Source organism: Campylobacter sp. CNRCH_2007_0968H (assembly GCF_025773245.1).
GTDB lineage: Bacteria > Campylobacterota > Campylobacteria > Campylobacterales > Campylobacteraceae > Campylobacter_D > Campylobacter_D lari_D.
Window position 1 is genome coordinate 1 of record NZ_JAKMTQ010000009.1, and the last position, 57,671, is coordinate 57,671.

Genomic DNA, 57,671 nt, shown 5'->3' on the forward strand with positions numbered 1-57,671 from the left:
GATAGTATTGAATATCATGATATAGAAAAAAGTTATTTTAAGCATCATAGTCGTTTAAAAGATATTAATATAAAGAAAGAATGTAGAATAAATCCTATAGAGTGGCTTAAGCTTCTAAGGCAAAATAAAATTAAAGATTTTGCTTTTGCTTGGGGTGGTATGATTAGTTTTGATTATATGAAAGATAAAAAAATGAAATTTAAAGATGGTATTTTTGCCGAAGATCATTTATTTGGAATTTTGCTTTTTTCGCAAGCTAAGAATATTTATATTTATCCTAAAATATTTTATTATTATAGAATTCGAGCTAATTCTTTAACAAATCAAGATAAAAAAATTACTAAAGATAATATACTTCCATATTTTAAAGATATATTTATTGCATTTGAAGAGAATGCAACTTTAGCAAAAGAGTATTTTAAATGCGCTAGTTGGGTGCAAACCAGTTTAGAATTAGTGCGATTTATAGAAAATTATCGTGACAAAAAAAAATCATCATTGTTAAAGGATGTTATTTTGTATTTTTATATCAAAAATGCATTTAAAGTTAAAAAATTTGATAAAGATCCTTTGTGCATTAAAGAGAAATTACAGCTATTAAAACCTTATAAAATTTCTAAAATTAAATATAAAATATTATCGTTTTATAGATATTTCAGAATTTAAATTCATTGTATTTTATTGTTTTTAATAGCGATTTTTGCTTTATTTTTTGTCTTTTTCTAGATAACTTTATTAAGATTTTTATAAATATATTTTTATAAATATATTTATAACATAAATCGTATTTATGGATTTGTAGACAACTAATAATATATTGGCAAAATAAACTATGACAACTATTATCGTTATAATTAGAGAGTTTACGAGAGCAGCATTTTAAATCTTTTATATAATCTTTTATTTGAGTGATACATTTTTGATTGGTGGTTGAATTGTTGTTTTCACAATTATAATTATATAAACATTTATTAAAAGTTTGTATTTTTTTTATATTTTTTGTATAAACTGCAAAAATCAATGCATCTTCAGCCATTGTAATTTTATTGTTTTTTAAATTTAAACTGAGAAAGGTATTGATTAGGTTGTTTTTTTTAAATAATTTACCCCAAGCATTCCATATGAAATTATTTTTATCTATTAAAAATAAAAAGAATTCATCTATGGTGTAAGCATTGTTAAAATAGCTCTTAATAGGGTTTTTTGTATTATTTATCATATATGCATTGAAACAGAGCATGTCGGTATTTTCATCTAGTATATTGATACATTCTTCGCAAGCATTAAACTCTAAATAATCATCAGGATCTAAAAACATGATATAAGGTGAAGTTGCTACTTTGACACCTTCATATCTTGTTCTTAAAAGTTTTAAATTCTCTTCATTATGTATGATTTTTATCCTATTATCTTTACTAGCATATTCTTTAGCTATCTCTATACTTTTATCGTTACCACAATCATCTACTACAATGATTTCTATATCTTTAAAAGTTTGGTTTATACAGCTTTCTAATGCCCTAGCAATATATTTTTCTACATTATAAGTTGGTAGTATGATGGAAATTTGACTCATAAATTATCTTTTTGGTAATTTAAATCTAAATATAATAGTATAACATAAAATAAAAAATTTAAATAAAAACTTACTTTTGTAAAATATAAAAAATAAGTTATTCGGTTTATTGATGCAAAATTCAATCCAATATTTATCAATATTCACAAATATATATTTATATCTAGTATTAATTTTTTCACATTTCAGATATTCATTTTTGATTCCGTTATAAAACGATGGTATAAAATTTTTTCTGCATATTTCTATGTTAACTTGATTATTGGATTTTTTGCAATACTTTATTAGCGCCAGTAACATTTTGATGTGTGAATAAATACGAATATGTCTTTTTATATTTTTTCCACCAGAAAATAGTTGCAGGTGGTAACGTGAAAAACTATCGCCAGTGTTTGCATAGTTACATGTTGAGTTTTCTCTGATTCTATAAAAATATAACTCCAAGTCAAGCATATAAATTTTATTACATTGTAAAAACAGTAAAATTCCAAAAACCCTATCTTCTCCAATAATACGATCTTTGAATGATATTTTTATTCTCTTGAGAAAAGCAAAATTTATCATTCCAAAACATACAAATTGAAAAAAATTACCTTTTTGTGACTGTATCTCAATCCAATCCACATTAGTAAGAGTATTCTTTAAATAATATTTTTCAAATATAGTTTGTGTGCTGATATCAAGATTAGTTTCATTTAAAATTTTTTCTTTAAACCACACCACATCTACCCCATCCATTCTAGGTACACATTCTTCTATGCAGTTTAATTCCCAATAATCATCAGAATCCAAAAAGATAATATAATCTATAATAGGATAAGTAAAGCTTGTTAAATCTTGTTCATCATTAAAAGCTTTATAGCTTTTATATATAGTATATATTTCATAAGGATTATTACCTTCTATGTTAAATTCTATTAAAGAATTTTCTTTTATAATTTGAGTTTTGTTTTTGAGTTTATATTCTCCACTAAAATATTCTATACCTACATTTCTAGCTGTACTTTGTCCACCATTTTTTTTATCAAAAAGAGTGATTCTTTTATCTTTTAAAGTGTATTCTTTTGCTATGTTAAATGAGTTTTCATCTGTACTACCATCATTTACGAGTATGATTTCTAAGTTAGTATAAGTTTGATTAATTACACTATCTAAACATTCTTTTAGATATTTTTCTACATTGTATATGGGAATTACTATGCCTACTTTTTTCATACTTTATCTCCAAGTTGTTTTTTCATTTTTTATAGTTTCAAGATAAATTTGATGTTTCATATTTTGCTCTTAAAAGTTTCAAATTTTCTTCATTATGTATGATTTTTATCCTATCATCTTTACTAGCATATTCTTTAGCTATATCTATACTTTTATCATTACCACAATCATCTACTACAATGATTTCTATATCTTTAAAAGTTTGGTTTATACAACTTTCTAATGCTCTAGCTATATATTTTTCTACATTATAAGTTGGTAGTATGATGGAAATTTGACTCATGTTCTATCCTGAAAAATTTTTTTAGGATGACGAATAATCATTTTGAATTTCAGGTATTTTTTATAAATTTCAATATTTTTTTTAAAAAAAATAATTTCTTTTTTGATTTTTAGAGGATCTTTAGCTATTTGCATATTAAAATAATACATACAATAATCTTTGATGCCTTTTTTTAAAAAATCATTTTTAATATCAATATTAAAAATATATAATTGTTTCGCTATTTTAACAAGGCAATAAATTCTAAAATATTCTCTAAGCTCTTTATAATCGCTAAAATGCTCTTTTAGCGGCTCTAGATATTTAGGTAATTTTTGCGGTATTAAAGTATTTTGGATATTTGTTATGGAGCCTTTTCTAATTCTATATATCATTAAGGTTGTATTGATATAAAAAACTTTTTTCGCCAAGCAAAACAATATAGTTCCAAAATCATGATCTTCATGATAAATTCCATGTGTGAAACGAAGATTATATTGATTTAAAATTTTAGCTTTAAAAGTTCCTTGCCAAGTAAAATAAAACTGAAAAAAGTTATTTTCTTGCAATAGTTCTATGCCGGTATTAAAAAATATTTTTTTACTTTTTTGCATTAGGTCTGTTGGTGGTTTTTTTAAAAAATAAGAATTTTCTTCATGATATTCTTCAAACCCATGTGTGTAAATATCCAAATTTTTTTCAATCATTTCTTTCACGCAAAGTTCTATACAATCGTTTAAAAAATAATCATCAGAATCTAAAAAGTGAATTATAGAATTTGGTAGCTCTTGCACTAATAAATCATTTATATTTTCTATATTTGTTTTTATGTATCTTTTTTGAATTTGCATAAAATTTGATTTTACAGTTTCTTTGTTAATTATTTTTGTATTTTTGTCAAAGGTATGAGTTGAGGTAAAAGAAATTATATCTTGTTCTTTATTATCTTCAAAAAAGCTTCTAAGTTTAGTTCCTTTTATAAATTCTAATCCCATATTTCTTGCCGAACTCAATCCTCCATTTTCCTTAGAGATTAAAAATATTCTTTCATCTTTATTGAGATATTCTAAAGCTATATCTAAGCTTTCATCATCACTTCCATCATCTACTAAAACAATATCTAAATTTTTATAGCTTTGATTGACAACGCTATCTAAACATTCTCTTAAATAAGGTGCTATATTATATATTGGGATGATAATTGTAATTAAGGGATTATTCATATATACTTTCTTTTTATTTTATTATACATAAGGAAACATTAAAAAATATGAAATTTAGAAAAATATTTATAAATTTATTGCTTATATTTATACCAATAAAATCTATAAGAAAAAAGATAAGATATAATTTAAACAATAAAACCATATCTTTACAAAAAACTGATTTTAAGTTGCCCAAAAATATTTTAAACAAAATAAAAACATACAATAATAAGTATTTTTATAAAATTAATAAAACCATTAATGGGGGGGGGCATAATGGTTGTTTTGACTTTGATCCAAACTCAAAAAGATACAAAATCTTCTTTAAATCCTTGGGCTTTTATAAGAGTCAAAAATGAAGCTATTACTTTAAGAGCTTCATTAGAAAGTATATTGCCTGCAATACAAAGAGGTGTTATAGGATATAATGATTGTACTGATGGAAGTGAAGAAATTATTTTGGAATTTTGTAAACAATACCCTTCTTTTATACCAGTAAAATACCCTTATGAAGTACAAATTGAAAATCCACAATCTGAAAAGAATAAGCTGTATAATTATTATAATTATATTGCTAGCTTTATACCGAAAAATGAATGGCTTATAAAAATAGATGTAGATCATATTTATGATGCTAAAAAATTATATAAAAGTTTTTATATACCACAAAAGGATAACGATATAGTCAGTATAGCTAGATTAAATATTGCTGTCGAAAATAATAAAGTATATATTGTCCCTCATTATTTTGTTGATGTTGCTGATCACTGGCTTATAAAAAATAATCAATTAAAATGGGAAGAAGTTTTGATTGTAGAAGATGGATTTGATTGGATAGAAATTTCTAAAGATAATTTATATCAATATGATAATTTTTCTTCATATGAAATATTATGTTAAAAGGAAGAAATATATATCATACAGAATTAACCAATTGGCATTTTCCATTTGTAAAGCAGCATAGGAAATTAAAAATTCGAAATGATTGGATATTGTTAAGTAATTTTAAAGATCAATTTTCTTACCTTATAAATTCAAGGATTGATGAGAAATTGTTAAATGAAGATAGAATTATAAATACATATAATAATTTTGCTTTAGAATGATTGTTTTTATTATTTGGTAGAAATCTAATAATTATCACTTGCAAGTTGCACATTTAAAAGTAAACAATTTTTTATTTATAAATAATTTTTAAAGTTGAAAAATAAAATCTTATAATTTCTCTTATAATTTTAGATGGTATGCTAAGTTTCTTTTTTCTTTGTGTTATGGTAGTTTCTACATGATTTAAGTTAAGCAAAAATGGTTTATATATAATGTTTTGTATTTTATTATAATAATACATATCCATATAATCATCTACAGGCTTAAACCAATATCTCGCTTTTTCAATAAAATTTTTTGCAGCATTTGGGTGTATAAAATATCCTTGTGTACCACCAGTATTCTCGTAACTTATATAAAAATTATTATTTAAATGGTGTATTTTTTTATCAAAAAGATAATAAAATCTTATGTATTCATAGTTACTATTTAGTAGTTTTTCAATGATGTTTGAGTTGTTTAAAAGCTCATCACTAAAGACAATATCATCTTCTAAAATGATGATAGGGCTATTAAGTTCTTGACATTTTTTCCATAAACTATAATGAGATGCAAAGCATGATTTTTCACTATCACTAAGTTCACGCCCAAGTACAAATTGACACCACCATGGGAAGTGGCTTTTAAACCGCAAATGCTCATTTTTAAAACCATCGATGGCTTTAAAAAATTCAAATTCTAGTTGATTTTTTAAATTTGGATTACACGCGAAGAGTTTTTGAATTTGTTCTTGCATAAAATTTTTTCTATCTTCTGAGCGTTCTAGATTGATGATAAAAACTTTTACTTTTTCCAAACTCTACTCTCTAACCCTAAAATTTCTTTCTCTAAGACTTCTAATATTTTTTCATTAAAATGTTTATGTGGAAAAATATTAGCTAATTTTTTAATGCATTTTAAACTTTGCTTTTTATGTTGGTAATTTTGCCATAAAATTTCTTTATTTTTGTTTTCATATCTACCATTTTCATTAAATTCATAGCGGTATATGCATTCTTGCGATACAAAAAAGCTCTCACTTGGCATAAAATTTATATAGTTAAAAAGCACATCTTCTCCATAACAAAGTTTTTCTTTAAAATCAACATGCTCAAAACTTTTTAAAATCAAATTTTTCTTATATACTTTTGCCCAAACACTCCAACAAAAATGCTTTTGTTTAAGTAAAAATTCCAAAAATTCATCTTTTTTAAAAAATTCATCTTTTTTAAAAAGTTCATCTTGTTTAAATCTATAAAATTTCTTAAATTTCACCCTATGTACATATGCATCAAACACTACCATATCTACATTTTTGATTTTTTCAAGTCCAACTTCACAAGCATTAAGCTCTAAATAATCATCAGGATCTAAAAACATTATATAGGGTGAGCTTGAATTTAATACACCTATATTTCTACTAGCAAAAGTTCCTAAATTCTCTTCATTATGTATGATTTTTATCCTATCATCTTTACTAGCATATTCTTTAGCTATATCTATACTTTTATCATTGCCAAGGTCGTTTACCACAATGATTTCTATATCTTTAAAAGTTTGGTTAATACAACTTTCTAATGCTCTAGCTATATATTTTTCTACATTATAAGTTGGTAGTATAATTGAAATTTGACCCATTTTAGCTCTTTAAATAAAGTGATGATATAATTATAGCTTTTATTTTTAAGGAAAATTATGAATATTTTTATCAACCTTCCTACTTGGCTTGGTGATGCGGTGATGGCTAGTGCGGCTATTTATGCTATAAAAGAAAAATACCCTCAAGCTAAATTTACTTTTTATGGTTCTTTTGTGAGCACAGAGCTTTTTAAACGCTTTGAAAATGCTCAAATTTTAGTAGAAAATAAAAAGCAAAGATATAAGCAAATTTTAAAAGCTAGAAAAAATCTTGGTAAATTTGATCTAGCTTTTTCATTTCGCTCGGCATTTTCAAGTAAGATCATTTTAAATCTAATTAAAGCAAAAAAAAGATTTTATTTTGATAAAAATATTCTAAAAGAAGAACACCAAGTCTTAAAATACTTAAATTTCATAGAAAAAGCCTTAAATTTTAAAGCCACTTCAAATGCTTTAAAACTCCCTATAAAAGCAAAATCAACTCAAAAAATCTTAGGTATAAACCCGGGTGCACATTTTGGAAGTGCGAAAAGATGGGAAGCGAGCTATTTTGCAAGGGTAGCAAAAGAATTTAGCTCAACTCATCAAATTTTAATCTTTGGAGTAGAAAGTGAGAGAGAAATTTGTGATGAAATTGAGTATTTTTTTCTAAAAGAAGGTATCAAATCAAAAAATCTTTGTGGCAAAACTAGTATTTATGCTTTATGTAAAAATATTTCTATGCTTGATTTGCTCATCACAAACGATAGTGGTCCTATGCATATAGGTGCAGTTTATGGGGTGAAAACGGTGGCTATTTTTGGCTCGACTAAATTTAGTCAAACCTCGCCTTGGCAAGAAAATGCTAAAATAGCACATTTAAATTTAGCTTGTATGCCTTGTATGCAAAAGATCTGCCCTTTAAAACACCATAAATGTATGAAAGATTTAAAGCCTGAAGTGGTAATAAATTTAGCAAAAACATTTTTTTAGCATATTTTTCTTTGTGATTTGGGTTTAAACCTCTTGCAAAAGCTTGATAAATGTGTTAAACTTAACAATCATTTTTAATCAAGGAGCTTTTTATGACTAAAGCAGATTTTATTTCTCAAGTTGCTCAAACTGCTGGGCTAACTAAAAAAGATGCAACTGCAGCTACTGATGCAGTAATCGCTACTATTACTGATGTATTAGCTAAAGGTGATAGCATTAGCTTTATTGGTTTTGGTACATTTTCTGTAGCTGAAAGAGCTGCTAGAGAAGCTAGAGTACCAAGCACTGGTGCTACTATCAAAGTACCTGCTACTAAAGTTGCTAAATTTAAAGTAGGTAAAAACCTTAAAGACGCAGTTGCTGCTGCTAAAACTGCTAAAAAAGCTAAAAAATAATTCTTTGCGCAAAAGTTTCTAACTTTTGCGTTTTTCTTCATAGTTAAGTATTAATTTTCTTTTGATATTGTTTTTAAAAAATTACAAGGAAAACAATGTCAGTTTATAATAATATCTTAGATTGTATAGGTAATACCCCGATTATTTCTTTAAAAGAATTTGCTCCAAATCTTTATGCTAAATGCGAGTATTTTAATCCAAGTCATTCTATAAAAGATAGAGCGGCTGTGGAGATGATAAAACAAGCTTTAAATGAAGGTAAAATCAATCAAGAAACAACCATTATAGAAGCTACAAGTGGAAATACCGGCATAGCTTTAGCAATGATTTGTGCAAGCTTAAAGCTTAAACTTATCATAGCTATGCCTGAGTCTATGAGTATTGAGCGTAGAAAAATGATGAGTTTTTTTGGTGCAAAGCTAGAGCTTACTCAAGCAAGCAAAGGTATGCAAGGAGCGCTTGATAGAGCTAATGAGCTTTTGAGTGAAATTCCAAATTCGTTTATGGTAAGTCAATTTGAAAATATCAACAATAAGAACGCACATAGAAAAAATACTGCTTTAGAAATTTTAAAAGCTTTGCCTGATCTTGGTATTTTTTTAGCAGGTTTTGGTACAGGCGGGACTATTAGCGGGGTAGGAGAAATTTTAAAAGAACACAATCCTAATGTCAAAATCATAGCCTTAGAACCCGCATCTTCGCCACTTTTGAGTCAAAATACCGCTGCAAGCCATAAAATTCAAGGTATAGGTGCAAATTTTATCCCTAAAATTTTAAATCAAAAAATTATAGATGAGATAGTTTGTGTAAGTAATGAAGATGCTATAAATACAGCCTTAGAACTTGGTAAAAACGGCATAATGGCAGGAATTTCAAGTGGCGCAAATGTATATATGGCTAGAAAAATTGCTTTAGAAAACCCTGATAAAAAAGTCTTGACTATGTTAAATGATACAGCCGAGCGATATTTGTCAACTGATTTATTTGCAAATTTATAATTAGGAGCGTGTATGAGTCAAAATAATGAGCATTTTGATTTAGATCTTGAAAGGGCGATTTTAAGTTCTTGTATATATAGTGAAGATTCTTTTTTTAGTGTTTCTTCGGATATTGAAATTAATGATTTTTCGCTCAAAGCTCATCAAGATATTTATAAAGCTATTTTAGCTTGTGTGAATGCAGGCGAGCCTATAAGTGCAAGTTTTATAAGAAAACATAAAAAAGTAGATGAGCAAATTTTAGCTGAAGTTTTAGCTACTACTTCCATAGCAGATGTGAGTAAATACGCTTATGAATTAAGAGAAAAGTCCATTAGACGCCAACTTTTAAATTTTGCTTATACTATACCTACAAGGGTTAATGAAGATAAAAGCATTTCTCAAATTTCAGATGAAATAGGCAAAGAGATTTTTAATCTTACAAACCGTGTAAATAGTAATAGTATTAAAGATATGACTATGGTTATGTCTGAACTTATGGATGAGTTTAAAAAGCAAAAAGAAGCTGAAAACAAAGATATTTTAGGACTTGATACAGGCTTTAGTGAGCTTAATAAAATGACAAAAGGCTTTAAACCTGGCGATCTTGTAATCATCGCAGCACGCCCTGGCATGGGAAAAACTACAATTTGTTTAAATTTTATAGAAAAAACACTAAGACAAAATAAAGGTGTTGTGATGTTTTCACTAGAAATGCCTGCTACGCAAATCATGCAAAGATTAATCAGTGCAAAAACTTCCATTCCTTTGCAAAAAATTCTAATCGCAGATTTAAACGATGATGAGTGGAGTAGGGTAGGTGATGCTTGTAATGAATATGCGCAAAAAAATCTTTATATTTATGATAGTGGTTATGCTAGCATAGCAGACATTCGTTCAATTTTACGCAAAATCAAGGCTCAAGATGAGAGTATTGAGCTTTGCGTAGTTGATTACATCGGCCTTATGATGAGTAACTCAGCTTTTAATGATAGGCATTTACAAGTGAGTGAAATTTCAAGAGGTTTAAAGCTTTTAGCAAGAGAATTAAATATGCCAGTAGTGGCACTCTCACAGCTTAATCGTTCATTAGAAAGTAGGGCAAATAAGCGTCCTATGCTTAGTGATTTAAGAGAAAGTGGCGCTATAGAACAAGATGCAGATACGATTTTATTTGTATATAGAGATGAGGTTTATAGAGAACAAGAAGAAAAAGAAAGAGAAAATAAAGCCAAAAATGAAGGCAAAACTTATGAGAGAAAATTTATGCCAAATCCTGTGCAAGAAAAAGCTGAGCTTATTATAGGTAAAAATAGAAATGGTCCTGTAGGGCATGTGGATTTGCTTTTCTTAAAAGAAAAATCGTGCTTTATTGAAGCTCCAAAAGAAGATTTTATAGTTACCAATTTTGAAGGTTAATTTAAAGAATAGCGATAATCGTTTTGTATAAAAAGCTCTAAATCTTTAAAATCAATTTTTCCCATCAGCTCTTTTACGAGCTGTTTGTATATTATTTTTTCATCTTTAACTACAAAAGCTGATCTTGCTAATAATCCTGCAAATATACTATCATGTATTAATACTCCATAATTAGTGCCAAAATCTTTAAAGGCAAAATCACTTGCAACTATGATATTATCAATTCCTTCAGTTGCACAAAAACGATCCATAGCAAAAGGTAAGTCCATGCTAATAACAATCACTTCAATGTTTTTTATAGATGCCAATCTTTTGTTAGTTTCTTTAGCTTGTTTGGAACATACTTGAGTGTCTAAGCTAGGAAAAGTTAGTAAAATTTGAGTTTTTCCAGGTGGTGCTATTTCTACCGAGGCAAGATTTTTAGTTTTTAAAGTCACTTTTGGAGCATTATCGCCAATTTGTAGTTGATTTCCTGTGAGTTTTATGTTTTGTTTTTTATATATAATGCTTGACACAATTTTCCTTTTTATAATAAAATCATCTTAGCTAAGAGTAAAAAGCTGAAAAAACCCAAACCATCAGTAATTGCAGTAATTACAACACTTGAACCTACTGCAGGATCAATTTTAAATTTTTTCAAAGTTAATGGCACAAAAGAGCCTACAAAACCGGCTAAGGCTAGATTGATTAGCATTGACAAAGCTATAACAAGTCCTAAAAGGGCTGTTTTAAACCATATAAAAGCTATAATACTCATAACGCTAGCAAATATAAGCCCATTTAATAAAGAAATTCCACTCTCTCTTAATATAACTTTTTTAGCATCTTTAAATTCTACTTCATTGAGTGAGAGTTTTCTAACTGTTACCGCTAAGGCTTGTGAGCCTGTGTTACCTCCCATGGAAGCTACAATAGGCATAAGTACTGCTAGAGCTACAAGTTGTTCTATTTCACCTGAAAAAAGACTGATGATATTAGCTGAAATTAATGAAGTTGTAAGATTAATCATGAGCCAAAAAGCTCTTGCTTTAGCTGCTTTAAAAGCACTTTCTTCTTCAACATCTGCATCAACTCCGGCTAAATTATAAATTTGCTCTGTTGCATTTTCTTGGATTAAATCATGAATATCATCATAAGTAATTCTACCCAAAAGCACTCCATCATCATTTATAACAGCCAAAACACTTAAATCATAATCTTCTACTATATCAATAGCCTTTTGTATATCTTCATGATCTTTAATGCTATAACATTTATATTTTTCATTGTTGTTTTTAATAATATCTGCAAAACTTAGTTTAAAATCCCAAAGCAAGAGATCGCTTAGGTTGATAGCATTGCAAAGTTTTCCTTGTTTATCTATGATATAAACTTGAAAAATTTGATCTACTTGTCCTGAATGCTTTAAAATTCTATATCTTTTAATGGCCTTTTCTATACTTTCATTAATAGAGGCTGTGAAAATTTCTGTTTGCATATAAGCACCAGCAGTATTTTCATCATAATTTTTAAGGCGTAAAATTTCTTCTTTATCTTCTGAACTTAAGCGGTTTAAAATAGCTAAAGTTTTTTGTGGATTTAGCTCTTCAAAACGCTTAATTAAGTCTGTTGCATCATCACTTTCAAGCTCTTCTACTGCTTTTGCAATCTTTATAATGCTTAAGTTTTCTAAAATATCTTCTAAGATATGTTCAGGCGTTATAGTAGCTACATTTGCGAGTGTGTAAGTATCAAAAGATTTAAGAGTTTTTAAATAAAGCTCTTCATCATGCCTTTTAATAGTTTTTAAGGCTTCATTGATTTCATAGGTACTTTGATCTTTGAAAGTATTTTTTAAAAGTTCTTGTGCTTCTAAAAAATCATTCATCATCTCAAAGCTCCATAGAATTTTCTATATTTTGTTCTTTTGGTGGATTTTTATAATTTTCATCAATGCTTTGCAAGCGGTTTTCATACTCTTTTGCCATTTTTAAAAATTCTTCTTTGTTTTTTCCACTTAAGCTTGATTTTGGAATTTTAACTATAGTTTCAGGATTAATTGCTTTATTATTTAGATAAAGTCCAAAATGCAAATGTGGTCCAGTGCTCATACCAGTAGAGCCTACATAAGCAATCACTTGTCCTTGCTTAACTTTTTGTCCGCGTTTGATTTTTGCAAAGCGACTAAGATGAGCATATAAAGTCATATAGCCTGACATGTGTTTTACTTGTACAACCTTACCATAACCACCTTTTGTCCCAACAAAGCTAATCGTTCCATCTCCTGCACTTTTAACTGGAGTACCCGTTGGAGCTGCATAGTCAATACCTAGGTGTGCTCTATAGCGTTTTAATATAGGATGGTATCTTGCTCTAGTAAAACGATCTGAAATCCTTGTATATTTGACAGGTTTAGTTAAAAAGAAATTTTCAAGCTCTTTTCCTTGAGCATTATAATAAGAATCTTTATATAAAAATACAGAATATTCTTTACCTCTAATATTAGCTAAAGCTGCTTGGATATTAATATCGCCAAAAAGTCTTCCTAGTCTTCTTTTTTGCTCATAAATTAATACTACACTATCGCCTTTTCTAACATTTTTAAAATTAACACTATTTTTAAAAGCTCTTACCATAGCTCTTGCTAAGGTTACGCTACCACTTTCATCATAAACATCTTGATAAGCTGAATTGTTAATAGCTACGCGAATAGTTCTTTTTTCTTTGGTATAAGAAATTGGAGTAAAACTTAATACGAATTTATTTTCAGTGTTTTTGTAAATATGAATTTGTAAATCATCACTGATTGGGATTAAAACCTGTTCTAATTCTCCTTGATCATCTTTTAACATTTGGTATTTAATACCACTTGCAATTTCTGCACTTAGTTCTTTATCTTCAGCATCAAGATTATAGTATAAATTTAAAGGTATGGAGTGATCTTGTAAAAAATCAAGTAAAGTTTTGCCATTCTCCCAAGAAAGTTCTTCAACACTTGAAATAGCAAAAAGTTTTATCGATATAAGTAAAGATATGAAAATTTTTTTCATGGTATTTTAAAGCCTTCTAAAATTTAAACATAAATTTGTATTTTACTTAATTTTTCTTACAATTTTGTAAGGAAAATACAATATAATTTAATTTTTACACTTTTTTAAGGAGTATCAGTTGTCAAGAATTATTTTAATGCTTTGTTGTTTTTTAGCATTTTTGCAAGCTAAAAATTTTGATTTAATACAAACAAAACTTGAAAAAGTAGATGATATTTATGGTTATATAAAAGATGATCCTAGAATTTTATTGCACTCAAGTGGTATAGTTGTGCATGAAATTGATACACAAAAATCAATTATTGCAAGAGCTAGTGTGATAGGGCGTGAAAATGGCTTAGTTAAATTACAATTTAAAGTTTTTGATATGCTAGCTCAAGATGCTATGCCTTTACCAAATGTATTGCCACAAGTAGGCGATAAAATAGTTTTAAATTATTTATATGATAGAGCCTTGATTATAGCTCCTGATAAAAATGTGTATGATTTTATAGCTCAAAAATTAAATGGACTTTATTTTTTACACCCTGATTTATTTGGTGCTCATATGATACAAGAATACCGCCAAACTCCAAGAAGATCAGATTTTAGATCTTTTTGTTCAAAAAATGCTGTTGGGCTTTTAGTGGTAGCTTTAGAAAATAAAGCTGAGATAGTTGATTGTCAAGATTTTGGCAAGATAGAAGAATTTAACATACCTCAAGCTCAAAGTTTGCAAATTCCATTTTATTCAAGAATTACAGGTTATAAAAGCGATATTTTTAGCTTAAATGATGAAGCAATTGGAAATTATTATGTATATTATGAAAAATTAATTAGCTTAACTAGAGACAAATAATGCAAGAAATCCATCAAAAATTTTTTCAAGATCTTTTAGGGGTTGAAAATGCTCATTTTGATCCTATCCACAAAAGAGCGTATAGTTATGATGCTACTAAAAAGCATTATTTACCTGATGGAGTGCTTTTTCCAAGAGATGAAAATGATATTAGTCAAATTTTAAAATATTGTAATGAAAATAAAATCATCGTTATTCCTAGGGGCTCAGGTAGTGGATTTACCGGTGGAAGCTTAGCTATTAATGGTGGAGTAGTGTTAAGCTTTGAAAAACATATGAATAAAATTTTAGAAATTGATCTTGAAAATTTAGTTGCAGTAGTGCAGCCTGGTGTGATAAATATGGCTTTACAAGAAAAAGCAAAAGAATATGGTTTATTTTATCCACCTGATCCTGCTAGTATGGAGTATTCTTCTTTAGGGGGGAATGTAAGCGAAAATGCAGGGGGTATGAGAGCTGCTAAGTATGGTATAACTAAAGATTATGTAATGGCTTTAAGAGCTGTTTTGCCTAATGGAGAAATCATTAGAGCAGGTAAAAAAACTATAAAAGATGTAGCGGGTTATAATCTAGCTGGAATTTTAATAGCAAGTGAGGGATCTTTGGCTGTGCTTAGTGAGATTACTTTAAAACTAGTAGCTTTGCCAAAGTTTAAAAAGACAGCTATGGGGATTTTTAACAGCATTGATGAAGCAATGAATGCAGTTTATAAAACTTTAGCTAAAGGTGTGACTCCTGTATCTATGGAATTTTTAGATCAATTAAGCATACAAGCATTAGAACAAAAATTCCAAAAAGGCTTACCTATGGATGCGGGTGCGATTTTAATCGCTGATGTAGATGGCAATGTAGAAGAGGCTATTGAAGCAGATTTAAAAATTTTGCAAGAGAGTTTTTATGAATCTGGCGTAAGAGAGTTTAAAATAGCAAAAGATGAGCAAGAAGCAGCCAATATTTGGTTTGCTAGAAGAAACTGCTCTCAAAGTATAGCAATGTATGGAAATTTAAAGCTTAATGAAGATATTACAGTGCCGCGTTCAAAACTACCTGATCTTTTAAAAGGCATAGCTGAAATTTCTAAAAAATATGGTTTTAAAATCCCTTGTTTTGGTCATACTGGCGATGGTAATGTGCATACTAATGTAATGGTAAGTGATAAAAATAATCCTGAGTTGGTTAAAAAAGGTTACGAAGCTGTAGAAGAGGTTTTTAAGCTTACAGTTTCTTTAGGTGGAACCTTAAGTGGGGAGCATGGTATAGGCATTTCAAAAGCTCCTTTTATGAAGCTTGCTTTTAGTGAAGCTGAAATGGACTTGATGAGAAATATCAAAAAAGCATTTGATCCAAATAATATACTTAATCCTTTTAAAATGGGACTTTGATGAATTTTAAAAACTTCATAAAAATTCTTTTAAGCATAAGAGATAAAGAAATTTTAAATTATGCTGCAGCTTTGAGTTTTTATACTATTTTATCTTTAATACCGCTTTTATTTTTATGTTTTTGGGTTTTTACTCAAATTCCAAGTTTTGAAATGTATCAAGAAAGAATTAAAAATTTAATTTTTACTTTTTTAATCCCAACTCAACAAGAATTAATAACACAATATATTAACACTTTTTTAAAAAATAGTGTCAATCTTGGTTTAATTGGTCTTTTAGCTATGGCTTTGACTTCTTTAGCATTTTTTTCAGGTTATGATTATGTTATTAATAAGCTTTTAGAAGAAGACTCTAAAAGTCTTTGGCATAGTATAAGTTCTTATTGGACTTTGGCAACATTAACTCCACTTGGACTTGGAGTGAGTTTTTACATTTCAGGTTTTATACAAAAAACCTTAGATGATTTTAATATTGCTTTAAATTTTTTTGAGATTTTACCTTATGTGATTATATGGGCTTTGTTTTTTACATCTTATTCAAGTTCAGTGAGTAAAAAAGGTGATTTAAAAACTTTGCTTATTAGTTCTTTTGGTGCTTCTGTGATTTGGTATATTTCTAAGATGATTTTTGTATATTATGCTGTATATAATAAAACTTATTTAAATGTATATGGTTCTTTTTCTGTGATATTGTTTTTCTTTTTGTGGATTTATATTTCTTGGATTATTTATCTTTTGGGTTTAAGGGTTTATTTGATTTTAAATCAAGAAAATAAAGGGAATAAAACCAAGAGAAATTACAAAAAGAGCTAAATAACGATGAAAAATAGCCATGAAGGATAAAAATATATAAATAAGATAAATTTCTAATGGTATATGTAACAATATGCTATTTAATTTAAAATCAAATAATGCTAATAATATTTCATCTAATACATCTCCATAAGATAATAAATGCAGTAATAAACTTATAGGGTAAAATAAAGCAAATAATATGCTTAGAGGTATACCTAAAAATTGTTGAAAACTAATAAGTGGAAAAAAATATAATACAGGAATCATCATTGCTAAAAAAGTCCAAAAATTTATAAAAATAATATGAATATAATTTTTTGAAAAATTATCTTTAAAATGATGTAAATATAAATAAATATAAAATACTCCTAAACTTGAAAACAAAAAGCCAACGCTAAATAATAAATTTGGAAATAAGCTTATACATAAAATTACACTTAAGAATAAAAATTTAAAACTCAAAATTTTAATATTTTTGCTAAATAGATAAAAAGCAAAAATACTCATACATAAAGCTCTTATATAAGAAGGGCTAAAGTCTATTAAAAATATATACAAAATTAAAAGCAAGAAAGCAAAAATACTAATATCAAGTTTTAAACTTCTATAAGGAAAATATCGTTTGTGAAAAAAGGCATATAAAGGAGCAAAAATCAAAAAGCAAAAGCTAAATAGCAAGCCCAAATGATATCCACTAATAGCAATTAAATGCGCGATATTGTAAAAATTTACATCATTTCTAAGCTCACTTGATACATTTTTTGCAAAAAATAAAGCCCCGTAAAATTCTTTGATTTTTTCATTTTGATGTTGATTTAAAAAATACTCCACTAAGATATTTTCTTTTTGAGTATTAGTTTTATGAAAATCATAACTTGGTACAAAAAAATTTTTACTAAGATAATCTTTAAAGTTAATATTTTTAGTAATAATCCTAAGATTTATAATATCATTTTTAATTAAATTTAGTTCTTTAAAACTAGTAGTGTAAAAAACAAAATCAGAATTTTTAATTTTAAAAACTTGGTATTTTTTACCTTTTTTATTAGTTTTTTGATAGCTAGATATAATGATATTATTTTTAAGCAATAAATGTTTTGTGAGTTTAAAATTTTGGTATTTTTTATACTCATAAATGAGATTTAGGCTAAAAATTGCTAAAAAACATAATAATAAAATTAAAAATTCTCCATAAGAATCTTTTATAGAGAATTTTAAATTCATTTTTTCTTAGAAAAGCGTGATAAGTATAACCATATAATAAAAATTAAAGTGATTATAAAGGCAGGTGCTATATAAGGATGATTTGAAAAAATTTCAAAAGCCTCCTTTAAGGTGTTTCCAAAAATAAATCCAGCATAACCAAGTATTATAGCCCAAATTAAACTAGCTAGGGTATTGATGATAAAAAATCTTACAAAGCTAAATTTGCAAAGGCCTGCTGCTATAGGAATGATAGTTTTTACCCCGTAAATAAATTTTTGCACTACTAAAAGTAAATCTCCATATTTTTTGATTTTTATCATAGCAAGAGCGATTTTTCTTCTATGATTTTTAAAATAAGGCATTATGTCTTTTTTATAATATTTTCCTAGAATAAATAATAGGGTTGAACCTATGGTATTAGCCAAAAAGGCTAAAAATATACATAAATGCAAATCAAGTTTAGTTGAACTTGCACAAAGTACCCCGGCAGCAAGTATGGCCACCATTCCTCCACCAAAAGAATAAAAAAATAAAATCAAATAACCATAAGTGCTAAGATTATCAATCATTTCTTGCATGAAAAACCCTATCTTGCAAAATCAACAGCTCTAAGCTCTCTGATGACATTAACTTTTATTTCACCAGGGTATTGAACTTTTTCTTGAATTTCTTCAGCTATTTCTTTAGCTAAAAGCACAGATTCATCATCATTGACTAATTTTGCATTAACAATAACTCTAATTTCTCTACCAGCATTAATAGCATAAGCTTTTTTAACCCCTTCTTTACTTTTTGCTATATCTTCAAGTTCGCTAACTCGTTTCAAGAAGGCCTCAAGCACCTCACGCCTTGCTCCAGGGCGTGCAGCGCTTAGTGTATCTGCTGTACAAACTGCAGCTGATTCTATACTTGTAGCCTCTTCATGTCCATGGTGCGCATAAATTGCATTAATCACTATAGGATGTTCTTTGTATCTTTTGCAAAGTTCAGCTCCTAAATCTACATGAGAACCTTCAAATTCATGCGTTAAAGCCTTGCCTATATCGTGTAAAATTCCAGCTCTTCTTGCTAGTTTTTCATCGCCACCACACTCAGCTGCTATGATTCCAGCTAAATGCGCTACTTCCAAAGAGTGTGCTAGAGCATTTTGTCCATAACTTGCTCTATATCTTAATTTTCCTATTAATTTAACAATTTCAGGATGGATATTATTAAGTCCTAAATCCATTACTATAGTTTGACCTTCTTCTAAGATATTATCCTCAAATTCTTTGCAAACTTTTTCATGAATTTCTTCTATTTTTGCAGGTTGTATTCTACCGTCTTCAACTAAAAGTTCAACCACCTTTGTAGCAATGGCGCGTCTATAAAGATTAAAACAACTTACTATAATTGCTCCAGGCGTATCATCTATGATAATATCAACACCCAAAACCATTTCTAAGGTTTTAACATTTCTCCCTTCTTTACCTATAATGCGTCCTTTTAACTCATCATTTTTGATATTTACTACATTGATCAACCTTTCAGCAGCGAATTCTCCTGCAAATCTTGAAGTAGCTTGTGCTAAGATAAAATTAGCCTTTCTTTTGGCTTCATTTCTAGCTTCTTCTTCGTATTTTCTAACAATATGAGCAATTTCAGCTCTTGAGGTTTCTTCTACTTTTTGCAAGACTATACTTTTTGCCTCTTCTTGTGTGAGACCAGCTGAATGTTCAAGAATTTTTAAAACATCATTTAACTTTGTTTCGTAGCTTTGTTTTAAATTTTCATTTTCTTCATGCAAAGCTTTTATAGTTTGCTGCTCTTTTGCTAATTTGTTTTTGTTTTCTTCATGAAGCTTTTCTTGATAATGAAGATTTTGTTCTTTTTTGTTGAGTTCTTCTAGCTTAACAGAATGCTCTTTTTGCAGTTTTTGAATTTTTTCATCAAATTTTTTCTTTGTTGCAAATTCAGCTTCAGCAACTGAATTTTTAGCATCTTTAAGTGTTAGCTCAGCTTCATATTCAATAGCTTTTGCTTTTGCTTTTGCTTGCTCTAAAAAGATATTGAAATTTGCATCATTAATCTTTTTGGCGACTATATATCCAATCCCTCCGCCTATGAAAACGGCTATTAATGCGACTAATATTTCTATCATTGTTTTTAACTTTCCTAAAATATTTTTTATAAGGGTTTATATAAAAATTTCCTTTTATATCATGGTCTTGACTAAAAATTTGATGAGATTTTGCATCCATCATTTGTGTGAAAATAACTAAAGGTTTTCTATAAGAAATATTTTCAAAAAACCTATCGTAAAATCCTTGGCCATGACCAACTCTTCCTAATTTTGCATCTACTCCTATAACAGGGATGATTGCAACATCTATACGAGTTTGCAAAAAAGAATCTTTTGGTTCATATACCCCAAAACTCTTTTTATCAAGAGCTAACCTTAATTTTACTACCTTTAAACTTTTATCTTGCATAAATGGAACAAAAATTCGGTATTTTTTTGTTAAAAAATGTCTGAATTTATAAAGATTAATTTCATATTTTAAAGGAATATATATAAGGATATTTTTGTAATTTTTACAAGATTTTAAAATTTTATTTACTTCTTGAAAAACTAAAAAATCTCTTTTGTATTGAAATTTTAGTTTCGATTTCATTTTAAATTTCTGTTTTATTCTAAAGTCATTTTTTATCAAAGCTTTCCTTGGTTTTTTAACTTTTTATGTTATACTTTTAAGCTTAAAAAATCATAAGGATATGACTTGAAATTTAAAATTTTTTTAGCAATTTTTGCTATGATTTTTTTTACTTCATGCTCAAGTGATAAAGAAAATTCTAGTAATGAAAATACCGATAATGCAAGTTTAAGTCAAAGTGAAAATACTGATTTTACTTTGAAATTTTTAGATGGTAGAAAAATGTATGTGAAATACCATGAACAAGAATTTAATTTTGATGATACAGCAAAAGCTAAGTTGTTTGTATTTTTTACAAGTTGGTGTGAGCCATGTAAAGCTGAAATTCCACATTTAAATAATTTAAATAAAAAATATCAAGATAGATTTGAAGTCATAGCGCTTTTTTTAGAAGAAGATAAAAAACAAGAATTATTGGAGTTTATACAAAAAGAAAAGATGAATTTTCCTTCGGTTTTAGGAGAGAATAGTTTTATTTTTTCTAAAGTTTTAAATATCGGCTCTATTCCAACAATGGTGTTGTTTAATGCAAAAGGCGAAAAGATTAAAGAGTATTTAGGTTTAATTCCTGAAGAAATGTTAGATATAGATATACAAAAAGCGATAATGTAATGTTTGGATTTTTAAAGAATGGTTTAAAAAAGACTTTAGAAAGCATCCATTTAGTTAAGGCTTCAAATAAAATCATTACAAAAGATTTGCTTGAAGAAATGCTTTTAGAAGCTGATGTGGCGTATGAGATAGTTGAAGAGATTATTTACTATCTTCCTCCAAGTGATGAGGTTAAAAAGGCTGATTTAGAGCGTGTTATGGGGACTTATTTTATTTATGATAAGCCCGAACTTGCTAATGTTAAGCCTTTTGTGGATTTGATTTTAGGTGTAAATGGGGTAGGTAAGACTACAAGTATTGCTAAAATGGCACATTTGCATAAAGAAAATGGTGAAAAAGTTATACTTGGAGCTTGTGATACTTTTAGGGCAGGAGCCATAGAGCAGTTAAAATTATGGGCACAAAAATTAAATATAGATATCATAGCTACTTCACAAGGACATGATCCTTCGGCAGTTGCTTATGATGCTATTTCTAAAGCTTTGGCAAAAAACTATGATAGGGTTATTTTAGATACAGCAGGACGCTTGCAAAATCAAAAAAATCTTGCAAATGAGCTTGAAAAAATTGTCCGCATAAGTGATAAAGCTATGCAAGGAGCTCCTCATAGAAAAATCCTTGTGCTTGATGGCACTCAAGGTGTAGCAGGAATTTTGCAAGCAAAAGCTTTTAATGATTTAGTAAAACTTGATGGAGTGATTATTACAAAACTTGATGGAACTGCCAAAGGTGGAGCTTTATTTAGCATAGCAAGAGAGCTTGAACTTCCTATTTTATATGTAGGAGTAGGGGAACAATTAGGACAAATTCATGAGTTTAACCCTAGTGAATATGTTAAAACTTTAGTTGAAGAGATTTTTGCTTAATTTATGGCTAAAAAACACATTTTATTTGAATGTCAAGCTTGTGGAAATCAACAAAGTAAATGGCTAGGCAAATGTCCTGAATGTGGTTCTTGGGATAGTTTTGTTGAGCTAAAGCAAGAACAAATTAAGGTTTTAAAAGAGTTAAATTTACTCTCAAACACCCCAAGTTCTGCAGTATGTATAAATGATGTTATAGCAGAAAATTTCACACGCATTAGCACTGATGATAATGAGCTTGATTTAGTTTTAGGTGGTGGGCTTGTTGTGGGTTCTTTGGTGTTAATTGGGGGTTCACCTGGGGTTGGAAAATCCACACTTTTATTAAAAATTGCTTCGAATTTGGCTAAAAGTGGTAAAAAAGTGCTTTATGTAAGTGGCGAGGAGAGTAAATCTCAAATCAAACTGCGTGCGGATCGTTTAAATGCAAATTGTGAGAATTTATTTTTACTTACTGAACTTTGCTTAGAAGATATTTTAAGTGAGCTTTCTAAAAAAGATTATGAAATTTTAATTATTGATTCTATTCAAACTTTATATTCTAATAAAATTACTTCAGCAGCAGGTAGTATCACTCAAGTTAGAGAAATTACTTTTGAATTAATGCGCTATTCTAAGGCCAATAATATTAGCACTTTTATCATAGGACATATCACTAAAGATGGGGCTATAGCTGGACCTAGAATTTTAGAGCATATGGTAGATGTAGTGCTTTATTTTGAAGGCGATGTCAATAAAGAAATAAGAATTTTAAGAGGCTTTAAAAATCGTTTTGGAAATATTTCCGAAGTTGGTATTTTTGAAATGACTTCCAAGGGCTTGATTAGTGCTAAAGATATAGCTAATAGATTTTTTACGCGTGGTAAGGCAGTAAGTGGTAGCGCTTTGAGTGTAGTGATGGAAGGAAGCAGAGCTTTAGTGCTAGAAATTCAAGCCTTAGTTTGTGAGAGTGCTTATCCAAAGCGTAGTGCAACAGGCTATGAAAAAAATCGTTTAGATATGCTTATAGCTTTACTAGAGAGAAAGCTTGAAATTCCCTTGGGGCATTATGATGTTTTTATTAATGTAAGTGGTGGGGTAAAAATTAGTGAAACTGCAGCGGATTTAGCGGTGGTTGCAGCAATTATTTCAAGTTTTAAAAACCGCCCTTTGAGTAAAGATAGTGTTTTTGTGGGTGAGCTTAGTTTAAATGGTGAAATCAAAGAAGTATTTTCACTTGATGTGCGTTTAAAAGAAGCTAAAATGCAAAAATTTAAAAATGCCATAGTACCTGTAAAACCTATGGAGGAACTTGGCTTAAAATGTTTTGTAGCTAAAGAATTGCGTGAGGTTTTAGAATGGATGTAAAATTTGATGTAATCATTATAGGTTCAGGTCTTGGAGGCTTAAGTGCAGGCGCTTTTTTAGCTAAAAATGAAAAAAGGGTTTTAGTTTTAGAACAGCATTCTTTAATTGGTGGTTGTGCTACTTGTTTTAAAAGAAAAGGCGCTTTGATTGATGCGGGACTTCATGAGATGGACCTAGGTGAAGCAAAAACTGATATGAAGCATTTGGTTTTTGAAAAACTTGGTATAAAGGATAAAATTGAAATTTTACCTTTACCAAGTGCATGGAGTATTAAAAGTAAAAATTATAATCTAACTTTACCTCATGGTATAGAAAAAGTAAAAGAAGTTTTGAAAAAAGAATTTCCGCAAGAGTGTAAAGGTATAGATAAATATTTTAAAGCTATAAAAACGCAAGCTTATGCTATTCGAAGATTTCCTTGGGATTTAAAATTAAGTGAGTTATTGTTGTTTCCTTTTGACACTACTTGGATATTTATTAAAAATAGATTGTTTAATAAAAAAGTTTATGATGTTTTAAATGCTTATATTAAAAATGATAAGCTAAAAAAGATTTTAAATGCAAATATGAGTTATTATCATCATGATAGTAAAGAATTTATTTTCAGTTTTCATGGCATTGCTCAAAAGCATTATTATGATGGTGGGGTGTATATTAAAGGTGGCTCGCAAGCTTTAAGTGATGCTTTGGCTGAGGTTATCAAAGAAAATCAAGGGCAGGTTTTAGCTAAGGCTGAAGTTGTTAAAATACTCACAAAAGAACAAAAAGCTTATGGAGTAGAATACATTCAAAATAATCAAAAACATACCATCCATGCGCAAAATATCATCGCAAATTGCGATCCTTTAATCGTATATAAAGACTTGCTTAAAGAGTTAAATTTAACCCAAGAAATCAAAGCAATAGAATCTAAAAAGCGTGCTTGTTCTTTAGTGAGCGCTTATTTTATTTATGATAAAGATATTTCTAAAATTTATGAAAATATGGATTATTGTAATTTTATATTTGAAGATGATTTTTTAAATAGTTCATATGAAAACACTAATATTTTAAAACTAGATATTAAACAAAGGCCTATGGCTTTTGTGAATTATTCTAAGGTTGATAGTGGCTTGGCTAGCGATAAATACATAGGTGTTGTAGCTTTTAGTTCAAATTATCAAGAGTGGGATTTAAATAAGCAAGATTATAAAGTTAAAAAAGAAGAAGTATTAAAAGCCATAGTGCAAAGACTAGATGAGATTTTTCCAAATTTAAGTTCACACTTAATCCATCAAGAATTAGCCACGCCAAAAACTATACAAAGATATACTAAAGCTTATGAGGGTACAATTTATGGATTTTCTCAAGATCAAGAAGGGGTTAAATATAGATTGCATTATAAAAGTAAAAGTATAGAAAATTTATATTTTGCTAATGCTTTTATATTTCCTGGAGGTGGTTTTACAGGTGCGATTTTGGGTGGATATTTTTGCGCTAATAAAATGAATTTTCATTAAAATATAAGCAATTTTTTTTTATAATATTAGCTTTGAAATATTTATTCTGCTAAGGATTTTTAATGAAAGATTTATTTTTATTTAGTTCTTTTATAGATTCTAGCCACACTTTTGCATACTTTTTTCATTTGGGTATAGTGGTTGCGATTTCTTTGATTTTAGCAAAACTTGCTACAAGATCTATGCAAATTGTCCCAAGAGGTAGTCAGAATTTGGCTGAAGCTTATATGGAAGGCATTTTAAGCATGGGTAGGGATACTATGGGTAGTGATGAAGCTGCTAGAAAATATTTACCTTTAGTTGCAACTATAGGTTTTATGGTATTTTTTAGTAATATTATAGGAATCATCCCTGGTTTTGAAGCTCCAACAGCAAGTTTAAATTTTAGTGCTTCTTTGGCTATTATAGTATTTGTGTATTATCATTTTGAAGGTATTAGAACTCAAGGATTTTTTAAGTATTTTGCACATTTCATGGGACCTGTGAAAATTCTAGCACCTTTGATGTTTCCTATAGAAGTGGTTTCTCATTTTTCAAGAGTTATTTCTTTATCTTTCCGTTTATTTGGTAATATCAAGGGAGATGATTTATTCTTAGCAGTTATTTTAGCTCTTGTGCCTTGGGTTGCGCCATTGCCTGCTTATATGCTTTTAACTTTTATGGCATTTTTACAATCTTTTATTTTTATGATTTTAACTTATGTTTATTTAGCAGGTGCAACTGTAGTTGATGAGCATCATTAATTTTTAAAAAGCAAAAAAAAATATTTTTTGCTTTTTTCTTTTTTAATCTTCTTCTTTTATTCTTTTTTAAACTCTTTTTGAAATAAAAAACGCTAGAATAAACAAAAAATTCTAAGGAAAATTTTAATGTTTGAAGTTGTTATAGGACTCGAAGTTCATGCACAATTAAATACAAAAACAAAAATCTTTTGTTCATGTGCAACTTCTTTTGGAGAAAAATCAAATACTAATGTATGCCCAACATGTTTAGCTTTACCAGGTGCTTTACCTGTATTAAATCAAGAAGCAGTGAAAAAAGCCATAGCATTTGGAAAAGCAGTTAATGCAACTATAAATAAAAAAAGTATTTTTAATAGAAAAAATTATTTTTATCCTGATTTACCAAAAGCTTATCAAATTTCGCAATTTGATATTCCTATAGTGGAAAATGGTGAGTTATTTATCAATGTAAATGGAGAAAATAAACGCATAGGTATCACTAGGGCTCATTTAGAAGAAGATGCAGGAAAAAATATACATGAGAGTAATTTTTCAAAAGTAGATTTAAATAGAGCAGGCACGCCTTTGCTTGAAATTGTCAGTGAACCTGAACTTAGAAGTTCCGATGAAGCAGTGGCTTATTTGAAAAAATTACATTCTATTATAAGATTTTTAGATATTTCAGATGCAAATATGCAAGAAGGTAGTTTTAGATGTGATGCTAATGTTAGTATTCGTCCAAAGGGTGATGATAAGCTTTATACTAGAGTGGAGATTAAAAATTTAAATTCATTCCGTTTTATTCAAAAGGCGATTGAGTATGAAGTAAAACGCCAAAGTGAAGCTTGGGAAGATGGAAAATACGATCAAGAAGTTGTGCAAGAAACAAGATTATTTGATACGGTTAATTTAGTTACTAGAAGTATGAGAGGTAAGGAAGATTCTGCTGAATATAGATATTTCCCTGATCCTGATCTTTTACCTGTAATTTTAGATGATGAAATGCTAAATCAAGATATACCTGAACTTCCTGATGAGAAAAAAGCTAGATTTGTGAGTGAATTGGGTATTAAAGAAAGTGATAGTGAAGTGATTGTTTCTTCATTAGAGCTTTGTAGATATTTTGAGTATCTAATTAATCAAAAATTAAATCCAAAACTTTGTGTTACTTGGCTTACGACAGAGTTAATGGGGCTTCTAAAAGGCGAATTGACTATAGAAAACTCACCTATAAAACAAGAAAAATTAGCTGTTTTGATCAAACGTATAGAAGAAGGTGTTATTAGCGCTAAAGCAGGTAAGGATATTTTAGCTTATGTATTTGAAAATACAGAAGTTGAAATTGATGATGCTATTGAAAAACTTGGTTTAAAACAAGTAAGTGATGATGGTGCTATTAAAAAGATTATTGATGAAATTTTAGCAAACAATGAAGATAAAGTAGCTGAATATAAAAGTGGTAAAGATAAACTTTTTGGTTTCTTTGTCGGTCAGGCAATGAAAGCAGGTAAGGGTGCATTTAATCCTGCTAAGGTAAATGAAATTTTAAAAGCAAAACTTGGTTAAATATGAAAATAGCAGTTGTTGGTGCAGGAAAATGGGGAAGTGCTTTATATGATGCATTGAGCGTTAAAAATGAATGCGTAATAACTTCTTTTCATGAAAAAGATCTTTCTTATTTTGTTAGTACCAAAGAAGCTTTAGAATATGAATATTTAGTTTTTGCTTTATATGCTCAAGGAATGCATGAATGGCTTGCAAATAATTTTAAAGATTTAAATCAAAAAATTCTTGTAGCTTCTAAGGGTATTGATTGTAAAAGTTTAAAATTTATGGATGAGGTTTTTAGTGAGTTCATAAGTAGTGATAGACTTTGTTTTTTAAGTGGTCCTTCTTTTGCAAGTGAAGTTTTAGAAAAAAAACCTTGTGCTTTGGTTGTTAGTGGTAAAAATCAAGAGCTTTGTAATCAATTTGCAAGTTTTTTTCCAAATTATATTAAAACCTATACAAGTTCTGATGTTAAAGGCGCTGAAATTTGTGGTGCATATAAGAATGTTTTAGCAATTGCAAGTGGAGTTTGCGATGGTTTAAATTTAGGCAATAATGCAAGAGCTTCTTTAGTTTCAAGAGGTTTAGTGGAAATGCACCGCTTTGGACAATTTTTTAATGCTAAAGAAGAAACATTTTTAGGGCTTAGTGGGGCTGGAGATTTATTTTTAACAGCTTCAAGTAACTTATCAAGAAATTATAGAGTAGGTTTGAGTTTGGCTAGTGACAAAAATATAAAAGATATTTTAATGGAACTTGGCGAGGTAGCTGAAGGAGTGCAAACTGCTTATGCTATACATTCTTTATCGAAACAATTTCAAATTTATACCCCGATTGTTAACGAAGTAGTCTTAATGCTAGAGGGTAAGAATGCTTGGGAATCTTTGAAAGATTTGATGTCATCAAAGGAGGAAATATCATGATCATCAAAAATGCAAAAATTTATGGCGAGCAAAAGCTTGATCTTAAAATAGAAGATGGAAAAATTACTCAAATTGCTAATGATTTAAATGATGATGAGTATATTGTTGATATAGAAGGTAAAACTTTACTTCCTTCGTTTATTGATTTAAATGTTAGTTTGCTTGATAATGAATTTAGTATAGATAAATTATATGATCTTGAAAAAGCATGCTTAAAAGGTGGGGTAGGGACTATTGTTTTAAAAGATAGTTTAGAAGCTAACACTCAAGGCTATGCGCTTTATTTTGATAAATTAAAATCTTTAGATATTAATGTTTTACCTACTATTAATGTATTAGATAAAACAGAAAAATTAAAAAATATTGCTACCTTAATTGATATGGGTGCAAAAGGCTTAGAGCTTTCAAGTACTTTGGGTGCAAATTATTTAAGACAATGTATGCAATATGCCAATATGAAATCAACCCCTGTATTTTTAAAGTGTTTTGATGAGAGTTTTGATGATCATGGAGTGATGAACGATGGACAAATAAGTTTTGAATTAGGACTTATAGGAATTAGTAATATAGCTGAAACTAGTGAAGTGGCAAAAATGAAAGAACTAGTGAAATTTTATAAAAACAAAGCTTGTTTTAGCTCTTTAGCAATTGCAAGATCGTTTGAATTATTGCATGATCAATATAGTGAAATTTCAATCCATCATTTAATCAAAGATGAAAGTACTTGTGAAAATTTTAACACTCAAGCAAAAATTTTACCTCCATTAAAAACAAAAGATGAAGTAACAAATCTTAAAAAGTTGCTTCAAGATAAGAAAATTACTTTCTTAAGTTCTTTGCATGCTCCTAACACTAAAAAAGATTTGGCTTTTGATGAAGCAGGTTTTGGAGTTAATGCCATAGCTATATATATGAGTTTATGTTTTACATATTTAGTAAAAGAAGGTATCTTAACTTGGAAAGAATTATGTGATTTTACAAGCTATAATCAAGCGCAATTTTTGGGATTAAATAAAGGTAAAATAGAACTTGGTTTTGATGCTGATTTAGTTGTATTTGATGAAAAACTTTCTTTTAATGGAGAAGGTTTATATGCAAATGATATCTTGCAAGGTAAGGTAGAAAAAAGTTTTATAGCAGGAAAAGTTTTTAGCCTTTAAGCTAAAAACTTTTATTTATCTTGCATAGCTTGAGCTACTTGAGCTGAACTATTTCTAATTTTTTCCATACATTCTCTAGCTTCTTTGGCTAAATCCACGCTTTGATTTACGCCACTTAAGCCATCTTTAATGCTTTGTACAACTTCAGCTGTTACATTTCTGATAGAATTAATGGTAGTAGTGATTTCATTTACTGAATGTCCAGTTCTTTCAGCTAGATTTCTAACTTCATCAGCAACAACAGCAAAACCTCTACCATGCTCACCTGCACGCGCTGCCTCAATAGCCGCATTTAGAGCTAAAAGATTGGTTTGATCGGCTATATCGCTAATGGTTTGAATAATATTTTTAATTTCTTCTGATTGCTCATTTAATGATGATACGAGATTGCTACTATTGTTCATCATATCAGCAATGCCTTGAATATTTTGAACCGTATTTTCTATAACACTATCGCCCTCTTGAGTGAGATTGTCATTTTGTTCAGCTAATTCACTAATGAGCTTTAATTTTTCCTCATCTCTTACAACTTGTTCGGTAATATCTGTTGCAAATTTAATAACTTTGTAAATTTCTCCATCATCATTTTTGATAGGATTATAACTTGCTTCTAAATGGATTAGTTTGTTGTTTTTACCAAAGCGTATGAATTTTCCTGATTGAAATTTACCACTTCTTAGCTCTTCCCAAAAAATTGTATATTCTTTGGAATTCCTAAATTTTTCCTCGCAGAACATACTATGGTGTTTTCCTTTGATTTCACTTAGTGAATAACCCATGGTTTGAGTGAAGTTTTCATTAGCATTTAAAATCTCTCCATAAGGATTAAATTCAATAATAGCCATAGAACGATTAGCAGCATCTATGGTGTTTTTTAGATCAAGCATTTCATAGTTTCTTTGAGTAATGTCATTTGCAAATTTAATAACCTTATACACTTCATTGTTTTGGTTTAAAATAGGAAGATAATTGGCTTCAAGATAAATATCTTTCCCGCCTTTTGCAATGCGTCTAAAAAGTCCATTTCTTGATATACCACTTTTTAAATCTCTCCAAAAATCAACATAGCGTTGTGACTTTACAACCTCTGGTAAACAAAACATACTATGGTGTTTACCTTTGATTTCATTTAAAGAGTAATTCATAGTTTTTAGAAAATTTTCATTAGCATTAATAATAGTTCCATCTGTTTGAAATTCTATCATGGCCATAGTTTTGCTAATAGCATTAAGTATATCTTGAAAAGCTTGATTAGATTGCTCTAATTGAGTAATTTGTTCATTAATTTTTTTCTTGTTGATAAACATAAAACCCCTTTATAAAATAATTCGGAATTATATAGTGCTTTTTAAAATAAATAATTTGTTTATATTAGCTTTTTGTTAAATTATAAAATTTTTCTTGGAGAGAATTTCTTATTTCATCGTTAATTTTCTCATTGTCATTTAGATATTGTTTGTTAAGTTCTTCAAGCTCTTTTAAAAATCCAAAAAGTGTTTCTTCCCACAAAGCATTATTTCTTTTACTTAAATTCATTGTTTGGATATGATTAAGTTTTCTACTCATATTGCTTAAATTCTCTAAAAATTCATCTTTATAATTTTCATCTTGGAGTGTAAAGGTATTTTGCAAAAGATTATTTTTTATATTTCTTATCTCTTCGTTAATTAGATCACAAAATTCAGGATAAATATCATTTTTAATAGGTTCAAGTAAGGCTTGTTCATCTAGTTTTAGAGTATATTTTTTTATGGCAAAAAAAAGAATTAAAAAAGCTATTGCACTGACTAAAATATAGAAAGTCATTTTGTTTTGATAATCCTTAAAAAATAAAAATGGTGCGGTTAGCGAGATTTGAACTCGCACACGCTGAGCGCACCACCCCCTCAAGATGGCGTGTCTACCAATTCCACCATAACCGCATAAGCCCCACAAGAGGGCTTTGAAAATTTTAAGCTGCTACTAATGCTTGGAATGGATTAGCATAAAGAGCGATAAGAGCAATAACAAGCGCATAAATAACTTGAGCTTCAATCATCGCTAAAGCAATAAACATAGTAGTCATTAATTTACCACCAAGACCAGGGTTTCTAGCAGTACCCGCTATAGTTGCTGCTGCAGTATTACCCATACCGATAGCTCCACCTAAAGCTGCAACACCAAGTCCTAAACCTGCTGCTAAGATAGAAAAAGAAGCTAACCATTGATTCATAGAGCCTTCAGCTGCAAATGCAAAACCGCTTAAAGCTAGCATTAAAAATACGATTTTTTTCATAGTTTTTCCTTGTAAAAATTTAAATCCTTTCGGCTTGCGTATCCCTACTCGTGATTTATAAAAGCGAAATTATATACAAATATAACTTTAAAATTATTGAAATTTAAATTAATATTATATATTTTAAAATAAATTAAAGTTTTTTTTAGCTACATTAAAAATTTTTATAGTTTTATAAATTTAAGGTTATCTTTATGAATGAAAAATTTTCTAAAATAGGCTTTGTATTAGCGGTAGCAGGTTCAGCTGTTGGACTTGGAAATGCTTGGAAATTTCCAACTTTGGTAGGACAAAATGGAGGCTCAGCCTTTGTACTTTTATATTTGCTTTTGACTTTGGGAGTAGGGTTTGTGATATTTTTGGCTGAACTTAGCATAGGAAAACTTAGTGAAAAAGATCCTGTAAATGCCTATTATACTTTAGCTCCAAAACATAAAAGAGCTTGGTCTATAGTTGGTTTTTCTTTAATAGGTGCTATTTTGATTGTTTCTTTTTATAGCGTGATAATAGGATGGATTGTTAAGTATGCTTATTTTGGGTTTTTTCCTTTACCAAAAAGCATAGAAGAAAGTGGCGCTATTTTTGGAAATTTACTTTCTAATGATGTTTTATCTCAATTTATATGTTTTACTTTTGTGTTTATAGTAATTTTTTATGTAGTATCAAAAGGTGTTAAAAGTGGTATAGAAAAACTCAATGTTTGGATGATGCCAAGCTTATTTATACTACTTATTTTAATGCTTGGATATTCTTTTAGTATGGATGGTTTTTCTAAAGCAAGTGAGTTTTTATTTTCTCCGGACTTTTCTAAGCTTAGTGTAGGAGCATTTTTAAGTGCATTGGGACTTGCTTGTTTTTCTTTATCTATTGGAGTGGGTTCAATTATAACTTATTCTGCAAGTTTATCTGATAAAACAAATTTTATTACAAGCACTATTAACATTATCATTATTAATATTATTATTGGTATTATGATGGGACTTATTGTATTTACTTTCATATTTGAATTTAATGGAGATCCAGCTCAACAAGGTCCAGGTTTGATTTTTGTATCTTTGATGAGTTTGTTTTCAAATATTGACCCAATTGGCTTTTTACCTTTGGGAAATATTTTAGCTGTGGCTTTTTTTATAGCTTTGTTTTTTGCAGGGATTACTTCAGCAGTTTCCATGATAGAACCTTTAACCTTTTATTTAATCAATTCTTATAATTTTACAAGAAAAAAAGCTTTGATTTTTATAGCTTTCATTGTGTATTTTTTGGGAAGTTTGTGTATTTTATCAGGAATTGAGTGGAGTAAAGATTCTTTAGAATTTTTTGGAAAAAGTTTTTTTGATATATTAGATTTTATTGCTTCAAATTTAATGATGCCTTTAGGTGGATTATTTGGTGCAATCTTTGTAGGTTTTGTGCTTAAAAAAGAAGCTTTACAAACTTTATTTTATCCTTATATGAGGGGTAAATACTTTGAGTGTTGGTATTTTTTTGTAAGATATATCTCGCCTTTAGCTGTGATTTTAATCATGGCAAAACAATTATTTTTTTAAGGTTAAAAGATGAATGAAAAATTTTCTAAAATAGGCTTTGTATTAGCGGTAGCAGGTTCAGCTGTTGGACTTGGAAATGCTTGGAAATTTCCAACTTTAGTGGGTAACAATGGCGGTTCAGCTTTTGTGGTGGTATATTTACTTTTAACCTTGGGTGTGGCTTTTGTGATATTTTTAGCCGAACTTAGTATAGGAAAACTTAGTGAAAAAGATCCTGTAAATGCTTATCATACTTTAGCGCCAAAAAATAAAAGAGCATGGTCACTCGCAGGATTTTTTATGCTTGGTGCTATTATTCTAGTGTCTTTTTATAGTGTTGTTATAGGTTGGATAGCAAAATATGCTTATTTTGGGTTTTTTGAATTACCTAAAGATACAAATGAAGCAGGCGCTATTTTTGGAAATTTACTTTCTAATGATGTTTTATCTCAATTTATATGTTTTACTTTTGTGTTTATAGTAATTTTTTATGTAGTATCAAAAGGTGTTAAAAGTGGTATAGAAAAACTCAATGTTTGGATGATGCCAAGCTTATTTATACTACTTATTTTAATGCTTGGATATTCTTTTAGTATGGATGGTTTTTCTAAAGCAAGTGAGTTTTTATTTGTACCTGATTTTTCAAAATTAAGTGTTAATTCTATATTAGACGCACTAGGGCTTGCATTTTTTAGTATGTCTTTGGGTGTATGTGTGATTTTAACTTATGCAGCAAGCTTGCCTGATAAAACAAATTTTATAAGCAGTGCTTTAAATATTATCATTATTAATACTATCATTGGTTTGATGATGGGACTTATTGTATTTACTTTTATATTTGAATTCGGAGCCGATCCTACTCAACAAGGTCCAGGACTTATATTTATATCATTAACAACGCTTTTTGCAAAGTTAGGGTTTTTAGGAAATGTTTTAGCTATAGCCTTTTTTATAGCTTTATTTTTTGCAGGGATTACTTCGGCTATTTCTATGATAGAACCTTTTACTTTTTATCTTATAAATCGTTATCAAATTTCAAGAAAAAAAGCTTTGGTTTTTGTGGGTATGATTGTTTATTTTCTTGGAAGTTTATCTATACTTTCTTTTTATCATGTAAGTGCATCAAGTTTAAATTTCTTTGGGAAAAGTTTTTTTGATATTTTAGACTTTTTCATACAAAATTTATTAATGCCAATTTCTGCTTTAATTACAGCATTTTTTGTGGGTTTTGTGCTTAAAAAAGAAGCTTTACAAACTTTATTTTACCCATTTATGCGTGGGATATATTTTGAAATTTGGTATATCTTTTTAAGATACATTTCTCCATTAGCGGTTATTTTAATTATGGCTAGACAGCTTTTTTTCTAAGGTATTAAAATGAATGATAAATTTTCTAAAATAGGTTTTGTATTAGCAGTAGCAGGTGGAGCTATAGGGCTTGGAAATGCTTGGAAATTTCCAACCTTAGTAGGCCAAAATGGTGGTTTTGCTTTTGTGCTTTTGTATTTGCTTTTGACTATTAGTATAGGATTTTGTGTATTTTTGGCTGAAATTGCTATGGGAAGATTAAGTCAGAGTGATCCTGTAAATGCTTATAAAAGCTTAGCAACTAAATATGCTCAAAAATGGAAATTTGCTGGATTTTTTATGCTCGGTGGAATTTTTGTATTATCTTTTTATCTTGTTATTATGGGTTGGGTTTTAAAATACATGATAACTTCGATTTATTATCTACCTAGTAATACTCAAGAAGCAGGAGCTTTATTTGGAAATTTAATACAAAATAGTATTTTAGAAAGTAGTTTGTATTTTTTAATTGCTTTTTTTCTTACCTTGTTTGTTGTTTCAAGAGGGGTTAAAAGCGGTATAGAAAAACTTAATGTTTGGATTATGCCAAGTTTGTTTATTATGCTTGTTTTAATGCTAGTATATTGTTTTTTTCAAGATGGTTTTAAGGAAGCTTTTGTTTATTTGTTTTACCCTGATTTTACCAAGCTTAGTTTAAATTCTGTTTTAACAGCTTTAGGTCTTGCTTTTTTTACTTTATGTTTAGGTATAGGTTGTATTACCACTTATGCAGCCTCTTTAAAAGACGATACAAATTTAATTACAAGTTCGGCCATAATTGTGCTTTTAAATATCAGTATAGGTTTGATGATGGGACTTATTGTATTTACTTTTATATTTAAATTTAATGCTAATCCTGCAGAAGGAGCTGGGCTTGTATTTATATCTTTAACAACTTTATTTTCTAATTTAGGTGCTATCTTTGGACATTTTTTAGCTTTTTATTTTTTCTTAGCTTTATTTTTTGCAGGGATTACTTCAGCAGTTTCTATGATAGAACCTTTTACTTTTTATCTTGTAAATGAATATAAAATTTCAAGAAAAAAAGCTTTGGTTTTTATAGGCTTTGTAGTCTTTCTTTTGGGAATGAGTTGTATTTTATCTTTTAGTGCTAATTATGGGACTAGCTTTAGTTTTTTTGGTTTAAGTTTTTTTGATATTTTAGATAAATTAACTTCTAATTTTATGCTCCCACTTGGAGCTATTGCAAGTGCTATTTTCGTAGGATTTTTTGTGGAAAAAATAAAAATTTACAATTTATTTTCTAAGTTTATGAGTAGAAGTATTTTTGAAGTATGGTATTTTTTACTTAGATTTCTTGCACCTATTGCGATTATTATCATTATGTTAAATCAAATTTTATAAATTTATTTTTTAAGAAAGTAGAGTTATAATTGCAAAGATGTAAAAATAAGGAAAAATTATGGCTAAAAAGTTAATTGATGTGATGGATACCACATTTAGGGATGGTTTTCAATCTGTTTATGGTGCTAGAGTTTTAATGAATGATTTTTTTCCTGCCCTAGAAGCAGCTAAAGAAGCAGATATTAAGCATTTTGAATTTGGTGGTGGAGCTAGATTCCAAAGTTTATTTTTTTATTTGAACGAAAATGCTTTTGAAATGATGGACAAATTTAGAGCCATCGTTGGAAAAGATGCAAATTTACAAACTCTTGCAAGAGGAGTTAATACCGTAGCACTTGATACAGGTAGTAAAGAAATTATCAATTTGCATGCAAAAATGTTTGCAAAACACGGCACAACTACAATAAGAAATTTTGACGCATTAAATGATGTAAATAATTTAAAATTTAGTGGAGAATGTATAGTTAAGCATGGTTTAAAACATGAAATTACTATTACTTTAATGGATTTACCTCCAAAATGTAAAGGTGCGCATGATGTACCTTTTTATGAAAGAATTTTAAAAGAAATCCTACAAGCTCAAATTCCTTTTGATAGTATTTGTTTTAAAGACGCAAGTGGAACTTCAAATCCAAATAAAATTTATGAAGTTATTAAAATGGCTAGAAAAAACTTGCCTGAAAATATGCATATAAGATTACATACGCATGAAACTGCAGGGGTAAGCATAGCATGCTATTTAGCAGCTTTAGAGGCAGGTGTTGATGGTATAGATTTAGCTGCTGCTCCTGTTAGCGGTGGTACTTCTCAACCTGATATTTTAACAATGCTTCATGCTCTAAAGGGAAGCAATTTTGATCTTGGTTTAGATGAAGAGAAAATTTTAAAATATGAAGAAGTGTTAAAAGATTGCTTAAAAGATTATTTTCTACCACCTGAAGCAACAGCGGTAAATCCTTTAATACCTTTTTCACCTATGCCAGGTGGGGCATTAACTGCTAATACACAAATGATGAGAGATAATAATATTTTAGATAAATTTCCTCAAGTTATAAAAGCTATGCAAGAAGTAGTAGAAAAAGGTGGTTATGGTACTTCTGTTACTCCTGTATCGCAGTTTTATTTCCAGCAAGCTTTTAATAATGTAATGTTTGGTCCTTGGAAAAAAATTGCAGATGGATATGGAAAAATGGTTTTAGGATATTTTGGAAAAACTCCCGTTGCTCCAGATCCTGAAGTAATTAAGCTTGCAAGTGAGCAATTAAAACTAGAACCAACTACAAAATTAGCCACAGATATTGCTGATGCTGATGAGAGCAAAAGTATAGCTTATATTAAAAACTTATTAGAAAAAGAAAATTTAGAAACAAGTGAAGAAAATATTTTTATCGTTGCAGCTTGTAAAGAAAAAGGCATAGCTTTCTTAAAAGGCGAAGCTAAGGTTAATGTTAGAAAAAATAGCAAATTAAAATCAAGTCTTATTGATGAAAATCAATTTACCGTTTCAGTTAATGGTAACAAATACCATGTAGAAGTAAGTGCAGGTTTTGATAGAGATGTTAATGTTAAAAGTGCTGTAAAAGTAAGTGCAGATAATGCAAAAGTTGCAAAAACTCAAGTAAGTGATAATGCTATTGTTGCAAGTATGAATGCAAATGTATTTAAAATTTTAGTTAAAGAAAATGATAGTGTAAAGGCAGGTCAAGTTGTAGCTGTACTTGAAGCTATGAAAATGGAAATTGAGATTAGTGCAAGTAAAGATGGAGAAATTGCAGAACTTTTAGTAAATGCTGGTGAGAGTGTAAGTGAAGGTCAAGCTTTAATGACTTATAAATAAGGAGGTAAAGATGAAAGGTTTAGAAAATTTAGGCTTAGAAAATATTGGACAAGTTTTTCACAATCTTAGTTATGATGAGCTTTTAAAGCACGAAAAAAACAATAATGAAGGTGTATGTACTAAAAATGGCACCTTTAGTGTAGATACAGGAATTTTTACTGGAAGAAGTCCTAAAGATAAATATTTTGTAAAACAAGATCCTTCGCAAAAATACATTGCTTGGGGTAAGATTAATCAGCCTATTAGTGAGAAATTATTTGAAAAGCTTTTAGCAAAAGCTAAAAAACAACTTAGTAATAGTGATATTTATATCCAAGATGCATATTGTGGAGCTTCGTTAAAAAGTCGTAAAGCTGTGCGTTTTGTAACTCAAATTGCATGGCAAGCACATTTTGTAAAAAATATGTTTATTCGTCCAAAAGAAGAAGAACTTAGTGAGTTTAAACCTGATTTTGTGGTGTATAATGCTTGCAAATGTATTAATGAAGATTATAAAAAAGATGGTTTAAATTCAGAGGTTTTTGTCATTTTTAACATAGAAAAAAATATAGCAGTAATTGGTGGAACTTGGTATGGTGGAGAGATGAAAAAAGGAATTTTTTCTATGATGAATTATTGGCTTCCACTAGAAAATAAACTTTCTATGCATTGTAGTGCTAATGTTGGAGAAAAAGGTGATGTAGCGCTTTTCTTTGGGCTTAGTGGTACAGGTAAAACTACTCTTTCAACTGATCCAAAAAGAAAATTAATAGGCGATGATGAGCATGGTTGGGATGATGAGGGTGTGTTTAATTTTGAAGGAGGTTGTTATGCAAAATGTATCAATCTTGATCCTCAAAGTGAGCCAGAAATTTATGGAGCTATAAAGCAAAATGCACTTTTAGAAAATGTAGTTTTAAAAGATGATTTAAGTGTTGATTTTAATGATGGTTCTAAAACTGAAAATACTAGAGTTTCTTATCCGATAGAGCATATTTTAAATCACGAGCCAAGCCTTAGTGCAGGTCATCCTAGTAATATCATTTTCCTTTCAGCGGATGCTTTTGGTGTTTTACCTCCGGTTAGTAAACTTAGTAAAGAACAAGCAATGTATTATTTTCTAAGTGGTTATACTGCTAAAGTAGCAGGAACTGAAAGAGGTATTACTGAGCCTGTTGCGACTTTTTCGGCTTGTTTTGGAGAAGTGTTTTTGCCATTACACCCAACTGTTTATGCAAAACTTTTGGGCGAAAAAATCAGCAAGCATAATGTGAATGTTTATTTGGTAAATACCGGTTGGAGCGGTGGAGCTTATGGTGTAGGCAAAAGAATGAGTATAAAAGCTACTAGAGCTTGCATTAATGCGATTTTAGATGGTAGCATACAAAATTGTGAGTTTGAAAACTATGATTTATTTAATCTTGCAGTTCCAAAAGAATTAGCGGGTGTAGAAAGTAAGTTGTTAAACCCTGTTAATACTTGGGAGGATAAAAAAGCTTATGAAGAAACTAAATTAAAGCTTGCAAAAATGTTTATAGAAAATTTCAAACGCTATGAAGATGTAAAAGAAGGAGCAGAATTTAAACTAGCTGGTCCTGCTATCTAAAAAGAGTTAGCTCTTTTTAGAATAAAGATTGAGGATTGATTTGGGTTTCTTTATTTTTTGGAAGCTCAAATCCACCTAACATATGAAAATGTAAATGAAAAACTTCTTGTCCGCTATTTTTTCCACAATTTGTGATTAATCTATACCCACTTTTATCAAGTCCTAAAAGAGTAGCTAGTTCTTGGATAAATTGTGTCATTTCGCTCATTAATTCAGGTCTTAATTCTTGAAAGTTTTCAAAATGTTCTTTTGGAATGATTAAAATATGAATAGGTGCTTTAGGATTGATATCATGAAAAGCTAAAAATTTTTCACTTTCTAAAACTTTATTAGCAGGGATTTTTCCTTCTACGATTAGTTCAAATACGGTTTTTTCTCTCATTTAGTAATCCTTTTTTTTGTTATTTTTTGCTAATTTTAAATAATTTTACATTAGAATGTTTAAAAAAAATTTAGTTGGAGCTAAAATTGCAAGATATGATAGAAAAAATTGCTTCTGTAAATACTTTAGCAGAGCTTGAAAATATAAAAGTAAGTGTTTTAGGAAAAAAGGGTATTTTGACTTTAGAATTTGCAAAGTTAAAAGATTTGCAAGGTGAAGAAAAAAAAGAATTTGCCAATGGTTTAAATAAAACAAGAGATGAATTTAATGAGGCTTATCAAATAAAATTAAAAGAATTAGAAGAAAAAGCTTTAAATGAAAAAATGAAACAAGATGTGCAAGATTTTAGCTTTTTTGATGAAACTTCAAATGCAGGTGCTTTGCACCCAATCATGCAAACTATGGATAAAATCATAGAATATTTTACAGCTTTAAATTTCAGTATAGAAAAAGGGCCTTTGATCGAGGATGATTTTCATAATTTTGAAGCATTGAATTTACCACAAAATCATCCTGCAAGAGATATGCAAGATACTTTTTATTTTGAAGATAAAACCTTGCTTAGATCTCAAACTTCTCCAGTTCAAATTAGAACTATGCTATCTCAAAAACCACCTATTAGAATGATAGCACCAGGTGCAGTTTTTAGAAGAGATTTTGATATTACTCATACCCCTATGTTTCATCAAGTAGAAGGACTTGTGGTAGAAGAAGGCGATAAGGTAAATTTTGCAAATTTAAAAGATATGCTAGAGCATTTTTTAAAACATATGTTTGGCGATGTAAAAGTGCGTTTTAGACCAAGCTTTTTTCCTTTTACAGAGCCATCTGCTGAAGTAGATATTTCTTGTGTGTTTTGTAAAGGTTGTGGATGTAGGGTTTGTAAGCAAACAGGATGGCTTGAAGTTTTAGGATGTGGCGTTGTTGACCCTAATGTTTATAAATTTGTTGGTTATAAAAATGTAAGTGGTTATGCTTTTGGTTTGGGTGTGGAGCGTTTTGCTATGCTTTTACATAAAATTCCTGATTTGCGTTCTATGTTTGAAGGTGATTTAAGATTATTGGAGCAATTTAGATGATTATTAGTAGAAATTGGTTAAATGAATGGATTGATTTAAGTGAAATATCAACACAAACTATAGTAAATACTTTAAATTCCATAGGATTAGAGGTTGATAGTTTCAAAAGTGTTAAAGCTCCCCAAAAAGTTGTAATAGGTAAGGTTTTAGAAAAAGTTAAACATGAAAATTCAGATAAATTGAATATTTGTAAAGTAGATGTTGGGAATGAAATCTTACAAATTGTTTGTGGTGCAAAAAATGTTGATAAAGATCAATTTGTAGCCGTATCTTTAGTAGGTGCAGTGCTTCCTAGCGGACTTGAGATAAAACCTGCCAAACTTAGAGGGGTTGAATCTATGGGTATGATTTGCTCTTCTAGTGAGCTTGGTTTTGGAAAAAGTAATGAAGGCATTATGGTTTTAGATGAAAGTATGGGAGAGTTAGTTTTAGGAAAAGCTCTTAATGAATATGATTTGTTTAATGATGAATTAATTGAAATAGAACTTACTCCAAATCGCGGGGATTGCTTGAGTTTATATGGTGTTGCTAGAGATTTAAGTGCAGCACTTGATTTAAATTTAAAAGAATTAAACCCTTTAAAAGAAAGTGAAAATAGCGTAGGTATAGGAAGAATACTAAGTGTTAAAAATCAAAGTGATGTTGAAGGATTTTTTGCTTATAAGGCACTAGAGATTAAAGAAGAATTTAAGTTAAATATCACGATACAAATTCGTCTTGCTTTGATTGAAGCATATAAAAATAACAACATAGAAAATCTTTTAACTTATGCAACTCATGCAAGTGGAGTGATTTTTTGTGCTTATGATTTTCATAAGCTTTGTCAAGATTGTCAAATTGATGAAAAGATTGTTTTAGAGATTAAAACTCAAGAGCATGGAGAGTATGGGGTTTATTATAAAGATGAGTTGATTGCTTTAGCAGGTATAGAGCAAGAAGATAAATTTAAAATTAATGATGAGAGTAAAATCATCATTATAGAAGCAAACTATACTCATCCTCAAACTATAGCAAATGCAATAGCCTTTTATAAAAAGAAAAATGATACTATATATCGTTCTTTAAGAGGCAGTGAGCCTAAGCTTTCTTTGGGAATGGAGTATTTATTTAATGAGTGCTTAAAAATTAGTGCAATGAGTGTTTTTTCAGGAAGCCAACAAGTTTTTAAAGAAAATGAAGCAAATATTATTGGGATTTTTGGTGCAGAGGTTGATAAAATCATTGGTATGCCTATAGATAAAAATAATTTAGTCAAAATTCTTAGAAAACTAGGCTTTGAAATAAGTGTGGTAAATGATGAACAATTTAATATTAAAATTCCACTTCACCGTAGTGATATAGTAAATATAGCTGATATTAGTGAAGAAATAGTAAGAATTATCGGTATTGATAATATCCCATCAAAAGCTTTAGAATTTAGAGAAAAAAATCGCTTAAATCAAGTATATTTTGATTATCAAGAGCTTAAAAATTTAAGATTAAAAGCAAGTAATAATGGATATTTTGAAAGTGTGCATTATGTTTTGGATAATGAAGAAGAATTAAGTCAGCTAGGATTTAAATGTATTAAAAACAAACTCATTAATCCTATTACTAACGAACTTAATACTTTAAGAAGTACTTTAATAAATCATCTTTTAAATGCAGTAAGCTTTAATCTAAGAAATTCAAAAAAGAAAATCAAGCTTTTTGAGTGTGGTAGTGTTTTTGATGAGTTTTCAAACGAGCATGCTAAATTTGCGATGATCTTTAGTGGTTACAAAGAAGAAGCTAAAATCACAAATAAGGCCAAACCTGTTTTGGTAGATTTTTATACCTTTTTAGCAGAATTAAAAAGCATTATAGGTGAGTTTAGTTTACAAAAATCAGAATATGCATTTTTAAGCCCATATGAACAAGCAAATGTATATAAAAATGGCAAGCGTATAGGTTTTGTAGGTAGAGTACATTTAAGTATAGAAAATGAAAGGGATTTGGTTAAAACTTATATTTGTGAGCTTGATTTGGAAGGCTTAAAACAAGACTTTAAAACCGCTAAAGCATATTCTAAATTTCCATCTATGAGCAGGGATTTAAGTATAGTAATACCTAAGGGTTTTGAATATGAAAAAATCAAACACACTATTGCTAAATTAAATATCGAAAGATTAGAAAGCTTTAGAGTGGTAGATTTATATACAGATGAAAATTTAGGCGATTTTTATAGCTTGACTATTAATTTGGTATTTAGAGATTTTGAAAAAACTTTAGAAGATAATATTATCCTTGAATATATTGATAAAATCATCAAAGCTTTAGATGATGAGCATGGTTTAAAACTTCGATGAAGATAAGTCCTATTGATTCTTTTAAAGTAGAGCTTGAAGATATAGCTTCTGATAAGTCTATATCTCATCGCTTTGCTATTTTTTCTTTGCTTACTCAAGGAACTTGTAAGATTAAAAATTATCTAAAAGCACAAGACACTTTACATACTTTAGCAATCATTCAAGCTTTAGGAGCTGAAGTTGAAGAAATTGATGGATTAATTTATATTAAAGCTCCAAAATATATAAAATCTCCAAATTGCGTTTTAGATTGTGGAAATTCAGGTACAGCTATGAGACTTTTAATAGGTTTTTTAAGTGCTATTGAAGATGAATTTTTTGTTCTTAGTGGAGATTGTTATTTAAATGCTAGGCCAATGAAGCGAGTGAGTGGGCCTTTGATGAGTTTAGGAGCTAAGATTTTTGGAAGAGCTAATGCAAATTTAGCGCCTATTTGCATACAAGGGGCTAAGTTAGATGGTTTTGACTTTAGTAGTAATATTGCTTCAGCTCAAGTAAAATCAGCTTTAATTTTAGCAGCTTTATTTGCCAAAAAAGAAAGTTATTTTAAAGAAGTTGAGCTTTCAAGAGATCATAGTGAGATTATGCTTAATAAAATGGGAGCTTGCATTGAGTATTTAAATGAGGATAAAACTTTTATCAAAATCAATCCTTTAAAAGAAAAATTAAAAGCATTTGAAGTATGTGTACCAAATGATCCATCATCAGCCTTTTACTTTGCCTTAGCTGCTTGTATTTTACCTCATTCAAAAGTAGTCTTAAAAAATGTTTTGTTAAATAAAACACGCATTGAAGCCTTTAAAATTTTAGAAAAAATGGGTGCAAAGATCACTTATAATATTACTAATGAAGATTTTGAAAGTATTGGAGAAATTTGTGTTGAAAGTACGCCTTTAAAGGCGGTAAATGTGAGTGAAAATATCGCATGGTTGATTGATGAAATTCCAGCTTTGGCTATAGCTTTTGCTTGTGCAAAAGGAAAAAGCATTATAAAAAATGCTAAAGAATTGCGCGTAAAAGAAAGTGATAGAATCAAATCAATTGTATTAAATTTGCAAAAATGTGGCATAAAAGTAAAAGAATTTGAAGATGGCTTTGAAGTAGAAGGCGGCGAAGTTAAAAATGCTAAAATAGAAAGCTTTGGAGATCATAGAATTGCGATGAGTTTTTTAATTTTAGGTTTAAGATGTGGAATGGAAGTAGATGATAGTGAATGCATCAAAACTTCTTTTCCAAATTTTATTGAGATTTTAAAGCAAATAGGAGCTAAGATTGGAGATTGAATTAGCAAAAAGTTATGGATTTTGTTTTGGAGTAAAAAGAGCTATTAAAAAAGCCGAGCAGATTAAAGATGCAGCTACTATAGGACCTTTAATTCATAATAATGAAGAAATCACAAGACTTTGGAAAAATTATAATGTTAAAACATTAAATGATATCAATGAATTAAACGCAGAAAAAAAAGCCATTATTAGAACCCATGGTATTACAAAGCAAGATTTAGAAAAATTAAAGCAAAAAGATATAGAAATTTTTGATGCTACATGTCCTTTTGTGACTAAACCTCAAAAAATTTGTGAACAAATGAGCAATGAAGGTTATGAAGTTGTTATTTTTGGGGATGAAAATCATCCTGAAGTAAAAGGGGTTAGAAGTTATGTAAGTACTAAAGCTTATGTAGTGCTTGATGAAAAAGAATTGCTTGATATTAAATTGCCTTCTAAAATTGCAGTAGTATCACAAACTACAAAAAAGATAGAAAAATTTATGGAAATTGTAAATTTTTTAATGCTTAGGGTTAAGGAAGTGCGTGTTTTTAATACAATATGTGATGCGACTTTTAAAAATCAAGAAGCAATCAATGAACTTGCTAAAAAAAGTGATGTAATGATAATAGTTGGAGGGAAGAACTCAGCCAATACTAAACAGCTTTTTTTGATAGCAAAAAACTATTGTGAAGATAGTTATTTAATCGAAAATGAAAAAGAAATTCAGAAAGAATGGTTTAGCGGTAAAGAAAAATGTGGCATTAGTGCGGGTGCTTCTACACCTGATTGGGTGATTGATTTGGTTTTGGAAAAAATCAAAGAATACGCCAAAATTAACTAAGTTTAAAGAAAACAATACTATAATCAACAATTAAAATTTAAAACAAAGGACCACAATGAGCGAGGTGAACAAAAAAGTTCAAAACAGACTAGAGGATATTATCATAGAAGAAGATTTTGAGCAAATGCTTGAAGAATCTTTTAAGTCTGATGAGGAGGCAACTACACAAGGTATAATTGTCGCGATTAAATGCGATGAGGTATTTGTAAATGTAGGACAAAAATCAGAAGGTATTTTAGTAGCAGAAGAAATTCAAAACGAAAAAGGCGAATTTATCTTCAAGGAAGGTGATACATTAGAAGTTGCTATAGTAGGTTCTCGCGGTGGCAGATCTTTACTTTCTCATAAAAAAGCTTTAAGAAAACAAAAAGTTAAAGAATTTATTAACAATTATAAAGATGATGAAAGTATATTTGATGTAAAAATCATTGGTAAAAATAGAGGTGGCTTTGTAGCTGTGGATGAAAATGGAGTGGAGTTTTTCCTACCAAAATCACAAAGCAGTTTTAAAGATTCAAATAATATTATCAATAAAACTTTTAAAGTTAAAATTATAAAAATAGATAAAGAAGCTCAGAGTATAGTAGTTTCTAGAAAAAAAATAGTAGATGAGGAAAGAAAAAAACGCAAAGAAATTATTTCAAATGTATTAAATCAAGAAGAAATTATAGAAGGTGTTGTTAAAAAAATCACTACTTACGGTATGTTTGTTGATGTAGGTGGTGTTGATGGTTTAGTTCATTATAGCGAAATTTCTTATAAAGGACCAGTAAATCCTAGTTCGTTGTATAATGAAGGTGATAAAGTTCCTGTAAAAGTGATTAAATATGATAAAGATAAAAAACATCTTTCTTTATCTATAAAACTTGCCATGCCTGATCCTTGGGATGAAATTAAAGATGGTTTAGAAGTTGGTGATACTATTAAAGTTACGGTTTCAAATATAGAACCATATGGTGCTTTTGTAGATTTAGGAAATGATATAGAAGGATTTTTACATATAAGTGAAATTTCTTGGGATAAAAATGCTAAAAATCCAAAAGATTATATTAACGAAGGTCAAGAGCTTGATGTGGAAGTGATTGAAATTAATGCTAAAGAAAGAAGACTTAGAGTTTCTTTAAAAAATTTATTAGCAAAACCTTTTGATGAGTTTTTAAAATCATATAAAGTAGGTGATGTGCTAAAAGGCAGTGTTACTTCCGTGACTAATTTTGGTGCCTTTATAAAAATTGCTAATTTAGAAGGTTTGTTGCATAATGAAGATGCTTCTTGGAATAGAAGTGATAAATGTAAAGATATGTATAAAGTTGGTGATGTTGTAGAAGTTAAAATCATTAAACTAGATAAAGAAAATCAAAAAATTTCTTTAAGTACTAAAGAATTACAAAAAAGTCCTGTTCAAGTTTATGCTCAAAAACACCAAGTAAATGATGTTATTTCTGGTAAAATTAGAGATATTAAAGATTTTGGAGTTTTTGTAGAGCTTGAAGAAGGCGTTGATGCGCTTATTCATAAAGAGGATTTAGGTAATATTGATTTTTCAAGTTTAAAAGTAGGTGATACAATAGAAGCTTTGATTGTTTTCATTGATGAAAAGAAAAATAGAATTCGTTTAAGCGTAAAAAGCCTTGCAAGAATGAAAGAAAGAGAAGCGTTAAATGAAATCAATGATAATGACAAAGTAACTTTAGGTGATATTATCAAAGATCAACTTTTATAATAAAAAATGAAAAAATATACCCTTTATGGTATTTTAGGTTTTTTAAGCCTAATTTTATTTATTGCTTTTATTTTTATGGTGAGATATGTAGATATTGGGAATTTACCTATCTCACAAAATGTTAAATATTCTTTTGATGAAATAAAAAAAGAGTTACCACAAACTTGGCAAGATAAACTTTCAAATATTAAAATCAATGATTTTTCTCCAGCAGCAAATGAATTTTATATGAGTTTTAATATGGATGATTCTGTAGTAAAGCCAAAACAAAAATTTTATATGCTCGATGTAAATAAAAATGATGTTTATTCTATGTTTTGTTTAAAGCAAACTCTGCATTCTTTTTTTATCAAATACACTTTAACACAGAGTAAAGATGAAGTGGCAATTTATTTAGATACAAATAATGAAAAAGTATTAAATACACTGATCGACAAATTAAAAATTTACAACATAAATGCAAAATTAAAGGAGGTTTGGTTATGAAAAAAATTATTGTATGTGATGCGATATTAGACAAAGGCGTAGAACTTTTAAGAAAAGCTGATGATGTTGAGCTTATCGAAGCAGCACATTTACCTAAAGATGAACTTTTAACAAAATTAAATGATGTAGATGTTGCTATTACTAGAAGTTCAACGGATGTGGATTTGAAATTTATTAATGCATGTTCTAATTTAAAAGCTTTAGTTAGAGCAGGCGTTGGGGTTGATAATGTTGATATAGATGAATGCTCTAAAAAAGGCATTATAGTAATGAATGTACCAACGGCTAATACCATAGCAGCAGTTGAGCTTACTATGAATCATTTATTATGCTCTGCAAGATCTTTTGTAAATGCTCATAATTTTTTAAAAATACAAAGAAAATGGGAAAGAGAAAAGTGGTATGGTGTTGAACTTATGAATAAAACTTTAGGAGTTATAGGTTTTGGTAATATAGGTTCAAGAGTGGCTGTACGTGCAAAAGCTTTTGGTATGAAAGTTATAGCTTATGATCCTTATGTGGTAGCTTCTAAAATGACTGATTTGGGTATAGAGTGTGTGAATTCTTTAGATACAATTTTAACTCAAAGTGATTTTATTACTATACATACGCCAAAAACAAAAGAAACAACAGATATGATTTCTTTTGAAGAAATTTCTAAAATGAAAGATGGGGTAAGATTGATAAATTGTGCCAGAGGTGGTCTTTATAATGAAGATGCATTGTGTGAAGGTTTAAAAAGTGGTAAAATAGCTTGGCTTGGTATCGATGTGTTTAATAAAGAACCAGCAACTAATCATCCATTTTTAGACTTTGAAAATGTTTCTGTTACTTCTCATCTTGGTGCAAACACTTTAGAAAGTCAAGAAAATATCGCTATCCAAGCATGCGAGCAAGCTTTAAATGCTGCAAGAGGAATTTCTTATCCTAATGCTTTAAATTTACCGATTAAAACTGAAGATTTACCAAGTTTTGTAGCACCTTATATTGAGCTTATTTCCAAAATGGGCTTTTTGGCTGCTCAGCTTGATAAAACTCCTATTAAGGCTATTAAACTTGAGAGTGAAGGACAAATTAGCGAGTATAATGAGTCTTTATTAACTTTTGCAACAGTGAGTGTTTTAAGAGGTATTTTAGGTGAGAATATTAATTATATTAACGCACATTTTGTAGCTAAAGATAAGGGCGTAGAACTTTCTTCTTGTATTCTACCAAGTAGTGGTTATAGTAATAAAATCACTATAAAAGTAATTACAGATAATTCTAACCTTTCTATTTCAGGAACTATTTTTGGTGAAAATGAACAAAGAATAGTAGAATTAAATGGTTTTGATGTAGATTTTAAACCAAAAGGGAAAATGATAATTTTAAATAACAATGACATACCAGGAGTTATTGCTAATGTTAGCGGAATTTTAGCCAAAAATAATGTCAATATAGCTGATTTTAGACTTGGTAGAAATGGCTTTGGAAAAGCTTTGGCTGTAATTTTGCTTGATACAAAAATTTCAAAAGCTTTGCTTGAGGAATTAAGAGCTATTGATGCTTGTATTTTTGCAGAATATGCAGAAATTTAAGGCTTTTTATAAGCCTTAATTGTTACAATTATTTTTTAATTTTAAAATTAAGGAAAATATATGGCTTCTTATGGAATGGGAGATTTAAAAAAAGGTTTAAAAATAGAAATTGATGGTATTCCTTTTAAAATCGTAGAATATCAACATGTAAAACCAGGAAAAGGTCCTGCTTTTGTTCGTATTAAAATTAAATCTTTTATCGATGGTAAGGTTTTGGAAAAAACTTTCCATGCAGGGGATAAATGTGAATCTCCAAATTTAGAAGAAAAACAAATGCAATATCTATACGATGATGGTGAAAATTGTCAATTTATGGATACCCAAACTTATGAGCAAGTTGCAATTAGCGATGAAGATGTGGGTGAAGCTAAAAAATGGATGCTTGATGGAACCATGGTAGATGTTTTATTTCACAATGGAAAAGCAATTGGTGTGGAAGTACCTCAAGTAATGGAACTTAAAATTATTGAAACGGCACCAAATTTTAAAGGCGATACTCAAGGCTCAAACAAAAAACCAGCTACTTTAGAAACAGGTGCAGTAGTGCAAATTCCTTTCCATGTATTAGAAGGGGAAGTAATCCGCGTTGATACTGTGCGTGGAGAGTATATAGAAAGAGCAAATAAATAATCCCTTATTTAAGGGATTATAAAGTTCTTAATTTATTAATTTCATCTCTAAGCATTGCCGCTTTCTCAAACTCAAGATTTTTAGCTGCTTCTAGCATTTGTTTTCTTAATTCTTTTACTATTTTAGCGCGTTCTTTCGCAGGCATTTTTTCAAGTTCTTTGCCTTTACGATAAATTTCTCCTTGTTCAAGCTCATGTTTTAAACTTTCTTCTATGTTTCTTTTTACTGAGGTTGGTGTGATGTTGTGCTTTTTATTATAAGCTTCTTGTAGGGTTCTTCTTTCATTGGTAGTATCGATAGCTTCTTGCATAGATTTTGTGATTTTTTTAGCAAAAAGCAATACTTTTCCATTGACATTTCTAGCCGCGCGTCCCATCGTTTGAATGAGTGCAGTGGTGCTTCTTAAAAAGCCTTCCTTGTCTGCATCCATAATCGCTATAAGGGAAACTTCAGGTAAATCAAGTCCTTCTCTTAAAAGATTAATCCCGATTAAAATATCAAAAGCACCACTTCTTAAGCCACGGATGATTTCATTGCGCTCAATTGCATCAATTTCTGAGTGCATGTATTTTACTTTTAAGCCAAGTTCCAAGTAGTATTTACTAAGCTCTTCAGCCATTTTTTTAGTTAAAACGGTTATTAAAACTCTTTCATTACGCTCTATAACTTTTTTAGCTTCATCGTATAAAATTTCTACTTGATTTTCACTATCTTTGATTTCTATTTTAGGATCTAAAAGCCCTGTTGGACGCATGATTTGATAAAAAATATTTTCTTTGCTTAATTCTAGTTCTAAAGGTGCAGGTGTGGCTGAAACAAATAAAAATTTACAATTTTTATTAATAAATTCATCAAACATCAAAGGTCTATTATCTAAGGCACTTGGCAAGCGAAAACCATAATCAACCAAAGTTTGCTTTCTGCTTCTATCCCCTGCAAACATTCCGCGAAATTGTGGTAAAGATACATGAGATTCATCTACAATGACTAAAAAATCTTGATTTTTAATAGCAAAATAATCAAAAAGCGTATAAGGTGTATCGCCACTCTTAAGCCCTGTTAAATGCAAGGCATAATTTTCAACTCCTTTGCACATGCCAGTACTTTGAAGCATTTCAAGGTCAAATTCTACCCTTTGTTTTAGTCTTTGTGCTTCTACGAGTTTATTTTCATTTTCAAAATAAGCAAGGCGTTTATTTAATTCAGCTTTTATACCTTTTATAGCCTCTTTAAGTCTAGCTTCACCTACGCTAAATTGACTAGTTGGATAAAGTATAAATTTTTTTAAGTCTTTACCTTTTTTATTTTCTAAGATATTATAATGATACATCGCCTCAAGTTCATCGCCAAAAAATTCAAGTCTAATAGCTTCATCCTCATAATAAGCCGGATATATATCTACTATATCTCCATTGACTCTAAAATCAGCTCTGTCAAAGAAATTATCATTGCGTTTATAACCCATATCTACAAGTTTTTTTAAAAGTTCTTTTTGATTTATTTGCATATTAAGCTCTAAAATCAAAACCATACCCACATACTCACTTGGATTTCCCAAACCATAATTTGCTGAAACACTAGCTATGCAAATAACATCATCATAACTTAAAAGCGAAGCACTTGCGCTTAGTCTTAATCTTTCTAAGTCTTCATTAGTAGAGCTGTCTTTTTCTATAAAAACATCGGTTCTTGGTATATAAGCCTCGGGTTGATAATAATCATAATAGCTTATAAAATACTCCACATGATTATTTGCAAAAAAGCCTTTAAATTCACTATAAAGTTGCGCGCATAAGCTTTTATTGTGGCTCATGATAAGAGTAGGCATATTTAAGTTTTTAATGATATTTGCCATAGTGAAAGTTTTTCCACTACCTGTAACACCTAGCAAGGTTTGGTATTTATTGCCTGCTTTAATGCTTTTTACTATACCATCAATAGCTTGCTTTTGATCAGGGCTTGGCTTAAATTCGCTAGTAAGTTCAAACATAATTTTTCCTAACTTGTATTTTTACTAATTTTACACAAAATTTTTTCTAAAAATTTAAATTTTAAAACAAAAAGCTATGCAAAATTAAATTTTTTTTTGTTACAATATGTGTTTAAAATACTCTAAAATATAAAATCAATAAAGGCAAAAAATTATGTATGATGAAAGAATAATCAACACAATGACAGATAAAGTAAATGAGCTTTTGGCTAAATATAATGAAGTATGTGAAATAAATGAAAATTTAAGAAATGAATTAGTGAGCGTAAAAGCACAAAATGAAGCTAAAAACAATCAAATTGCGCGTTTGGAAGAAGAGCTTAAAAATAAAAATATTGAAAGTGAAGATGTGATCAAAAAAATAGAGGCAGTTCTTGGCAAACAATAATCAAAGAAAAGTTACAATCAATGTCTATGCGAAAGACTTTGTTGTAACATGCAGTAATGAATTTGCAAATCATCTTGAAGATGAAATTGCTTTAATTTCTGGAGGCACAGGTAAGATAGAACTTGCAAATTTCATTAATGCTTTTGTAAAACTTAGCTATGAAAATTATATCTTAAAAAAAGAACTCAACAAACTTATAAACACTATCGATGAAGAAATACAATAAATGCAAGTAAAAAAAGCTTTTACTTTAGTAGAGCTTATTTTTTGTATGATGATTATTGCTATTCTTAGCACAATTGCTTATCCGTATTTTTCTTTTGGAAAAAATGATGCTAAACTTATCCAAGTAAAAAGTGAGGTAGAGCTCATCAATGCTTCTTTGGCTTTACTCAAAAATCAGTTTTTATTTAAAAAAAGTAAGGATTTTCCAGCCATTTTAGATGAAGCTTTGATAAATAGTGAAAATCAAAAATTATTTTTTTGTGATAGTTTGCAAAATTACAAAAAAACAAATCATTGTACATATAGTGTATTGGATAAGCCAATTGTTTCAAGTAAAAAATCATGGATGAAAATAGCAAGTACTCAATATAGATTTTTTATAAATGCTAAAAATTACATAGATTTTTCTTATAATAGTGAAAAAGTTTTTTTAGAATGTGTGAGTTTAAATTGTAAGGATTATGGGTTTTGAATTTTTATCAACTTGCTATAAAAGGATATTATTTAGATACCTTAATTTATGAAAGTGAAGAAGAAATTGAAATTTTAGATGAAGTGATAGTTGATCTTGCAAGGAAAAAAAATCTCAAAGCTATAATTTTACAAAAATGTTCAAAGCCCGATTTTAAAACCCAAGCTATAAAAGAAAAAACAGATTTTAAACTAACGCAATACCAATACGAACTTGCTCAATTTATTGCTTATTATTATGCTAGTAAAATAGCTTTTGTTTTGGGTATGTTTGAAAGCATTAAAGAGTATAAAAATCAAAAAATTCATATAGAAAAAGCACCTAGTTTAAGTAAAAACCAGCAAGAGGCTTTGGAATTTATAAAAACTAAACAAACTAGTTTATTATTTGGCGATACAGGAAGTGGTAAAACTGAAATTTATATTAGCTTGATAAAAGAATATCTAGAGCAAGGAAAGCAAGTTTTGCTTTTAATGCCAGAAATCGCTCTAACTCCGCAAATGCAAAAAAGATTAAGAGTGTATTTTGGCGAGTATTTTTTCTTGTGGCATTCTAAAATTACTAAGAAAAAAAAGCAAGAATATTTGCAAGATTTAACAAATTCAAAAGCTCTTTTGGTGGTGGGAGCTAGATCGGCTTTGTTTTTACCTTTTAAGAATTTGGGTTTGATTATTATTGATGAAGAGCATGATAATTCTTATAAAGCTTCTAATAATCCAAAAATCAATGCAAGAGATTTGGCTTTATTTGTAGCAAAAAAAATGCATATAAAAGTTCTTTTAGGTTCGGCTACTCCAAGTGTTGTAAGTTACTATAAACATCCTTGTTTTAGACTTAAAGGAACCTTTTTTGAAAGCAAAAAGCAGTTTTTATATGATGAGAGCGAGCTTAGTGTTTCATCAAAATTACTTTTAGAATTAAAAATTAGCTTAAGAAATAAAAAGCAAGCTGTGATATTTTTACCTACAAGGGCAAATTTTAGACAAATTTTATGTAAAGAATGTGCTAATACCATTAAATGCCCTTTTTGTTCTATTGCTTTGAGTTTGCACAAAAATAAAAATGCATTAAAATGCCATTATTGCAATTTTACTAAAGAAATTGATCAAACTTGTCCAACCTGCAATGGAGTTATGCTTGAAGCTAAAAAAATGGGCACAGCAGAGCTTTGTGAGCTTTTAGAAAGAGAATTAGCTGAGTTTAATCCCATCATAAAAAGATTTGATAGTGATGAGATTAGCAGTGTAAAAAAGCTTGATATGGTTTTAAAAGATTTTAATCAAGAAAAAATTGATATTTTAGTAGGCACTTCTATGCTTGCTAAAGGACATGATTATCACAATGTGGATTTGAGTGTGATTTTAGGTCTTGATGAGTATTTATTCAGACCTAATTTTAAAGCTTTGGAAGAGACTTTGGCTCTTGCTATGCAAGTAGCAGGTCGTGCAGGTCGAAAGGGTGAGGGTAGGGTACTTTTACAAACTAAAAATAGATCTTTTTTTGAAAAATATATACAAGATTATGATAGTTTTTTAAAAGATGAATTAAATGCCAGAAATGAGCTTTATCCCCCATTTAAAAGACTTTTAAGGCTAATTATTGAAGATGAGGATAAAAACAAAGCTTTAAATTTATGTGAATTTATAGCTAATAAAGTTCAAGAATTAAAACAAGTGCAATTAGTAGGCCATGGTGCTTGTGGCATTGAAATGCTAAATAAAAAATGGCGTTTTTATGTATTATTGCGCGCTAATACTCATCAAGAACTTGTAAAATTTGAGCACTTTGCTTTAAATTTTAAAAATATTACTTGCGATATAGATCCGGTTGATTTTAGTTAAAGAATTTTTCAAATTCTTGGTAATATTTCCATGATTTCACAATATCAGGGCGGAAATTTTTAATATGTATCAGTTCTTTATCTAATATATCTTTGAGTTTTAGCCTTGCTGTTTTGTTTTTCTTGAGATAGTCTAATACTTCATCTTCTTTCATAAGATTTGTTTCTGTGTAGTCAACAATTTCTTTGATTGCATCTAAAAAATTGGATAAATATTGTTTGATTCTTGCATAATTTTTATGATTTAAAAATTTAGATATTTTATTTTTATCGATATAAATGCCAATGTTATTTTTAAGATCATTATTGCTAATGTAGGAAAAAATATTTATTTGCTCGTTGCTTATATGATATCTATTAATAATTAATTTTATTTCATAATCTACTTGAAAAATTAAAGGAAGCAAATATCTTATATAACCTCTAAATTCTTTTCTTTTAAAAAGATTTTCATCATTATGGGGGGGGGTAAAATCAAATTTATCTGCCAAGTTAATAAAAGTATTATAAGCCTTCTTTTCGTTTAAGTCACACATATCTATATAAGTAATATTGTTTGTGTTAATTTTATTAAGTAGAGTATGTATTATAAAAGTATTTTCTAGTAAATTTTCAAAATCATCTTTCATGTAAGTTTTGTTTGGTTTTAAAAAATTAATATATTCTTGGTAGTTAAAATTTAAGTTAAAATTTTGATTATAGTTTCTTTGAACTTTACTCCAATCTCTTCCATATGAATGTTTTAATAAAGATATGGGATCTCGTGTTTGAATTAGTATAGGTATATCACAACTAATTAAATTTAAATATTTATCCAAATCTAAAATATTTGTCTCGGATATATTAATAGCTGTTTGAGAGTATTGAAGAAGTGATTTAAAATTTAAATTATATCTGTAATATCCGTTGTTTGGAGATACCCAAGAAGCAGAGCAATAAACATTGCATGCTTCATTGAGTAGTGTTAAAAAGCAGCAGCGCCAACACCATGAGGGGAAATATAGATAAATTTAGCATTTTCTAGAGGTATGTTTAGTTTCCAAGCAAGTTTTGTGCAATAATCACTAGGTTCTATATCGATATTTTTTGGATTTACTAATGGTGGATAAGTCTTATTTTCATATTGTTTAAAATCGTCACTATTAAGCCAAGCTGTAATATGATTTATATTATCTAGTATAAATTTTTGAAAAAAATAATCTTGATTGGTTTTGAGTGAATTTAATAAAAAATTTGCTTTTTTGCTATCTAAATGAGCTGATAAAAAATTAAGTAAATTTTTCATATTAAATCCTTGATATTTTTAGATTAAATTATTAAAATTATATAAAAATATTTTTAGAGTGATTTTATAATGACAAGATATAAAACAAGACAAATAAAAGTAGGCGATGTTTTAATAGGTGGTGATGCACCTATTTCTGTGCAATCCATGCTTTTTACTAAAACAAGAGATATTGAAGGTTGTTTAGAGCAACTTAATAGGCTTTATTTTACCGGTGCAAATATAGTGCGTTTAGCTTGTTTGGACATGGCAGATGCAAGAGCTTTAAAAGAAATCAAAGCAAAAAGTCCCTTGCCTTTAATAGTGGATATACATTTTAATCATAAGCTAGCAGTTTTTTGTGCTGAATTTATCGATGGGGTGAGAATTAATCCGGGAAATATAGGCTCAAAAGAAAATATAAAAGAAGTGGTGCAAGCTTGTAAACAAAGAAAAATTCCTATTAGAATAGGGGTAAATCATGGCTCTATAGAAAAGCAATTTAGCGATAAATATGGTTATAATATAGAGGCTATGCTTGAGAGCGCTTTATATAATATAAAATTACTAGAAGATTTAGACTTTTTTGACATTAAAATTTCTATGAAAACTTCAGATGTGCAAAATACCATAAAAGCTTATGAAGCTCTAAGACCACTTTGTGATTATCCGTTTCATTTAGGGGTTACTGAAGCAGGAACTAAATTTCATAGTACTGTTAAAAGTTCGATTGCCTTAGGAAATTTGCTTTTAAAAGGTATAGGCGATACAATGAGAGTTTCTATGACAGGGGAGCTTGAAGAAGAGATTAAGGTAGCAAGGGCTATTTTGCAAGATAGTGGAGTGCAAAAGAGTGGAGTAAATATCATCTCATGCCCAACTTGTGGAAGAATTCAAAGCGATTTGATTAAAGCGATTAAGATAGTAGAAGAAAAAACTAAACATATAAAAGAACCATTAAATATAAGTGTTATGGGTTGTGTTGTAAATGCCTTGGGTGAGGCTAAGGGTGCTGATGTGGCTATTGCTTTTGGAAAAAATCAAGGTTTAGTTATAAGACATGGTGAAGTGGTGGCAAAATTAAAAGAAGATGAGCTTGTTGATAGATTTTTACTTGAAGTAGAAGATGAAGTAAAACTTAGAGAAAAAGATTAATTTTTTTCTAAGTAAGTTTTTTGCATATTTTGTAATTTTTTAGAAATTTTTACTTTATAAATACTTGGATTTTGAAGTTTTTTTAGTTTAAAATCCAAACTATCAACACTTTTTTTATGATACTCTTGAATATTTTTCAAGTTAGGAAGCCCATAGATTAATTTTCCATCTTTAAAAATAAGCTTATGTAAATTTTTATATGTATGACCTTGATAATTTTTGATACTCTCATTATGTGTATATAAAATATCAAAACTTGCTTTATTGTTTTTATAATACCTTATGAGTTTTTTAAAATGTGGCAAGGTTGTTTTGCTTGAGCTTGCGCTGATTTTTATTTTAGGGATGATTTGATTGTTTTTTTCTAATGCAACAAGCTTATAAACAGCTCCAAAAATAGGCGAGCTTGCTGAAGTAATAAGCTTTTCTCCAATACCAAAAGCATCGATCGGAGCTTTGTTTTTTAGTAATTTTTCTATGATGAACTCATCTAAGGCATTACTAGCTATGATTTTGCATTTTGTTAAGTTAGCAAGATCTAGTTTTTTTCTAATATATTTAGAGATTTTCAGCAAATCTCCTGAGTCAATACGGATGGAATAATTTTGCATAGAATCTTGCGCATTTAACTCATTAAAAACTAAAATAGCATTTTCAATACCTTTTTTATAATCATATGTATCAATCAAAAGACTTATATTATCTTTATAAATTTGACAATATGCTCT

56 protein-coding genes, 1 tRNA gene and 2 pseudogenes (1 of these 59 running past the window's edge) are annotated in these 57,671 nt (G+C 29.0%); 37 read left to right on the forward strand and 22 right to left on the reverse strand.

Translation table 11 applies throughout. The features are described 5' to 3' along the window. Window positions 1-666, forward strand: a pseudogene (locus L8Y18_RS05965) (glycosyltransferase family 2 protein); the annotation flags it as partial. Here L8Y18_RS05965 and L8Y18_RS05970 read toward each other — a convergent pair. The 4 genes and pseudogenes from L8Y18_RS05970 to L8Y18_RS05985 all read right to left on the reverse strand — a co-directional run bounded on the left by L8Y18_RS05970 (window position 656) and on the right by L8Y18_RS05985 (window position 4,276). Next, entirely contained in the window at window positions 656-1,576 is a 921-nt protein-coding gene (locus L8Y18_RS05970) for a glycosyltransferase family 2 protein (RefSeq protein ID WP_263676454.1), read from the reverse strand. The pseudogene L8Y18_RS05965 and the gene L8Y18_RS05970 sit on opposite strands and share 11 nt — an antisense overlap. A gap of 3 nt (window positions 1,577-1,579) precedes the next feature. Continuing rightward, window positions 1,580-2,791, reverse strand: a complete 1,212-nt coding sequence (locus L8Y18_RS05975) for a glycosyltransferase family 2 protein (protein WP_263676456.1) — start codon at window positions 2,789-2,791, stop codon at window positions 1,580-1,582. 40 nt (window positions 2,792-2,831) lie between these two features. Next, window positions 2,832-3,074 (reverse strand): annotated as a pseudogene (locus L8Y18_RS05980) (glycosyltransferase family 2 protein); the annotation flags it as partial. Beyond that, entirely contained in the window at window positions 3,071-4,276 is a 1,206-nt protein-coding gene (locus L8Y18_RS05985; protein WP_263664826.1) for a glycosyltransferase family 2 protein, read from the reverse strand. The pseudogene L8Y18_RS05980 and the gene L8Y18_RS05985, both read right to left, overlap by 4 nt. Window positions 4,277-4,323: 47 nt before the next feature. Here L8Y18_RS05985 and L8Y18_RS05990 point away from each other — a divergent pair, with 47 nt between their 5' ends. Genes L8Y18_RS05990 through L8Y18_RS06000 form a run of 3 tightly spaced genes read left to right on the forward strand, consistent with a single transcriptional unit; the run spans window position 4,324 to window position 5,364 of the window. Beyond that, window positions 4,324-4,617 (forward strand): hypothetical protein, encoded by a 294-nt coding sequence (locus L8Y18_RS05990; protein ID WP_263676457.1) that lies wholly within the window; start codon window positions 4,324-4,326, stop codon window positions 4,615-4,617. Next, complete coding sequence (locus tag L8Y18_RS05995; RefSeq protein ID WP_263676458.1) at window positions 4,520-5,158, forward strand: hypothetical protein; 639 nt, start codon at window positions 4,520-4,522, stop codon at window positions 5,156-5,158. Before L8Y18_RS05990 ends, L8Y18_RS05995 begins: the two co-directional genes overlap by 98 nt. Next, on the forward strand, window positions 5,152-5,364 hold the full coding sequence (locus L8Y18_RS06000) for a hypothetical protein (RefSeq protein ID WP_263676459.1): 213 nt from the start codon (window positions 5,152-5,154) through the stop codon (window positions 5,362-5,364). Before L8Y18_RS05995 ends, L8Y18_RS06000 begins: the two co-directional genes overlap by 7 nt. A 71-nt stretch (window positions 5,365-5,435) precedes the next feature. On the opposite strand, the gene L8Y18_RS06005 is transcribed toward L8Y18_RS06000, so the two are convergent. Both L8Y18_RS06005 and L8Y18_RS06010 read right to left on the reverse strand, forming a co-directional pair. Beyond that, on the reverse strand, window positions 5,436-6,161 hold the full coding sequence (locus L8Y18_RS06005; protein ID WP_263664827.1) for a glycosyltransferase family 25 protein: 726 nt from the start codon (window positions 6,159-6,161) through the stop codon (window positions 5,436-5,438). Continuing rightward, window positions 6,149-6,982 carry a glycosyltransferase family 2 protein gene (locus L8Y18_RS06010; protein WP_263676461.1) on the reverse strand — a complete coding sequence of 278 codons (834 nt, stop codon included), beginning with the start codon at window positions 6,980-6,982 and terminating at the stop codon, window positions 6,149-6,151. Before L8Y18_RS06010 ends, L8Y18_RS06005 begins: the two co-directional genes overlap by 13 nt. A 57-nt stretch (window positions 6,983-7,039) precedes the next feature. Here L8Y18_RS06010 and waaF point away from each other — a divergent pair, with 57 nt between their 5' ends. The 4 genes from waaF to L8Y18_RS06030 all read left to right on the forward strand — a co-directional run bounded on the left by waaF (window position 7,040) and on the right by L8Y18_RS06030 (window position 10,745). Then, window positions 7,040-7,954: a lipopolysaccharide heptosyltransferase II gene (gene waaF, locus L8Y18_RS06015; RefSeq protein ID WP_263664829.1), complete on the forward strand. Its 915-nt coding sequence runs from the start codon at window positions 7,040-7,042 to the stop codon at window positions 7,952-7,954. Window positions 7,955-8,046: 92 nt separating this feature from the next. After that, the gene (locus L8Y18_RS06020; RefSeq protein ID WP_039619003.1) at window positions 8,047-8,349 is read left to right on the forward strand and encodes an HU family DNA-binding protein; all 303 of its coding nucleotides are present in this window, start codon (window positions 8,047-8,049) and stop codon (window positions 8,347-8,349) included. A gap of 95 nt (window positions 8,350-8,444) precedes the next feature. Beyond that, on the forward strand, window positions 8,445-9,347 hold the full coding sequence (cysK, locus tag L8Y18_RS06025; protein ID WP_263664830.1) for a cysteine synthase A: 903 nt from the start codon (window positions 8,445-8,447) through the stop codon (window positions 9,345-9,347). A gap of 12 nt (window positions 9,348-9,359) precedes the next feature. Next, the gene (locus tag L8Y18_RS06030) at window positions 9,360-10,745 is read left to right on the forward strand and encodes a replicative DNA helicase (RefSeq protein ID WP_257938844.1); all 1,386 of its coding nucleotides are present in this window, start codon (window positions 9,360-9,362) and stop codon (window positions 10,743-10,745) included. Here L8Y18_RS06030 and tpx read toward each other — a convergent pair. The 3 genes from tpx to L8Y18_RS06045 are packed head-to-tail and all read right to left on the reverse strand — an operon-like array spanning window position 10,742 to window position 13,774. Then, a complete protein-coding gene (gene tpx, locus L8Y18_RS06035; protein WP_133319710.1) occupies window positions 10,742-11,260 on the reverse strand; it encodes a thiol peroxidase in 519 nt (172 codons plus the stop codon). The two genes, L8Y18_RS06030 and tpx, sit on opposite strands and share 4 nt — an antisense overlap. A gap of 11 nt (window positions 11,261-11,271) precedes the next feature. Then, window positions 11,272-12,615: a magnesium transporter gene (gene mgtE / locus L8Y18_RS06040; protein WP_133319709.1), complete on the reverse strand. Its 1,344-nt coding sequence runs from the start codon at window positions 12,613-12,615 to the stop codon at window positions 11,272-11,274. A gap of 1 nt (window position 12,616) precedes the next feature. Beyond that, window positions 12,617-13,774: a M23 family metallopeptidase gene (locus L8Y18_RS06045; protein WP_133319708.1), complete on the reverse strand. Its 1,158-nt coding sequence runs from the start codon at window positions 13,772-13,774 to the stop codon at window positions 12,617-12,619. A 127-nt stretch (window positions 13,775-13,901) separates the two neighbouring features. On the opposite strand from L8Y18_RS06045, the gene L8Y18_RS06050 reads away from it, so the two are divergent. From L8Y18_RS06050 to L8Y18_RS06060, 3 genes are read left to right on the forward strand one after another with little or no spacing between them, the layout of a single operon-like run. After that, window positions 13,902-14,612: a plasminogen-binding N-terminal domain-containing protein gene (locus tag L8Y18_RS06050; RefSeq protein ID WP_412175093.1), complete on the forward strand. Its 711-nt coding sequence runs from the start codon at window positions 13,902-13,904 to the stop codon at window positions 14,610-14,612. Continuing rightward, complete coding sequence (locus L8Y18_RS06055; protein ID WP_133319706.1) at window positions 14,612-15,994, forward strand: FAD-linked oxidase C-terminal domain-containing protein; 1,383 nt, start codon at window positions 14,612-14,614, stop codon at window positions 15,992-15,994. The genes L8Y18_RS06050 and L8Y18_RS06055 overlap by 1 nt, the downstream gene beginning before the upstream one ends. Further along, the gene (locus tag L8Y18_RS06060) at window positions 15,994-16,806 is read left to right on the forward strand and encodes a YihY/virulence factor BrkB family protein (protein ID WP_133319705.1); all 813 of its coding nucleotides are present in this window, start codon (window positions 15,994-15,996) and stop codon (window positions 16,804-16,806) included. Before L8Y18_RS06055 ends, L8Y18_RS06060 begins: the two co-directional genes overlap by 1 nt. On the opposite strand, the gene L8Y18_RS06065 is transcribed toward L8Y18_RS06060, so the two are convergent. From L8Y18_RS06065 to L8Y18_RS06080, 4 genes are read right to left on the reverse strand one after another with little or no spacing between them, the layout of a single operon-like run. Continuing rightward, a complete protein-coding gene (locus L8Y18_RS06065; RefSeq protein WP_263676463.1) occupies window positions 16,753-18,012 on the reverse strand; it encodes a ComEC/Rec2 family competence protein in 1,260 nt (419 codons plus the stop codon). The two genes, L8Y18_RS06060 and L8Y18_RS06065, sit on opposite strands and share 54 nt — an antisense overlap. Further along, a complete protein-coding gene (locus L8Y18_RS06070) occupies window positions 18,009-18,572 on the reverse strand; it encodes a DedA family protein (protein ID WP_133319703.1) in 564 nt (187 codons plus the stop codon). The genes L8Y18_RS06065 and L8Y18_RS06070 overlap by 4 nt, the downstream gene beginning before the upstream one ends. An 8-nt stretch (window positions 18,573-18,580) precedes the next feature. Beyond that, entirely contained in the window at window positions 18,581-20,134 is a 1,554-nt protein-coding gene (rny, locus tag L8Y18_RS06075) for a ribonuclease Y (RefSeq protein ID WP_263676464.1), read from the reverse strand. Continuing rightward, on the reverse strand, window positions 20,058-20,687 hold the full coding sequence (locus L8Y18_RS06080) for a 5-formyltetrahydrofolate cyclo-ligase (protein ID WP_263676465.1): 630 nt from the start codon (window positions 20,685-20,687) through the stop codon (window positions 20,058-20,060). The genes rny and L8Y18_RS06080 overlap by 77 nt, the downstream gene beginning before the upstream one ends. Window positions 20,688-20,753: 66 nt before the next feature. Here L8Y18_RS06080 and L8Y18_RS06085 point away from each other — a divergent pair, with 66 nt between their 5' ends. The 8 genes from L8Y18_RS06085 to L8Y18_RS06120 all read left to right on the forward strand — a co-directional run bounded on the left by L8Y18_RS06085 (window position 20,754) and on the right by L8Y18_RS06120 (window position 29,361). After that, window positions 20,754-21,299, forward strand: a complete 546-nt coding sequence (locus tag L8Y18_RS06085) for a TlpA family protein disulfide reductase (RefSeq protein ID WP_263676467.1) — start codon at window positions 20,754-20,756, stop codon at window positions 21,297-21,299. After that, complete coding sequence (gene ftsY, locus L8Y18_RS06090) at window positions 21,299-22,165, forward strand: signal recognition particle-docking protein FtsY (RefSeq protein WP_263676469.1); 867 nt, start codon at window positions 21,299-21,301, stop codon at window positions 22,163-22,165. The genes L8Y18_RS06085 and ftsY overlap by 1 nt, the downstream gene beginning before the upstream one ends. Before the next feature lie 3 nt (window positions 22,166-22,168). Further along, window positions 22,169-23,509: a DNA repair protein RadA gene (gene radA, locus L8Y18_RS06095; RefSeq protein WP_263676470.1), complete on the forward strand. Its 1,341-nt coding sequence runs from the start codon at window positions 22,169-22,171 to the stop codon at window positions 23,507-23,509. Continuing rightward, window positions 23,500-25,008, forward strand: coding sequence for a phytoene desaturase family protein (locus L8Y18_RS06100; protein ID WP_263676471.1), 1,509 nt, complete (start codon window positions 23,500-23,502; stop codon window positions 25,006-25,008). The genes radA and L8Y18_RS06100 overlap by 10 nt, the downstream gene beginning before the upstream one ends. Before the next feature lie 62 nt (window positions 25,009-25,070). After that, the gene (locus L8Y18_RS06105) at window positions 25,071-25,751 is read left to right on the forward strand and encodes a F0F1 ATP synthase subunit A (RefSeq protein ID WP_263676473.1); all 681 of its coding nucleotides are present in this window, start codon (window positions 25,071-25,073) and stop codon (window positions 25,749-25,751) included. 126 nt (window positions 25,752-25,877) lie between these two features. After that, window positions 25,878-27,296, forward strand: a complete 1,419-nt coding sequence (gatB, locus tag L8Y18_RS06110) for an Asp-tRNA(Asn)/Glu-tRNA(Gln) amidotransferase subunit GatB (protein WP_263676474.1) — start codon at window positions 25,878-25,880, stop codon at window positions 27,294-27,296. A gap of 2 nt (window positions 27,297-27,298) precedes the next feature. Beyond that, a complete protein-coding gene (locus L8Y18_RS06115) occupies window positions 27,299-28,201 on the forward strand; it encodes an NAD(P)H-dependent glycerol-3-phosphate dehydrogenase (RefSeq protein ID WP_133319694.1) in 903 nt (300 codons plus the stop codon). Further along, window positions 28,198-29,361, forward strand: coding sequence for a metal-dependent hydrolase (locus L8Y18_RS06120; RefSeq protein ID WP_263676475.1), 1,164 nt, complete (start codon window positions 28,198-28,200; stop codon window positions 29,359-29,361). The genes L8Y18_RS06115 and L8Y18_RS06120 overlap by 4 nt, the downstream gene beginning before the upstream one ends. 11 nt (window positions 29,362-29,372) lie before the next feature. Here L8Y18_RS06120 and L8Y18_RS06125 read toward each other — a convergent pair whose 3' ends face one another. The 4 genes from L8Y18_RS06125 to L8Y18_RS06140 form a co-directional block, all read right to left on the reverse strand. Next, window positions 29,373-30,668: a methyl-accepting chemotaxis protein gene (locus L8Y18_RS06125; RefSeq protein WP_220566680.1), complete on the reverse strand. Its 1,296-nt coding sequence runs from the start codon at window positions 30,666-30,668 to the stop codon at window positions 29,373-29,375. A 64-nt stretch (window positions 30,669-30,732) separates the two neighbouring features. Further along, window positions 30,733-31,167, reverse strand: a complete 435-nt coding sequence (locus L8Y18_RS06130; RefSeq protein WP_263659757.1) for a hypothetical protein — start codon at window positions 31,165-31,167, stop codon at window positions 30,733-30,735. 30 nt (window positions 31,168-31,197) lie between these two features. Next, window positions 31,198-31,283, reverse strand: a tRNA-Leu gene (locus L8Y18_RS06135). A gap of 29 nt (window positions 31,284-31,312) precedes the next feature. Beyond that, window positions 31,313-31,636 (reverse strand): F0F1 ATP synthase subunit C, encoded by a 324-nt coding sequence (locus L8Y18_RS06140; RefSeq protein WP_012661906.1) that lies wholly within the window; start codon window positions 31,634-31,636, stop codon window positions 31,313-31,315. Window positions 31,637-31,830: 194 nt separating this feature from the next. Here L8Y18_RS06140 and L8Y18_RS06145 point away from each other — a divergent pair, with 194 nt between their 5' ends. The 5 genes from L8Y18_RS06145 to pckA are packed head-to-tail and all read left to right on the forward strand — an operon-like array spanning window position 31,831 to window position 39,296. After that, the gene (locus tag L8Y18_RS06145; protein WP_258108779.1) at window positions 31,831-33,183 is read left to right on the forward strand and encodes a sodium-dependent transporter; all 1,353 of its coding nucleotides are present in this window, start codon (window positions 31,831-31,833) and stop codon (window positions 33,181-33,183) included. Window positions 33,184-33,192: 9 nt separating this feature from the next. Next, entirely contained in the window at window positions 33,193-34,530 is a 1,338-nt protein-coding gene (locus L8Y18_RS06150) for a sodium-dependent transporter (RefSeq protein ID WP_263664839.1), read from the forward strand. A gap of 9 nt (window positions 34,531-34,539) precedes the next feature. After that, on the forward strand, window positions 34,540-35,874 hold the full coding sequence (locus L8Y18_RS06155) for a sodium-dependent transporter (RefSeq protein ID WP_263676477.1): 1,335 nt from the start codon (window positions 34,540-34,542) through the stop codon (window positions 35,872-35,874). 58 nt (window positions 35,875-35,932) lie between these two features. Continuing rightward, entirely contained in the window at window positions 35,933-37,711 is a 1,779-nt protein-coding gene (locus tag L8Y18_RS06160; protein WP_263676478.1) for a biotin/lipoyl-containing protein, read from the forward strand. A gap of 10 nt (window positions 37,712-37,721) precedes the next feature. Beyond that, window positions 37,722-39,296 (forward strand): phosphoenolpyruvate carboxykinase (ATP), encoded by a 1,575-nt coding sequence (gene pckA / locus L8Y18_RS06165; protein WP_133319887.1) that lies wholly within the window; start codon window positions 37,722-37,724, stop codon window positions 39,294-39,296. A gap of 16 nt (window positions 39,297-39,312) precedes the next feature. Here pckA and L8Y18_RS06170 read toward each other — a convergent pair whose 3' ends face one another. Continuing rightward, on the reverse strand, window positions 39,313-39,678 hold the full coding sequence (locus L8Y18_RS06170) for a histidine triad nucleotide-binding protein (protein WP_220566684.1): 366 nt from the start codon (window positions 39,676-39,678) through the stop codon (window positions 39,313-39,315). Between the two features lie 86 nt (window positions 39,679-39,764). Here L8Y18_RS06170 and pheS point away from each other — a divergent pair, with 86 nt between their 5' ends. Genes pheS through efp form a run of 8 tightly spaced genes read left to right on the forward strand, consistent with a single transcriptional unit; the run spans window position 39,765 to window position 49,609 of the window. Further along, on the forward strand, window positions 39,765-40,757 hold the full coding sequence (gene pheS / locus L8Y18_RS06175) for a phenylalanine--tRNA ligase subunit alpha (protein ID WP_087699975.1): 993 nt from the start codon (window positions 39,765-39,767) through the stop codon (window positions 40,755-40,757). Beyond that, window positions 40,754-43,084: a phenylalanine--tRNA ligase subunit beta gene (gene pheT, locus L8Y18_RS06180; RefSeq protein ID WP_263676479.1), complete on the forward strand. Its 2,331-nt coding sequence runs from the start codon at window positions 40,754-40,756 to the stop codon at window positions 43,082-43,084. The genes pheS and pheT overlap by 4 nt, the downstream gene beginning before the upstream one ends. After that, a complete protein-coding gene (aroA, locus tag L8Y18_RS06185; protein WP_263666421.1) occupies window positions 43,081-44,367 on the forward strand; it encodes a 3-phosphoshikimate 1-carboxyvinyltransferase in 1,287 nt (428 codons plus the stop codon). Before pheT ends, aroA begins: the two co-directional genes overlap by 4 nt. Further along, on the forward strand, window positions 44,357-45,193 hold the full coding sequence (locus tag L8Y18_RS06190) for a 4-hydroxy-3-methylbut-2-enyl diphosphate reductase (RefSeq protein WP_133319891.1): 837 nt from the start codon (window positions 44,357-44,359) through the stop codon (window positions 45,191-45,193). Before aroA ends, L8Y18_RS06190 begins: the two co-directional genes overlap by 11 nt. 55 nt (window positions 45,194-45,248) lie before the next feature. Then, complete coding sequence (locus L8Y18_RS06195) at window positions 45,249-46,916, forward strand: 30S ribosomal protein S1 (protein WP_263664843.1); 1,668 nt, start codon at window positions 45,249-45,251, stop codon at window positions 46,914-46,916. Between the two features lie 6 nt (window positions 46,917-46,922). After that, the gene (locus L8Y18_RS06200) at window positions 46,923-47,402 is read left to right on the forward strand and encodes a hypothetical protein (RefSeq protein WP_133319893.1); all 480 of its coding nucleotides are present in this window, start codon (window positions 46,923-46,925) and stop codon (window positions 47,400-47,402) included. Beyond that, complete coding sequence (gene serA / locus L8Y18_RS06205; RefSeq protein ID WP_263676480.1) at window positions 47,399-48,979, forward strand: phosphoglycerate dehydrogenase; 1,581 nt, start codon at window positions 47,399-47,401, stop codon at window positions 48,977-48,979. Before L8Y18_RS06200 ends, serA begins: the two co-directional genes overlap by 4 nt. Before the next feature lie 60 nt (window positions 48,980-49,039). After that, entirely contained in the window at window positions 49,040-49,609 is a 570-nt protein-coding gene (gene efp / locus L8Y18_RS06210; protein ID WP_039618934.1) for an elongation factor P, read from the forward strand. Between the two features lie 16 nt (window positions 49,610-49,625). Here efp and uvrB read toward each other — a convergent pair whose 3' ends face one another. Further along, window positions 49,626-51,599 (reverse strand): excinuclease ABC subunit UvrB, encoded by a 1,974-nt coding sequence (gene uvrB, locus L8Y18_RS06215; RefSeq protein ID WP_133319895.1) that lies wholly within the window; start codon window positions 51,597-51,599, stop codon window positions 49,626-49,628. A gap of 154 nt (window positions 51,600-51,753) precedes the next feature. Here uvrB and L8Y18_RS06220 point away from each other — a divergent pair, with 154 nt between their 5' ends. Genes L8Y18_RS06220 through L8Y18_RS06235 form a run of 4 tightly spaced genes read left to right on the forward strand, consistent with a single transcriptional unit; the run spans window position 51,754 to window position 54,525 of the window. Beyond that, complete coding sequence (locus L8Y18_RS06220; RefSeq protein ID WP_012661890.1) at window positions 51,754-51,987, forward strand: hypothetical protein; 234 nt, start codon at window positions 51,754-51,756, stop codon at window positions 51,985-51,987. Further along, on the forward strand, window positions 51,974-52,213 hold the full coding sequence (locus L8Y18_RS06225; protein ID WP_133319896.1) for a hypothetical protein: 240 nt from the start codon (window positions 51,974-51,976) through the stop codon (window positions 52,211-52,213). The genes L8Y18_RS06220 and L8Y18_RS06225 overlap by 14 nt, the downstream gene beginning before the upstream one ends. After that, on the forward strand, window positions 52,214-52,684 hold the full coding sequence (locus tag L8Y18_RS06230; protein WP_263664845.1) for a type II secretion system protein: 471 nt from the start codon (window positions 52,214-52,216) through the stop codon (window positions 52,682-52,684). Next, complete coding sequence (locus L8Y18_RS06235; protein WP_263664846.1) at window positions 52,681-54,525, forward strand: primosomal protein N'; 1,845 nt, start codon at window positions 52,681-52,683, stop codon at window positions 54,523-54,525. Before L8Y18_RS06230 ends, L8Y18_RS06235 begins: the two co-directional genes overlap by 4 nt. Here the strand turns inward: L8Y18_RS06235 and L8Y18_RS06240 are convergent. Both L8Y18_RS06240 and L8Y18_RS06245 read right to left on the reverse strand, forming a co-directional pair. After that, window positions 54,518-55,342, reverse strand: a complete 825-nt coding sequence (locus tag L8Y18_RS06240) for a DUF2972 domain-containing protein (protein ID WP_263676482.1) — start codon at window positions 55,340-55,342, stop codon at window positions 54,518-54,520. The two genes, L8Y18_RS06235 and L8Y18_RS06240, sit on opposite strands and share 8 nt — an antisense overlap. Before the next feature lie 146 nt (window positions 55,343-55,488). Beyond that, entirely contained in the window at window positions 55,489-55,809 is a 321-nt protein-coding gene (locus tag L8Y18_RS06245; RefSeq protein WP_263676483.1) for a hypothetical protein, read from the reverse strand. 69 nt (window positions 55,810-55,878) lie between these two features. Between L8Y18_RS06245 and ispG the strand changes: the two genes are divergently transcribed. Beyond that, window positions 55,879-56,943 (forward strand): flavodoxin-dependent (E)-4-hydroxy-3-methylbut-2-enyl-diphosphate synthase, encoded by a 1,065-nt coding sequence (gene ispG, locus L8Y18_RS06250; RefSeq protein WP_263676484.1) that lies wholly within the window; start codon window positions 55,879-55,881, stop codon window positions 56,941-56,943. On the opposite strand, the gene L8Y18_RS06255 is transcribed toward ispG, so the two are convergent. Further along, window positions 56,940-57,671: the 3' portion of a nicotinate phosphoribosyltransferase gene (locus tag L8Y18_RS06255; RefSeq protein ID WP_263676486.1), read on the reverse strand. Its footprint extends 633 nt past the window's final position; the window shows 732 of its 1,365 coding nt (coding positions 634-1,365); its start codon lies off the right edge, out of view; its stop codon occupies window positions 56,940-56,942. The genes ispG and L8Y18_RS06255 overlap by 4 nt on opposite strands.

Bases quoted from the DNA above. Each gene is read 5' to 3' on its own strand.
- efp (WP_039618934.1), top strand. From the start codon at position 49,040: ATGGCTTCTTATGGAATGGGAGATTTAAAAAAAGGTTTAAAAATAGAA.
- ispG (WP_263676484.1), top strand. From the start codon at position 55,879: ATGACAAGATATAAAACAAGACAAATAAAAGTAGGCGATGTTTTAATA.
- L8Y18_RS06120 (WP_263676475.1), top strand. From the start codon at position 28,198: ATGATCATCAAAAATGCAAAAATTTATGGCGAGCAAAAGCTTGATCTT.
- radA (WP_263676470.1), top strand. From the start codon at position 22,169: ATGGCTAAAAAACACATTTTATTTGAATGTCAAGCTTGTGGAAATCAA.
- cysK (WP_263664830.1), top strand. From the start codon at position 8,445: ATGTCAGTTTATAATAATATCTTAGATTGTATAGGTAATACCCCGATT.
- L8Y18_RS06055 (WP_133319706.1), top strand. From the start codon at position 14,612: ATGCAAGAAATCCATCAAAAATTTTTTCAAGATCTTTTAGGGGTTGAA.
- uvrB (WP_133319895.1), bottom strand. From the start codon at position 51,599: ATGTTTGAACTTACTAGCGAATTTAAGCCAAGCCCTGATCAAAAGCAA.
- L8Y18_RS06065 (WP_263676463.1), bottom strand. From the start codon at position 18,012: ATGAATTTAAAATTCTCTATAAAAGATTCTTATGGAGAATTTTTAATT.
- L8Y18_RS06105 (WP_263676473.1), top strand. From the start codon at position 25,071: ATGAAAGATTTATTTTTATTTAGTTCTTTTATAGATTCTAGCCACACT.
- L8Y18_RS05990 (WP_263676457.1), top strand. From the start codon at position 4,324: ATGAAATTTAGAAAAATATTTATAAATTTATTGCTTATATTTATACCA.
- mgtE (WP_133319709.1), bottom strand. From the start codon at position 12,615: ATGATGAATGATTTTTTAGAAGCACAAGAACTTTTAAAAAATACTTTC.
- L8Y18_RS06245 (WP_263676483.1), bottom strand. From the start codon at position 55,809: ATGAAAAATTTACTTAATTTTTTATCAGCTCATTTAGATAGCAAAAAA.
- ftsY (WP_263676469.1), top strand. From the start codon at position 21,299: ATGTTTGGATTTTTAAAGAATGGTTTAAAAAAGACTTTAGAAAGCATC.
- L8Y18_RS06020 (WP_039619003.1), top strand. From the start codon at position 8,047: ATGACTAAAGCAGATTTTATTTCTCAAGTTGCTCAAACTGCTGGGCTA.
- rny (WP_263676464.1), bottom strand. From the start codon at position 20,134: ATGATAGAAATATTAGTCGCATTAATAGCCGTTTTCATAGGCGGAGGG.
- aroA (WP_263666421.1), top strand. From the start codon at position 43,081: ATGAAGATAAGTCCTATTGATTCTTTTAAAGTAGAGCTTGAAGATATA.
- L8Y18_RS06155 (WP_263676477.1), top strand. From the start codon at position 34,540: ATGAATGATAAATTTTCTAAAATAGGTTTTGTATTAGCAGTAGCAGGT.
- L8Y18_RS06125 (WP_220566680.1), bottom strand. From the start codon at position 30,668: ATGTTTATCAACAAGAAAAAAATTAATGAACAAATTACTCAATTAGAG.
- L8Y18_RS06220 (WP_012661890.1), top strand. From the start codon at position 51,754: ATGTATGATGAAAGAATAATCAACACAATGACAGATAAAGTAAATGAG.
- L8Y18_RS05985 (WP_263664826.1), bottom strand. From the start codon at position 4,276: ATGAATAATCCCTTAATTACAATTATCATCCCAATATATAATATAGCA.
- L8Y18_RS06145 (WP_258108779.1), top strand. From the start codon at position 31,831: ATGAATGAAAAATTTTCTAAAATAGGCTTTGTATTAGCGGTAGCAGGT.
- L8Y18_RS06100 (WP_263676471.1), top strand. From the start codon at position 23,500: ATGGATGTAAAATTTGATGTAATCATTATAGGTTCAGGTCTTGGAGGC.
- L8Y18_RS06150 (WP_263664839.1), top strand. From the start codon at position 33,193: ATGAATGAAAAATTTTCTAAAATAGGCTTTGTATTAGCGGTAGCAGGT.
- L8Y18_RS06010 (WP_263676461.1), bottom strand. From the start codon at position 6,982: ATGGGTCAAATTTCAATTATACTACCAACTTATAATGTAGAAAAATAT.
- pckA (WP_133319887.1), top strand. From the start codon at position 37,722: ATGAAAGGTTTAGAAAATTTAGGCTTAGAAAATATTGGACAAGTTTTT.
- serA (WP_263676480.1), top strand. From the start codon at position 47,399: ATGAAAAAAATTATTGTATGTGATGCGATATTAGACAAAGGCGTAGAA.
- pheT (WP_263676479.1), top strand. From the start codon at position 40,754: ATGATTATTAGTAGAAATTGGTTAAATGAATGGATTGATTTAAGTGAA.
- L8Y18_RS06200 (WP_133319893.1), top strand. From the start codon at position 46,923: ATGAAAAAATATACCCTTTATGGTATTTTAGGTTTTTTAAGCCTAATT.
- L8Y18_RS06170 (WP_220566684.1), bottom strand. From the start codon at position 39,678: ATGAGAGAAAAAACCGTATTTGAACTAATCGTAGAAGGAAAAATCCCT.
- L8Y18_RS06140 (WP_012661906.1), bottom strand. From the start codon at position 31,636: ATGAAAAAAATCGTATTTTTAATGCTAGCTTTAAGCGGTTTTGCATTT.
- L8Y18_RS06060 (WP_133319705.1), top strand. From the start codon at position 15,994: ATGAATTTTAAAAACTTCATAAAAATTCTTTTAAGCATAAGAGATAAA.
- gatB (WP_263676474.1), top strand. From the start codon at position 25,878: ATGTTTGAAGTTGTTATAGGACTCGAAGTTCATGCACAATTAAATACA.
- L8Y18_RS06160 (WP_263676478.1), top strand. From the start codon at position 35,933: ATGGCTAAAAAGTTAATTGATGTGATGGATACCACATTTAGGGATGGT.
- L8Y18_RS06130 (WP_263659757.1), bottom strand. From the start codon at position 31,167: ATGACTTTCTATATTTTAGTCAGTGCAATAGCTTTTTTAATTCTTTTT.
- L8Y18_RS06195 (WP_263664843.1), top strand. From the start codon at position 45,249: ATGAGCGAGGTGAACAAAAAAGTTCAAAACAGACTAGAGGATATTATC.
- L8Y18_RS05970 (WP_263676454.1), bottom strand. From the start codon at position 1,576: ATGAGTCAAATTTCCATCATACTACCAACTTATAATGTAGAAAAATAT.
- L8Y18_RS06045 (WP_133319708.1), bottom strand. From the start codon at position 13,774: ATGAAAAAAATTTTCATATCTTTACTTATATCGATAAAACTTTTTGCT.
- L8Y18_RS06030 (WP_257938844.1), top strand. From the start codon at position 9,360: ATGAGTCAAAATAATGAGCATTTTGATTTAGATCTTGAAAGGGCGATT.
- L8Y18_RS06230 (WP_263664845.1), top strand. From the start codon at position 52,214: ATGCAAGTAAAAAAAGCTTTTACTTTAGTAGAGCTTATTTTTTGTATG.
- waaF (WP_263664829.1), top strand. From the start codon at position 7,040: ATGAATATTTTTATCAACCTTCCTACTTGGCTTGGTGATGCGGTGATG.
- L8Y18_RS06115 (WP_133319694.1), top strand. From the start codon at position 27,299: ATGAAAATAGCAGTTGTTGGTGCAGGAAAATGGGGAAGTGCTTTATAT.
- L8Y18_RS06000 (WP_263676459.1), top strand. From the start codon at position 5,152: ATGTTAAAAGGAAGAAATATATATCATACAGAATTAACCAATTGGCAT.
- L8Y18_RS05975 (WP_263676456.1), bottom strand. From the start codon at position 2,791: ATGAAAAAAGTAGGCATAGTAATTCCCATATACAATGTAGAAAAATAT.
- L8Y18_RS05995 (WP_263676458.1), top strand. From the start codon at position 4,520: ATGGGGGGGGGCATAATGGTTGTTTTGACTTTGATCCAAACTCAAAAA.
- L8Y18_RS06070 (WP_133319703.1), bottom strand. From the start codon at position 18,572: ATGCAAGAAATGATTGATAATCTTAGCACTTATGGTTATTTGATTTTA.